The organism is Saccharothrix sp. NBAS 001, from assembly GCF_056640475.1.
The window spans coordinates 10,043,842-10,101,354 of record NZ_CM153251.1 but is presented as its reverse complement, the minus strand read 5'-3'; the positions used below and the strand labels follow the sequence as shown (position 1 = coordinate 10,101,354).

At 69.9% G+C, this 57,513-nt stretch carries 52 protein-coding genes, 1 tRNA gene, 2 pseudogenes and 2 CRISPR repeat arrays (2 of these 57 cut by a window edge); of the genes and pseudogenes, 23 read left to right on the top strand and 32 right to left on the bottom strand.

The genetic code is table 11. From position 1 onward, the window contains the following. From AC0HI0_RS45880 to AC0HI0_RS45865, 4 genes and pseudogenes are all read left to right on the top strand, one after another. Window positions 1-321: the 3' portion of a hypothetical protein gene (locus AC0HI0_RS45880; protein ID WP_480929725.1), read on the top strand. 9 nt of this gene lie to the left of the window's left edge; only the last 321 of its 330 coding nucleotides appear in the window; the start codon falls outside the window, past its left edge; its stop codon occupies window positions 319-321. A 61-nt stretch (window positions 322-382) separates the two neighbouring features. Beyond that, complete coding sequence (locus AC0HI0_RS45875) at window positions 383-703, top strand: helix-turn-helix domain-containing protein (RefSeq protein ID WP_480929724.1); 321 nt, start codon at window positions 383-385, stop codon at window positions 701-703. Window positions 704-954: 251 nt separating this feature from the next. Further along, window positions 955-1,167 (top strand): annotated as a pseudogene (locus AC0HI0_RS45870) (cobalt transporter); the annotation flags it as partial. A 170-nt stretch (window positions 1,168-1,337) separates the two neighbouring features. Then, a pseudogene (locus AC0HI0_RS45865) lies at window positions 1,338-1,601 on the top strand (helix-turn-helix domain-containing protein); the annotation flags it as partial. Here AC0HI0_RS45865 and AC0HI0_RS45860 read toward each other — a convergent pair. From AC0HI0_RS45860 to AC0HI0_RS45825, 8 genes are all read right to left on the bottom strand, one after another. Then, complete coding sequence (locus AC0HI0_RS45860) at window positions 1,582-2,844, bottom strand: ParB/RepB/Spo0J family partition protein (protein ID WP_480934542.1); 1,263 nt, start codon at window positions 2,842-2,844, stop codon at window positions 1,582-1,584. The pseudogene AC0HI0_RS45865 and the gene AC0HI0_RS45860 overlap by 20 nt on opposite strands. Window positions 2,845-3,302: 458 nt before the next feature. Then, window positions 3,303-3,809 (bottom strand): hypothetical protein, encoded by a 507-nt coding sequence (locus tag AC0HI0_RS45855; RefSeq protein WP_480929723.1) that lies wholly within the window; start codon window positions 3,807-3,809, stop codon window positions 3,303-3,305. Between the two features lie 1,371 nt (window positions 3,810-5,180). Next, window positions 5,181-7,032: a CRISPR direct-repeat array (repeat unit 37 nt; unit sequence GTTGCGATCCTCGCTGGAAGCGGGCTTCCAGCGCTGC). Between the two features lie 241 nt (window positions 7,033-7,273). Continuing rightward, the gene (locus tag AC0HI0_RS45850) at window positions 7,274-7,771 is read right to left on the bottom strand and encodes an Imm1 family immunity protein (protein ID WP_480929722.1); all 498 of its coding nucleotides are present in this window, start codon (window positions 7,769-7,771) and stop codon (window positions 7,274-7,276) included. After that, complete coding sequence (locus AC0HI0_RS45845; RefSeq protein ID WP_480929721.1) at window positions 7,768-8,430, bottom strand: DddA-like double-stranded DNA deaminase toxin; 663 nt, start codon at window positions 8,428-8,430, stop codon at window positions 7,768-7,770. The genes AC0HI0_RS45850 and AC0HI0_RS45845 overlap by 4 nt, the downstream gene beginning before the upstream one ends. A 713-nt stretch (window positions 8,431-9,143) precedes the next feature. Then, window positions 9,144-13,055, bottom strand: coding sequence for an NB-ARC domain-containing protein (locus tag AC0HI0_RS45840; RefSeq protein WP_480929720.1), 3,912 nt, complete (start codon window positions 13,053-13,055; stop codon window positions 9,144-9,146). Window positions 13,056-13,629: 574 nt separating this feature from the next. Then, complete coding sequence (locus AC0HI0_RS45835) at window positions 13,630-14,589, bottom strand: tyrosine-type recombinase/integrase (protein ID WP_480929719.1); 960 nt, start codon at window positions 14,587-14,589, stop codon at window positions 13,630-13,632. Window positions 14,590-16,139: 1,550 nt separating this feature from the next. Continuing rightward, window positions 16,140-16,844, bottom strand: a complete 705-nt coding sequence (locus AC0HI0_RS45830; protein ID WP_480929718.1) for an HAD family hydrolase — start codon at window positions 16,842-16,844, stop codon at window positions 16,140-16,142. Continuing rightward, window positions 16,841-17,683, bottom strand: coding sequence for a GntR family transcriptional regulator (locus tag AC0HI0_RS45825; protein ID WP_480929717.1), 843 nt, complete (start codon window positions 17,681-17,683; stop codon window positions 16,841-16,843). The genes AC0HI0_RS45830 and AC0HI0_RS45825 overlap by 4 nt, the downstream gene beginning before the upstream one ends. Window positions 17,684-17,899: 216 nt before the next feature. On the opposite strand from AC0HI0_RS45825, the gene AC0HI0_RS45820 reads away from it, so the two are divergent. The 5 genes from AC0HI0_RS45820 (at window position 17,900) to AC0HI0_RS45800 (ending at window position 21,489) form a co-directional block, all read left to right on the top strand. Then, entirely contained in the window at window positions 17,900-18,367 is a 468-nt protein-coding gene (locus AC0HI0_RS45820; protein ID WP_480929716.1) for a hypothetical protein, read from the top strand. Continuing rightward, a complete protein-coding gene (locus AC0HI0_RS45815) occupies window positions 18,364-18,654 on the top strand; it encodes a hypothetical protein (protein ID WP_480929715.1) in 291 nt (96 codons plus the stop codon). The genes AC0HI0_RS45820 and AC0HI0_RS45815 overlap by 4 nt, the downstream gene beginning before the upstream one ends. Beyond that, window positions 18,651-18,974 carry an AMED_5909 family protein gene (locus AC0HI0_RS45810; protein WP_480929714.1) on the top strand — a complete coding sequence of 108 codons (324 nt, stop codon included), beginning with the start codon at window positions 18,651-18,653 and terminating at the stop codon, window positions 18,972-18,974. Before AC0HI0_RS45815 ends, AC0HI0_RS45810 begins: the two co-directional genes overlap by 4 nt. Then, window positions 18,943-19,653: a hypothetical protein gene (locus AC0HI0_RS45805; protein ID WP_480929713.1), complete on the top strand. Its 711-nt coding sequence runs from the start codon at window positions 18,943-18,945 to the stop codon at window positions 19,651-19,653. Before AC0HI0_RS45810 ends, AC0HI0_RS45805 begins: the two co-directional genes overlap by 32 nt. Before the next feature lie 369 nt (window positions 19,654-20,022). Continuing rightward, entirely contained in the window at window positions 20,023-21,489 is a 1,467-nt protein-coding gene (locus tag AC0HI0_RS45800; protein WP_480929712.1) for an FtsK/SpoIIIE domain-containing protein, read from the top strand. 5 nt (window positions 21,490-21,494) lie between these two features. On the opposite strand, the gene AC0HI0_RS45795 is transcribed toward AC0HI0_RS45800, so the two are convergent. After that, window positions 21,495-21,785, bottom strand: coding sequence for a CPCC family cysteine-rich protein (locus AC0HI0_RS45795; protein WP_480929711.1), 291 nt, complete (start codon window positions 21,783-21,785; stop codon window positions 21,495-21,497). A 41-nt stretch (window positions 21,786-21,826) separates the two neighbouring features. On the opposite strand from AC0HI0_RS45795, the gene AC0HI0_RS45790 reads away from it, so the two are divergent. From AC0HI0_RS45790 to AC0HI0_RS45780, 3 genes are read left to right on the top strand one after another with little or no spacing between them, the layout of a single operon-like run. Then, on the top strand, window positions 21,827-23,434 hold the full coding sequence (locus tag AC0HI0_RS45790) for a replication initiator (RefSeq protein WP_480929710.1): 1,608 nt from the start codon (window positions 21,827-21,829) through the stop codon (window positions 23,432-23,434). A 12-nt stretch (window positions 23,435-23,446) separates the two neighbouring features. Next, window positions 23,447-23,662, top strand: coding sequence for a helix-turn-helix transcriptional regulator (locus AC0HI0_RS45785; RefSeq protein ID WP_480929709.1), 216 nt, complete (start codon window positions 23,447-23,449; stop codon window positions 23,660-23,662). Continuing rightward, the gene (locus tag AC0HI0_RS45780) at window positions 23,662-24,861 is read left to right on the top strand and encodes a tyrosine-type recombinase/integrase (RefSeq protein ID WP_480934541.1); all 1,200 of its coding nucleotides are present in this window, start codon (window positions 23,662-23,664) and stop codon (window positions 24,859-24,861) included. The genes AC0HI0_RS45785 and AC0HI0_RS45780 overlap by 1 nt, the downstream gene beginning before the upstream one ends. 134 nt (window positions 24,862-24,995) lie before the next feature. Here AC0HI0_RS45780 and AC0HI0_RS45775 read toward each other — a convergent pair. The 8 genes from AC0HI0_RS45775 to AC0HI0_RS45740 form a co-directional block, all read right to left on the bottom strand. Next, window positions 24,996-25,069, bottom strand: a tRNA-Pro gene (locus AC0HI0_RS45775). Between the two features lie 174 nt (window positions 25,070-25,243). After that, window positions 25,244-26,359, bottom strand: a complete 1,116-nt coding sequence (locus tag AC0HI0_RS45770; RefSeq protein WP_480934540.1) for a sensor histidine kinase — start codon at window positions 26,357-26,359, stop codon at window positions 25,244-25,246. Continuing rightward, entirely contained in the window at window positions 26,359-27,021 is a 663-nt protein-coding gene (locus AC0HI0_RS45765) for a response regulator (protein ID WP_480929708.1), read from the bottom strand. Before AC0HI0_RS45765 ends, AC0HI0_RS45770 begins: the two co-directional genes overlap by 1 nt. 21 nt (window positions 27,022-27,042) lie before the next feature. Continuing rightward, the gene (gene der, locus AC0HI0_RS45760; RefSeq protein WP_480929707.1) at window positions 27,043-28,455 is read right to left on the bottom strand and encodes a ribosome biogenesis GTPase Der; all 1,413 of its coding nucleotides are present in this window, start codon (window positions 28,453-28,455) and stop codon (window positions 27,043-27,045) included. Beyond that, a complete protein-coding gene (locus AC0HI0_RS45755; protein ID WP_480929706.1) occupies window positions 28,452-29,105 on the bottom strand; it encodes a lysophospholipid acyltransferase family protein in 654 nt (217 codons plus the stop codon). The genes der and AC0HI0_RS45755 overlap by 4 nt, the downstream gene beginning before the upstream one ends. Continuing rightward, on the bottom strand, window positions 29,102-29,821 hold the full coding sequence (cmk, locus tag AC0HI0_RS45750; protein WP_480934539.1) for a (d)CMP kinase: 720 nt from the start codon (window positions 29,819-29,821) through the stop codon (window positions 29,102-29,104). The genes AC0HI0_RS45755 and cmk overlap by 4 nt, the downstream gene beginning before the upstream one ends. A gap of 79 nt (window positions 29,822-29,900) precedes the next feature. Continuing rightward, entirely contained in the window at window positions 29,901-30,263 is a 363-nt protein-coding gene (gene aroH, locus AC0HI0_RS45745) for a chorismate mutase (protein WP_480929705.1), read from the bottom strand. Between the two features lie 27 nt (window positions 30,264-30,290). Beyond that, window positions 30,291-31,448, bottom strand: coding sequence for a DUF1015 family protein (locus AC0HI0_RS45740; protein ID WP_480929704.1), 1,158 nt, complete (start codon window positions 31,446-31,448; stop codon window positions 30,291-30,293). 19 nt (window positions 31,449-31,467) lie between these two features. Here AC0HI0_RS45740 and AC0HI0_RS45735 point away from each other — a divergent pair, with 19 nt between their 5' ends. The 5 genes from AC0HI0_RS45735 to AC0HI0_RS45715 all read left to right on the top strand — a co-directional run bounded on the left by AC0HI0_RS45735 (window position 31,468) and on the right by AC0HI0_RS45715 (window position 35,305). Next, window positions 31,468-31,947, top strand: a complete 480-nt coding sequence (locus AC0HI0_RS45735; protein WP_480929703.1) for a cation:proton antiporter regulatory subunit — start codon at window positions 31,468-31,470, stop codon at window positions 31,945-31,947. A 3-nt stretch (window positions 31,948-31,950) separates the two neighbouring features. Beyond that, window positions 31,951-33,135 (top strand): cation:proton antiporter, encoded by a 1,185-nt coding sequence (locus AC0HI0_RS45730; RefSeq protein WP_480929702.1) that lies wholly within the window; start codon window positions 31,951-31,953, stop codon window positions 33,133-33,135. Between the two features lie 121 nt (window positions 33,136-33,256). Continuing rightward, on the top strand, window positions 33,257-34,438 hold the full coding sequence (locus tag AC0HI0_RS45725; protein WP_480929701.1) for a S8 family serine peptidase: 1,182 nt from the start codon (window positions 33,257-33,259) through the stop codon (window positions 34,436-34,438). Window positions 34,439-34,459: 21 nt separating this feature from the next. Further along, window positions 34,460-34,681: a hypothetical protein gene (locus AC0HI0_RS45720; protein ID WP_480929700.1), complete on the top strand. Its 222-nt coding sequence runs from the start codon at window positions 34,460-34,462 to the stop codon at window positions 34,679-34,681. A 186-nt stretch (window positions 34,682-34,867) separates the two neighbouring features. Further along, entirely contained in the window at window positions 34,868-35,305 is a 438-nt protein-coding gene (locus tag AC0HI0_RS45715) for a DUF6319 family protein (protein WP_480929699.1), read from the top strand. Between the two features lie 42 nt (window positions 35,306-35,347). On the opposite strand, the gene AC0HI0_RS45710 is transcribed toward AC0HI0_RS45715, so the two are convergent. After that, a complete protein-coding gene (locus AC0HI0_RS45710; protein ID WP_480929698.1) occupies window positions 35,348-36,307 on the bottom strand; it encodes a quinone oxidoreductase family protein in 960 nt (319 codons plus the stop codon). A gap of 5 nt (window positions 36,308-36,312) precedes the next feature. Beyond that, window positions 36,313-37,086, bottom strand: coding sequence for an SDR family oxidoreductase (locus AC0HI0_RS45705; protein ID WP_480929697.1), 774 nt, complete (start codon window positions 37,084-37,086; stop codon window positions 36,313-36,315). A 149-nt stretch (window positions 37,087-37,235) separates the two neighbouring features. Here AC0HI0_RS45705 and fabG point away from each other — a divergent pair, with 149 nt between their 5' ends. Both fabG and AC0HI0_RS45695 read left to right on the top strand, forming a co-directional pair. Beyond that, window positions 37,236-37,997, top strand: coding sequence for a 3-oxoacyl-ACP reductase FabG (fabG, locus tag AC0HI0_RS45700; protein ID WP_480929696.1), 762 nt, complete (start codon window positions 37,236-37,238; stop codon window positions 37,995-37,997). A gap of 3 nt (window positions 37,998-38,000) precedes the next feature. Then, complete coding sequence (locus AC0HI0_RS45695) at window positions 38,001-38,453, top strand: MaoC family dehydratase (RefSeq protein ID WP_480929695.1); 453 nt, start codon at window positions 38,001-38,003, stop codon at window positions 38,451-38,453. A gap of 196 nt (window positions 38,454-38,649) precedes the next feature. Here the strand turns inward: AC0HI0_RS45695 and AC0HI0_RS45690 are convergent, their stop codons facing one another. The 6 genes from AC0HI0_RS45690 to AC0HI0_RS45665 all read right to left on the bottom strand — a co-directional run bounded on the left by AC0HI0_RS45690 (window position 38,650) and on the right by AC0HI0_RS45665 (window position 44,751). Then, window positions 38,650-39,219 (bottom strand): TetR/AcrR family transcriptional regulator, encoded by a 570-nt coding sequence (locus AC0HI0_RS45690; protein ID WP_480929694.1) that lies wholly within the window; start codon window positions 39,217-39,219, stop codon window positions 38,650-38,652. Between the two features lie 72 nt (window positions 39,220-39,291). Beyond that, window positions 39,292-39,966: a hypothetical protein gene (locus AC0HI0_RS45685; protein ID WP_480929693.1), complete on the bottom strand. Its 675-nt coding sequence runs from the start codon at window positions 39,964-39,966 to the stop codon at window positions 39,292-39,294. 154 nt (window positions 39,967-40,120) lie between these two features. Further along, on the bottom strand, window positions 40,121-41,545 hold the full coding sequence (locus AC0HI0_RS45680) for a vWA domain-containing protein (RefSeq protein ID WP_480929692.1): 1,425 nt from the start codon (window positions 41,543-41,545) through the stop codon (window positions 40,121-40,123). Next, complete coding sequence (locus AC0HI0_RS45675) at window positions 41,542-42,624, bottom strand: hypothetical protein (protein ID WP_480929691.1); 1,083 nt, start codon at window positions 42,622-42,624, stop codon at window positions 41,542-41,544. The genes AC0HI0_RS45680 and AC0HI0_RS45675 overlap by 4 nt, the downstream gene beginning before the upstream one ends. A gap of 157 nt (window positions 42,625-42,781) precedes the next feature. Beyond that, a complete protein-coding gene (locus tag AC0HI0_RS45670; RefSeq protein ID WP_480929690.1) occupies window positions 42,782-43,543 on the bottom strand; it encodes an SDR family NAD(P)-dependent oxidoreductase in 762 nt (253 codons plus the stop codon). Between the two features lie 62 nt (window positions 43,544-43,605). Beyond that, window positions 43,606-44,751, bottom strand: a complete 1,146-nt coding sequence (locus tag AC0HI0_RS45665) for an acyl-CoA dehydrogenase family protein (protein ID WP_480929689.1) — start codon at window positions 44,749-44,751, stop codon at window positions 43,606-43,608. 85 nt (window positions 44,752-44,836) lie between these two features. On the opposite strand from AC0HI0_RS45665, the gene AC0HI0_RS45660 reads away from it, so the two are divergent. After that, on the top strand, window positions 44,837-45,445 hold the full coding sequence (locus AC0HI0_RS45660; protein WP_480929688.1) for a TetR/AcrR family transcriptional regulator: 609 nt from the start codon (window positions 44,837-44,839) through the stop codon (window positions 45,443-45,445). Between the two features lie 80 nt (window positions 45,446-45,525). On the opposite strand, the gene AC0HI0_RS45655 is transcribed toward AC0HI0_RS45660, so the two are convergent. After that, window positions 45,526-45,798 (bottom strand): GlsB/YeaQ/YmgE family stress response membrane protein, encoded by a 273-nt coding sequence (locus AC0HI0_RS45655; RefSeq protein ID WP_480929687.1) that lies wholly within the window; start codon window positions 45,796-45,798, stop codon window positions 45,526-45,528. A gap of 15 nt (window positions 45,799-45,813) precedes the next feature. Continuing rightward, window positions 45,814-46,767: a sporulation protein gene (locus AC0HI0_RS45650; RefSeq protein WP_480934538.1), complete on the bottom strand. Its 954-nt coding sequence runs from the start codon at window positions 46,765-46,767 to the stop codon at window positions 45,814-45,816. Window positions 46,768-47,125: 358 nt separating this feature from the next. Here AC0HI0_RS45650 and secA2 point away from each other — a divergent pair, with 358 nt between their 5' ends. Then, entirely contained in the window at window positions 47,126-49,444 is a 2,319-nt protein-coding gene (gene secA2, locus AC0HI0_RS45645; protein ID WP_480929686.1) for an accessory Sec system translocase SecA2, read from the top strand. A 108-nt stretch (window positions 49,445-49,552) separates the two neighbouring features. On the opposite strand, the gene AC0HI0_RS45640 is transcribed toward secA2, so the two are convergent. From AC0HI0_RS45640 to AC0HI0_RS45625, 4 genes are all read right to left on the bottom strand, one after another. After that, complete coding sequence (locus AC0HI0_RS45640) at window positions 49,553-49,819, bottom strand: hypothetical protein (RefSeq protein ID WP_480929685.1); 267 nt, start codon at window positions 49,817-49,819, stop codon at window positions 49,553-49,555. Between the two features lie 446 nt (window positions 49,820-50,265). Beyond that, the gene (locus AC0HI0_RS45635) at window positions 50,266-52,113 is read right to left on the bottom strand and encodes a helix-turn-helix domain-containing protein (protein WP_480929684.1); all 1,848 of its coding nucleotides are present in this window, start codon (window positions 52,111-52,113) and stop codon (window positions 50,266-50,268) included. 4 nt (window positions 52,114-52,117) lie between these two features. After that, a complete protein-coding gene (locus AC0HI0_RS45630) occupies window positions 52,118-53,506 on the bottom strand; it encodes an MFS transporter (protein WP_480934537.1) in 1,389 nt (462 codons plus the stop codon). Window positions 53,507-54,302: 796 nt separating this feature from the next. Beyond that, window positions 54,303-54,757: direct repeats of the CRISPR family, unit length 28 nt; unit sequence GTCTTCCCCGCGCACGCGGGGGTGGTCC. Between the two features lie 298 nt (window positions 54,758-55,055). Next, the gene (locus AC0HI0_RS45625; protein WP_480929683.1) at window positions 55,056-56,264 is read right to left on the bottom strand and encodes a helix-turn-helix domain-containing protein; all 1,209 of its coding nucleotides are present in this window, start codon (window positions 56,262-56,264) and stop codon (window positions 55,056-55,058) included. 137 nt (window positions 56,265-56,401) lie between these two features. Between AC0HI0_RS45625 and AC0HI0_RS45620 the strand changes: the two genes are divergently transcribed. Beyond that, window positions 56,402-56,638 carry a hypothetical protein gene (locus tag AC0HI0_RS45620; protein ID WP_480929682.1) on the top strand — a complete coding sequence of 79 codons (237 nt, stop codon included), beginning with the start codon at window positions 56,402-56,404 and terminating at the stop codon, window positions 56,636-56,638. 154 nt (window positions 56,639-56,792) lie between these two features. On the opposite strand, the gene AC0HI0_RS45615 is transcribed toward AC0HI0_RS45620, so the two are convergent. Further along, entirely contained in the window at window positions 56,793-57,176 is a 384-nt protein-coding gene (locus AC0HI0_RS45615; RefSeq protein WP_480929681.1) for a GntR family transcriptional regulator, read from the bottom strand. A gap of 193 nt (window positions 57,177-57,369) precedes the next feature. Here AC0HI0_RS45615 and AC0HI0_RS45610 point away from each other — a divergent pair, with 193 nt between their 5' ends. Next, window positions 57,370-57,513, top strand: the beginning of a protein-coding gene (locus AC0HI0_RS45610; protein ID WP_480929680.1) for a hypothetical protein. Its footprint extends 246 nt past the window's final position; 144 of the gene's 390 nt are visible here — the first part of the coding sequence; its start codon is at window positions 57,370-57,372; its stop codon lies off the right edge, out of view.

Sequence of the window (57,513 nt, the reverse complement as noted above, 5' to 3'; positions counted from 1 at the left end):
GTCACCGACCCACAACTCGGCACGGTACGCCTCGAAACGCACCTGGCGAGAAGCGTGCTCGTCAGTCCGCGGTTGGCCGCGACGCCCACCCCGGTCGTGACCGTCTCAGGCGTCGGCCTGTACCTCTTCCTCGTCCGGCCACCGTTCCCGGACGGCACCGTCAAGGACGGGATGGCGGTGTACGAGGAAGGTCGTCCAACACCACTGCCTCCCTTGACTGTCGGCGACACGACTGTCCGATGGCTGATCTCACCCGATGACACCGCGGACACCATGCTCACCGCCCGAGAGTTCACGCACCTCGTAGAACACGCCCGGTAGGCCACGATCGCGCGGACCGCCCACAGGACGACCGTCGTGCCCACAAGACTAGTATAGGCGTATGGACTCTGAGGACCCGCCATTGTGGGACTACATCCAGAGGAACCTGGAGAACCGCGGGCTGACCACCGGAGACCTGGCGCGGAGGACCGGCATCCACCGAAGTCGGTTCACCATGTGGCGCCAGGGAGACTCGCTCTCGATCGAGAGCGCGAGGGCCATCGCCGGACTGTTCGACGTCAGCGTCGTGGAAGTCCTGGTGGCCGGCGGGATCCTCGACGCCGGTGAAACGTCGTTGCGACAACGATCCCCTGATCCCGGTCAGCTCTCCGACGAGGCGCTGGTCGCTGAACTGAGACGCCGTCTGAGCCGCACCCGCTGAAACGGCAGGTCAAGGAACTTCGCTCGCTCCCGATGCCCGGTGACGACGTCGCCGGGCATCGAACCGTCCGCAGTTCGCGGTCACCTCGGGGTTTTGTCGCAGTCGGTACGTGCGGCGGCAGACATCCGCTGTGATCAGGGCGGCGGTGAGGTGGCGTATCGGGCAGTACGGGATGGGCGGGGTCAGGTGTCGATGTCGCCGAGGTAGGGGACGCCTCCTGCGGCGGCCGTGGTGTCGGTGAGGCAGTGGCCGCCCAACGCCGCGCAGGACGTGAACTCGCGTCAGCCAGCGCGGTCGCCGACTCCAAGCAGACCCTGCGGTGCACGTACCTGTCCGGCGTGCCGCTCGTCGGTCTGATGCTCAACTCCCTGTTCTGTTGGTCCTGGGCCGACCCGATCGTCGCCCTGGCCATCGCCGCCGTAATGGACCAGGAAGGTCACGACGCCTGGCGCGGAAACCACTGCGGCCAACGTCCGACCCCGGCGGCCGTTGCATATGTGCGTCGGGGTGGGCGGCGCAACAACATCTCGAATGCTTCCGCACGCCAGTACCCACCGTGCACGAAGTGAACCTGCCTCCTCACCCTTTCGGTTGATACGCCGCCCGATCGAGCGTTCATCGAGGAGAAGTCCAGGTGCCTGGGAATCGTGCCGACCTATCCTCGACTTCCGGAGGCCGAGCCGGGACCAGGCGAGCCCGCGCCAGGGCCGCCTTGGGGTGGCGGGAGGAGTGGGTAGTCGTCTTGGAAGGAACGACGGATACAACGGAAGCGCGACCGGCCAGGCAGTCTGTCGGCGCTGTGTTGCACGAACTCCGGGAGGCGGCGGGGCTGTCGCTCCGGGTTGTCGCCGAGCGCACGCACTACAGCATGGGGCACATCAGCAACGTGGAGCACGGTACGAAGCCGGCCACGATCGACTTCGCGAAGGCATGTGACGCGGCGTTGGGGACGGGAACGCGGCTTCAGTCGCTGGTGGCCGAGCCCGTCGGGCGGGCCGGCCGACCGGCCGCGGCCCGGCCCGGTTCCTGCCGCCCGGCTTGGGTTCCTTGAGACCGAGCAACCGGCACGCGAAGCCGTGGTGGCGTTCCATCGCCCGCCGCAGCTCGCGCTCACCCTCCACCAGGCTGCGCGCGATGAACTGCCCGGCCGCACGCGGAGGCGCACCGGCCACCAGCCTGCGCAACGCGGCGTGCCGGACGGTCTCGGCGGCGCGCCACGCCTTGTTGTTCCGCAACACCCGCGCATGGGCGGCCTTGCGCTCCGGCGTCCACTCCTCCGCCTTGGCCACGGCGGGGTTGACGCTCCACGTCTCCACGTGGCCGTGAGCCGCCCAGTCCCGACAGATGTAGACCGCAGTCGCGGTGCCGGTGGCGTTGTTGGTCGTGATGTAGGCCGCGTGCCCCGGACACGACTCGTGCCCCGCGTCCTCACCGTCCAGCCGGACCTGGTCCTTGCGACTGCGGTACAACCGGTCCAACCGCGACGCACCGACCGGCGCGTAGTCGCCGACCACTTCCACACCGGCCTCACGCAACGTCCCGGCCAACTCCTCGCACGCGGCCCGTGACCGGTACGTCAGCCGCCACTCGGCCAACGCGTGGTCCAACCCGGCAGGGTCCGACTCCAGGGTCTCCGTCAGATCGCGGTAGGCGTCCTCGTCACCCTCGAACTCCGCCAGCTCGGCGGCCTGGAGAAGCGAGAGCTGCGGGTAGTCCCGTAGCGCCTCGGTGACCCTGCCGTTGCGCCGGGTCCGCAGACCGGCCTCCACCGTCCCCACGTCCACGCTCAACTCGTCCGCGACCTCGTCCGCGCTGAGCCCGAACAGCGTCAACTCCTCGAAAATCCGCGCCGCGTCAACGGTGTCGTAGCCGCTCCGGACCTCGTTGGCCAACCACTGGTCCCGCAACCACTGCCACCGCTGCTCGTCGTCGGACTCGGTGACGATCGCCGGCACCACCCGCTCGGCAACCGGCAACGAGGCCGCGATGACCGTCCGGCAATGCCCGTCCTGCACCCGGTACCGGCCCTCGCCGATCGGCCGGACGATCACCGGGACCCGGACACCGTGCCTGCGGACACTCGCACACAGATCCGGTTTCTCCACCTCGATGTCACCGATCGTGCGGGAGTTCCGATCCATCACCAACGTCTGCGGGTCCAACAATTCGAAACGCGTGTTGCTCCACAACTGGGCGGTCACGACAACATCCCTTCGGTAGGCCCGACCACCGGACACCTCACGCATCGAGCCCACCCCCAACCTGCCAGGAGTCGGGTTCGCCGCGATCCGGCGGATCCAAGCCCGCCCGAACACCGACCCCACCAGGTCGGGGAATTGGTGTTCGGGCGGGGCACGCCCGACCCGGGTGGCGGCGGGGTCGGTGTCCAACCGCACAAGCGGGGTGCCGGGTTCTGCCCGACCGAAGGGAGGACAAGCAGAACCCGGCACCCCGCCGCGGTTTGACACCGACCCCGACGTCGCCCACCATCACGAGCCCCGCCCGGACCCGATACCACGACACCGCAACCACTGCGCCCGCAACCTGCCATAACCGTCCGAAGTGGACAGAAACAAATTGTTGTCGTCACCTACCTGTTTCAGGAGCGGCTGGCGGAGTCCGACCTGACAGCCTCGGCGAACACATGCTGACACCGCCGCAAGACATCGGCCATGCCCCGACTCGCCTCCCGCGAGGTCTGAGCCGACAACCCGTCGAGCGACCGATACCACTCCACCCGGACACCACGCGCCTCCTCCACGAACTCGTGCGCCCGTACACGCGGAAGCACGACCGCCACCATGTCCAACTCCACCGACCGCGTCTCGACCAACCACCGCGCACGATCCGCCGCACCCGCAGGCTTGCCCTCGTTCACCGTGGCGAACCACAACTCCACCGCCTCGCGATCGGACAGACCGTCATGCCCGACACCGTCGAGCCGAAACACGACCGACTCCCACCGCCGACGCACAGACGCCGCCAACGCCGCCATCGCGGCATCCCGATCCACGTGCACACCCACCTGCACGTCCCTGCCATCGAAGAACACCAACACAGTCACAGACGTGGACACCACCATGACGAACTCCTGCCAAACGGACACGACGACTTCTCCTGACAGGAATCCACCCGCCATGCCCGCGTCGTGCCGGAGAAGGGGCGCGGACCGGCCGCCCGACGACCGCGAGCGGGTCACACCGCACGCCCTTCGCGGTTGACCCGTGACCGGACGTCGGGCAGCCTGACCGCGCCCTTCCCCGACACGGCCGTTCCCACGTGACAGCGTGCGTCCACACGGCGTCCCGGCTCGGCGACGCACCGTGCGCACGCACGCGGAACACCAGCCTACGTCGAACATGTGTTCGATCCAGGTGCTAGGTTGCCCTGCGTGGAACCGACATCACGGCAACCAGATGGCGCGCTGCGTCACAGGATCGACGGCACAAACACCCGGATCGCGGTCCTGCCCGGCACCTGCCGACAGCGCAAGCACCGCCTGGCCACCACCGGATACCGAGCGACCGTCCACAACGGCGTGGTCGAGGTCATCTGCACCGAGTGTTCCGCCGGCCCCGACCCCGACCTTCACTGGCGATTGAGCACCACCCACCCGGCGAGCACCCGCGCCGAACTCGACGACCAGCCCTACCAAGCACTTCTCACCCCGCCGACCACCCGATGACCCCTCAGAGCAGCACGCCAGCCTCCGGACATCAGGTGAGGGGAAGTCACGCCATTGCACCAGGCACCCACATGGCAGAGTCGACACAACACTCACTCGCCGGCACGCGTTCGATCACCTCTTCGACCGCCCGTGCCGGAAACACGGTCCTCGCCCGAATACGGCCAGCAGGAAACCGGCCTGTAGAGCGTCATCGGCGCCATGCGGAGCAACAAATCCGCCTCAGCCACGGTGCAGAAAGGCAAGTCCAGACACTCAACCTGGGCCGTGTTGGAGTCATTGACGCCGCCAGCGCGTGCCGGTCTCAGATTTCCACTGTGGACGCCACGGGTCTCGTGGTCAAAGTTCCGCCCTGCGACGGACACCACCGAACGGCATGCGAAAGAGCAAGAAACCATTACAGGTCGCCGTGCACCTGCCGGGGCCTCAGCCATTCCGCTTGCGCAACAACCGCGCGGGAACGAGTTGATCAAACAACTCCACCGTCACCGATCGCCCATCCGCATAGCAGGTCCGGTAGTTCACCACACCGACCCAGTCCCCCTCCACACTGCGGAACCACCCCGACAACACCCCGGCACCGATCCGGTCAGGCCCAACCCCTCCACGAACACCCTGCGCTCTGCGCCGAGCAATCTCGGAATCACCACACCGAGATCGACCCACACCGGCAACGACCGCGTGCCAGCCGTGCACACCGTCCCCGCTGTAGCGGGTACAGGGGCTCTCCAACACCATCCGTCAGACCTCCAGCGCTTCAGGATGGTGATCGTCTGCCCGACCAGCGTGGCGGTTGCGATCCTCGCTGGAAGCGAGCTTCCACCGCTGCGCCCGCTGGCCTGACCCGCTCGATCGGGTGGAGCCGGGTTGCGATCCTCACTGGAAGCGGGCTTCCAGCGCTGCACGCGCTGCTGGGCGAGCTGGTGGCGGCTGTGCGAGGGCTGTTGCGATCCTCGCTGGAAGCGAGCTTCCAGCGCTGCTTCACCGGGGCTCATCAGAACGGCGGGGTCTCGGAGTTGCGATCCTCACTGGAAGCGGGCTTCCAGCGCTGCCCGAGATCGCATGGCGGCTTAGCGATTACCCGCCGTTGCGATCCTCGCTGGAAGCGGGCTTCCAGCGCTGCGTGGACGCCGGGCTGCGCCTGGTCGGCTGCCGGTTGGTTGCGATCCTCGCTGGAAGCGGGCTTCCAGCGCTGCTGTTCTCGCGCGTCTGGCCGGACGCAACCCCACGGTTGCGATCCTCGCTGGAAGCGGGCTTCCAGCGCTGCGTCCAGACCCTCCGGGGCCTCCTGCCAGTCCATCAAGTTGCGATCCTCGCTGGAAGCGGGCTTCCAGCGCTGCGGCAGGGGGCCGGCCGTCCAGGTCGGCGTGACCGGGTTGCGATCCTCGCTGGAAGCGGGCTTCCAGCGCTGCGTGCGCTGGTAGACCGTGGCGGTGTCGCCAGCGCGTTGCGATCCTCGCTGGAAGCGGGCTTCCAGCGCTGCGCGGCCACGTGTTCGAGTTGGTCGACTGGAGCGTGTTGCGATCCTCGCTGGAAGCGGGCTTCCAGCGCTGCTCCGACCGGGACGCCTACACCTGAACCCTCAGGGGTTGTTGCGATCCTCGCTGGAAGCGGGCTTCCAGCGCTGCCCAGCCCGACCCGCCAGATCGCGTTGTTCGCCCGACCGTTGCGATCCTCGCTGGAAGCGGGCTTCCAGCGCTGCCGGCACACCGCCTACGACAGCACCCGGCCTGGGAGGTTGCGATCCTCGCTGGAAGCGGGCTTCCAGCGCTGCGGACTGTGCCCGGCCTCGACCAGCCGCAGCACCAGGTTGCGATCCTCGCTGGAAGCGGGCTTCCAGCGCTGCGGCCGCCGAGCGCCAAGCCGACCAGCAGTACCAACTGTTGCGATCCTCGCTGGAAGCGGGCTTCCAGCGCTGCCGCCGGCCGGCGGCGGGTCTCGGAGCGGGCCAGGGCGTTGCGATCCTCGCTGGAAGCGGGCTTCCAGCGCTGCCGACCGGATCGCCTCCGCCACCGCGCGCCTGGCCGTTGCGATCCTCGCTGGAAGCGGGCTTCCAGCGCTGCGGACGGCCGCGAGACCTGCGGCCCACTGGGCAGCCCGTTGCGATCCTCGCTGGAAGCGGGCTTCCAGCGCTGCGTTCCCCTACGCCACGGCGGGCACGTCGCGTAGGGGTTGCGATCCTCGCTGGAAGCGGGCTTCCAGCGCTGCCCGCCGACTCCGGGATGGACCCCCACCGGTACCTGGTTGCGATCCTCGCTGGAAGCGGGCTTCCAGCGCTGCGGCGAACGAGGCGTCGCCGTTGAAGACGGCCCCCTGGTTGCGATCCTCGCTGGAAGCGGGCTTCCAGCGCTGCCCCCGGAGAGCAGTTCGTCGTTGTGGCGGCTGCGGCGTTGCGATCCTCGCTGGAAGCGGGCTTCCAGCGCTGCCGTTCCAGGACCCGGCGGTCGCCGTCCTCGACCAGGTTGCGATCCTCGCTGGAAGCGGGCTTCCAGCGCTGCCGATCAAGGGCCTGTACGACGCGGTCAAGGGTCTGGCGTTGCGATCCTCGCTGGAAGCGGGCTTCCAGCGCTGCTGGACGTGGTCCGACAGCTCACCAAAGAGGCCCCGGTTGCGATCCTCGCTGGAAGCGGGCTTCCAGCGCTGCCCTGCATGAGCAGGATAAAGGCCCCGATGGAGCACGCAATCCTGCCCATTGTCCCGAGAAGTGGGATGACGCGCCGACATCAACTTCGGAACCTATAGGCGTGTCGTGTCACGCTTGGGGTTCCGAACCACACCACCGCAGTTCCGGAACACTACGTTTCACAGATCGCGTTGCCCGACGCGCTTGTTCATGCGGATGTCGAGGGTTCCGCCGAGCGCGGACGCATTGCGAGGTGAGGGTCTCAGTAGTGCTCGGAGGGTTGCCAGTCGAGGCCGGCCGGCCGGAGTCCGGTGGTGGCGAGTTCGTGCAGTGCCTGCCGCCACCGGTCCAGGGACAGTGCCGCGTCGCGGGGGAACTCGGTGAGGGTGGCCTTGTCGATGTACAGCGGCGGCGCGTCGTCGGGTGCCGGCGCGTCCGTTGTGCGGGTCACCCAGACACCGCCGTCGGGGCCGAGTCCGACGAGGTCCGGGGTGTCGGGAGGCAGCATGTCGCGGGGGCCCGCGAACAGGATCGCGCCGATGCCGGCCCGCCGGTCCATGTCGATCTTGACGATGTGGTCGGGCAGGTCGTGCGGGCCAGTGAGCGGCCGGTCCGGCAGGACGATGCTGGGCGGGTTGGGGTGCCTACGCTCCAGCAGCCGGGTGAGCAGTTCGTCGAGTTCGGTGTCGGTGCGCACCACGACGGGCGAGGTCTCTCCTGTCGTGGCGTTGAAGGACACTTCGAGGGGATGACGGCTCATCGGGCCTTCCCGTGGAATCGGTGCGTCTGCCGGGGATCGTGCACGGTCAGCGTCTGTCCCGGCCGTAGGCGGAGCGGGATCATGGCCTGACACGATAACCGGCCGGTGCAGAGTTCGTTGTTCACCACGACCGTCGCCGCGGCGCACCCGCTGTCGCGCAGCCGCCAGGCGGCTATGACCTCGACGTGCTGCGACACCGCCGGCACTCCGCCGAACCGGCCGACGCCCTGGTCGAGCAGATGGTCCGCGATCCGCTTGTCCTCGCCGTCGGACTCACGGCCACTCTGGACCAGTTCGCGGTGCCCGTCCTCGTCCACCACCCAGCCGCTGGTGATGTACGCGGGCAGATCCTGTCGCTGCCCGCCCGACCACCCACGGTCGAGCGCGGACTCCACGCCGCCCCGCGACGAGACGACGGCGTTCAGCCGCGCCTCGTACTGGAGCACCAAGGCGACCGCCCTGTTGACGACCGAGATCAACTCGTCGATACGGGACGAGACCTCGCGCAACGTCCCGACCGTCGCGGCCGAGTCGGCTTCCAGCCCGTATGCGCCGTCAAGCGCCCGCTCCAGAAGGCCGGCGGCATCCTCGACGAGGGTTCTCGCGGCCTCGTAGGCATCGACCGACTCCGCCGCCTTGTCGAGCGCGGCACGGATCACCCCGGTGAGATCGGGGCACAAACCCGACGCGCGACCACGGTCTCGTCCGAACAAACCTGCGGGCGGCATGGATGCCGTACCACCCTCGGGCTGCTCCGTCCGTGGACTACGACGTGGATACCCCCTCGCGCCGAGACCTGACGCCGCAACACAGATGGCCCGCCGGTGCGCTGTTCAGACCAGCGGGTGGATTCCAGCATGCCGTGGTGTCGTGCGCGTTCGACGCCGCTGCCGCCATGTGGTTTGGGCGGGGTGCCCCGGCGAGCCGGCCTGTTGCCCTTTGCTGTTGGCGATGTACCTGGCTGAGCGGCCAACGAGATGTTCGTGATCGTCTGGACGTGTCGTTCCAGGGAGACGTACTCAGAGTCAAGCCGCCCCGCGCCGTCTTCTACGAAATGCCGGGTTTGTTCACCGCATTTCTGATCGGCGAAACGCCGTGGGGCTGCTGGCGACCGCTGCGCTGCGGCAGGGCGTCATCCGTCACCTGCTTGGTGTCCCGTTACAGCGAGACGACCCGTCGGAACGCATCCGGCTTCCCGACGTGCTGCTCTCGCGGGAGCTGTGGTCTGTTGCGACGGGCCAATCCACGCATTGTGCTCACAGCCGGCCGCCGATGCGGTAGCGGTCATCGGTGAACTGGCACGGCAGGTGAACGCGGCACCCACACGGTGCTCCTCGACAGTCGGACGTCACAGGTGACCGGCACCATCGACTCAGGGACGGGCGATCGGCGAGGTCTCGGCCTTCAGGCTGATGCTGCCTCCGGCATGGCGACTCGGATGGACCTCGGTTGCCTTGTGAGCCGACTGGAACTCGAAGAGGTAGAGGCCGCCGTGGCCGCCGACGGCGATGCTCTCGCCGTCTGGCAACCATGTGCAGCTGAACGCTTCCTCCTCCATCCTCATGGTGGCCTGCCAGGTCGAGGTCTCCAGATCCCAGACCGATACCGTCCGGTCCGGAGACGTCGTCGCCAGCCAGTGGCCGTCCGGGGAGATCGCGAGATCCTTGATCGGGAAGGCATGCCCTTCAAGTTCCACCTGTCTCACGCCATCTTCCGAGTTCCAGACCTCCACGGAACCGGCGTGGGTGGTGATGGCGAGCGTCGTGGAATCCGCGGACACCGCAACTCGCACAGCCCGGCTCCGTGTCACGAATTGAGCCACCTTCGTACCGGTATGTGGGCTCCAGATCTCGACATGGCGATCGCTGAGTACCACGGCAAGCCACCGACCGTCGGGCGCTGAGACCATCTCGACCAGCCGGCCCTTGTTGCAGGGGATCTCGACGAGGAGTTCGCCCGAATCCAAGGCTTTGACTTCGATGGTCTGGGTGGAGTTCGCTGCAGCGAACCACGAGCCTTCTGGCGACACCTCCAACGCGTAGACCGACTCGGCGAGCTTCCGCTTCTGCTTGCCAGTCCCCGTGTCCCAGGTCCGGACGACCTCTCCGCTGTCGAGCGTGACAAGCACCGCACCGTCCGAGGTAGCCCCGAGAGCCCACAAGCTGCGGCGCAAGCCGGTGAGTTCGGTCCGCATGGTCCCGGTGACCGAATCCCAGATCCGAACCTGGTGTCCGAGTTCGGCGTCGATGTCGACCGCGGCCAGCCACGCTCCATCGGGAGATGCCGTCATCAGTCGGATGGAGTCCGCACGTCCGGAAAGGCGAAAACGCTCCGTCGCCCGATCGACGTCCCAGACTCTCACCGCGTGATCGCTGACGTGGTCGTCGTGGCCGACGGTCGCCAACCACGACCCGTTCGGTGCTGTGGCGATCGAGCGGACGGGAACACTGCGGTCCACAGAGGGCACGCGCTCGACCTGGTCGCCCACGTTCCACATGCGGATCGAGTTGTCCGCGCAGGACACCGCCATCCAGTTGCCGTGTGGCGACACCACCATGGTGTCCATGGGGCCGACACGATCGGTCGAGCTGAGCCGTTCGTTGCCGGTATCGACGTCGAGGAGCCTCAAGCTGTTGTCGCGACAGGTGATGGCGACCCATGACCCGTCCGGCCCCGCGACCATGGACCTCGCCCGTGTCGGCAGGTTGACGACCTGGCGGACGGTTCCGTCGATCACATCCCAGATCCGGACGGAACTGTCGGTTCCGGCGGTCGCGATCCACTTGCCGTCGGGCGCGGCCACCACCTCCCACACCTGGCCCGTGTGGCCGGTGAACTTGGTGCGGAGCGAGGCTGTCTCGATGTCCCAGAGCCAGACCTCGCCCGTGCGCCCGACCGTCGCCAACCGCTCACCACCGGCCACGGTGATTCCCCACAGGGGTCCGGGGTGCCCGGCCAACACGGCGCGTTCGGTGCCGGTGGTGGTGTCCCAGATGGAGACTGTGTCGCCGAACCCCATCGTGGCGATCCACGTTCCGTCGGGTGAGGTGACCACCGATGTCACCCTGACGGAGCCGCAGTCGATCGCCAGGCGCTCGGCGGCGGTGGCGACGTCCCAGATTCGGAGGATGTTGTCGGTGGCGATGGTGGCAATCCAGGTTCCGTCCGGTCCGGCGATGATCTGCCGCGCGCGCTTGGGCAGAGTCCAGCTCTCACCGCCGGTCGCGTAGTCGATCACCGACACCATGCCGTCCGCTCCGGCCGATCTGTCCGAGGCTTCGCTGATGACCGCGAGCCAGGTGCTGCCGGGTGCCGTGGCCATCGCCGTCGCGGCCAGGTGGAAGCGCGCTCGCTCGGCGCCCGTGTCCACGTTCCAGACCCGCACCGTGGTGTCGTATCCACTGGTGATGGCGGAGGCTCCGTCCGCGGTCACCAACATGGCCCGGACCCGGTCCGTGTGTCCTTTGAGGGTGCGGCGCAGCGCCGGCATGGGCAGGTCCGGCAGGCTCCACCGGTTCACCAGCCCGGCCTTGGTCCTGGTTTGTTCGAGTGCCAGAGCCTGCATCCCCCAGTGGGGATCGTGGGCGACCCGGCTGTGCAACACGTCGATCAGGCTGTGTTCGGGCCGAGTCGGCATCAGCAGGTGCGCCGTCTTGCCGAGGAGTTCGCGCAGACGGGCACACCGTGACGTGCCCACCAACGCGAGGTCGGCGTAGGGCGCTCCCGGTCCGGACTGCATCAGCCGAGCACCGACCCATCGCAGATCGGACGCGAGCCCGTCAGCCTCGTCGACCAGTTCCGCAGCCAAGAGGTGCTCGACGAGGTGCTCCCAAAGATACCGCCGCGAGTGGTCCATTTCCCACCAGGCGACGACTGTCGCCCGGCCTCCGGCCTCCGCGTCCGCGTCCGCGTTCAAGCTCGCGACACGTCGAAGATCCGTGGCGAGTTCTCGCACGAAGATCCGGTGCAGGCCGACAAGCACCTCGTGGCCCAGTTCCTCGATCAGGAAGTCCCGCACGACGTCGTGCATGCTCACCGCCCCGGTGTGCGGTGCGGCCGTGACGGTCAACAGTCCCAGGTCGTCGAGACGTGCCAGCAGCGCGCGGGTCTCCAACAGCGTCAGACTGCCGCTCGCGGACCACAACCTGCCGACCAACTCGACAGGCACCGTCTCGTCCTCGGCGAAGACCGCCAACTCGGCGAATCGCAACCGCTCCGATGGAGCCAGCAGGCCGGTGCCCGCCTCGATGGTGCACGCGACGGCCCGCTGGCGCTGGAAGGGATCGTTGACATCGAGCTGCTGGGCGGACGCGCCGGTCAGGTCGTCGATGCGCAACGCACCCGAACGCCGCAACAACGCAAGCAGGTCCTTCGCGCACCGGGCGAGGTTCGTATGAGACTTCGCCTGATCGACGAGCACCTTGTTGACCAGCCTCAGCAGCAGCGGCCAACGCCCCGTTTCGGCGAGGAGTTCGGCGACCACTCTGGAAGGCAGCGGAGCCAGCCCTGCCGTGAGCAGGCGGCGAGCCTGCTCCGCGGTGACCTGGTCCACCCGCACCGGGATCGAGTCGCCCGCCACCAGCGAGGGGATCCGGGTGGTGACCAGGCGGGCGCAATTGGTTCCCGAGACCGGGAACGCGACCTCCTGCTCGGGGTACCAGACGTCGTCGAGGATCAACAGTCGAGCGGGACCCGCGGCCAGCAGTGCGGCCAGGTGCTCGCTCGCCTGCCGAGGATCGGTGAACGATCTCGGGCTGTCCGGCTCGATCCGCGTGATGAGGTCGTTGATGCGCTCGGCGATCAACGCGGGCGACCGGACGTCCCGCCCCAGCGTGACCCAGTACACCCGGCCGCCGAACCGACGCAGGACCCTGCGGTCGGCTCGGACGATCTTGGCGACGGTCGTCTTTCCGAACCCGCCGGCACCGTGAACGGCCGTCGTGATTCCGACGGTGCCTCCCGCGCGACTGTCCAAAGCCGTCAAGACCTGACCGACCTCGACGGGCCGATCAACCACCCAGGACTCGGGACGCTGGTCCACCGGCACGAGCGCGTTCCACTGGGCCTCCGCCCGTTGGTTCATCCACCACGCCAGCACGCTTGTCAGGGCGACAGCCGCCGTCGCGGCGGCCGTCCACCACAACGGGTGAGACTCCACCATCGGCAACCACGGGCTGGAACCACCGGTCGCGACGTTCACCGTCACCGCCACCGCGGTAGCCGTGATCGCCACAGCCAGGGCGACCGCAACCAATCGTCCGACCAACCACCAACGACGCGTCACCCTCACATCCCTCGCGGAAGATGAACGGACAGTGCCACAACCCACTAGCTCGATTCGGCTGTTCCATCGCCCACCGACATAACCACTGGCGACCCGGCGATTCGGTAGGTGATGCACCTTATCCACATTCCACGTTCGCATGGCAACTCCACCCCTTGATCGGCGGCAAGTGCGGAACCCGCCCTCCGAACCCTGACCGCTCAACGCGCGGAGCCCACCTTTCGGCGCAAGGGGGTATCTACTGCCAGAACAAGTCGGATCGATCTTCGAGTCAACGGTCCGGACCGCCGGTCATCGACGACATAAGCCCAGCACCCGACCCTCGGAGTGGCATATTCGAATCGGATCGAACCGGTCAACTCATGCGGATCGCCGACACCTCGGAGCACAGCGCGACTTGAATGTGGACGACGATCGAGATCGATACCGACCCGGCGGCGACGGGAACACGTCGGAACCCGTCGCCGCGCGTCACTCCCGAGAGGAACGACCGGGCTCCGCCCGCACGACGCCGGATTTCGACACGTCGAGGCCGGACCCCGGTCTCCGTGACACGACAGGCGGCACGGTCCGCCTACACGCGTTCGCCGATGCCCATCCGGAGTTGGGTTTCCTGGGCCCGTTCGGCGGCGGCACTGGCTCCGTAGTGGCGGGGCATGTCCTCCGAGGCCCAGCCGAGCAGGAGCATGAGGTCGCCGGTGTCGCCGCCGGCGCGTTTCCACTCGTGGGCGTAATTGTGGCGCCAGCGGTGGGCATGGACGCCGGTCAGGCCGGCGGCCAGGCCGCGGCGTTTGAGCATGATCTTGATGCCGTTGGGGGCCAGGCGGCGGATGCCGCGTTCGGCGAGCCACAGGTCCGGGAGGTCGGCGGCTTTGTGTTTGGCGCGGGCCCGGAGATAGCGGGACAGGGCGCGGGCGGTTTTCGGGCCGAAACGGACCCGGCGGTCCTTGTCGCCTTTGCCGCGGTAGCGGATCGACTTGGTGTCCAGGTCGAGGTCTGCGAGGGTGAGGTTGCCGACTTCGGACAGACGGGCGCCGGTGTTGTAGTAGAGGCGGATCAGGGCCTCGTCGCGCAGGGCGACGAAGTCCTTGCCTTTGCAGGTGCCGAGGACCTTTTTCGTGTCGTCGTCGCGGATGACCGGGATGAGTTTCTTCGTGGTCTTCGGCTGTTTGACGCGGTCCATCGGGGAGCGGTCGATGTCCTCCTCGTCGTCGCGGAGCCACCGGAAGAACTGCTGCAACCCCTTGTGCTTGTTCAGGGCGGTCGCTCCGGAGCGGGTCTCGATCATCCACGCCTGGAAGTGCTCGACGTGGGCGCGGGAGACCTCGCACGGGTCCTCGGCCGCGTCGTCGGACTCCGGGTCCGGCGAATGCTCCCCGAGATAGCGGGCGAGCTGGGCCGCCGCGAGGAGGTAGTTGTAGCGGGTGGTCTCCGGGTGACCGGCCGAACGCAACGTCCGGTCCCAGTCGCGGAGGTAGCCCGACCAGGTCTTCGACAGGTCGGCGGTGATCTTGTCCAGGTCCAGCAGGGGCATGACGGAAACTCCCCGAGTCAAGGTGTCGCTGAGCGGCGTGCTTGACCCGTCCGAACATCCCAAGATCACAAAAAGAGGGCCTCCGCAGTATCTGACCTGCGAAGACCCTCTTGGCCGTCGGGACGACAGGATTTGAACCTGCGACCCCTTGACCCCCAGGACGTCGAGGTAGTCGTTTTTACAGGTCAGAGGCCATGTATTGATCATGTATGAAGTTCGTCGACCAGCGTGTCGTTCGCTTCCGTGCACACCGTGTGGTCCCCGCGTGGTCCCCAGCGACCAGCACTTTTCTAGCAGCGGCCACATGACAACCCGTCAAGTAGCGCATCGGCGACCGGGCCGACGGCGTCGACTCCTTATCGCGGTGTCTAGTGGGCACCGGGGTCGTACCTGGGAAAGCTGCGTTGCCGCATGAAAGGCAATCGCGAATGCGGCTCGACTCCGCTGTGGGCGACGGGCGGGCGGAAAGGTCGTCGTACAGGCGGGTGCACTGAAGACTGGGGCGAGGTGGACCGGGCTAAGGAAGACAGGCGCGAGTTCGACCCGGGGAGCGGGGACGTGGGCGGGGTGGACCGATACCGAAACCGGCGGACTACTAACGATCTGCGGTCGGGGCCGTCGCGGCGGGCGACTGGTGTGGGCGGTGATGAGGTTCTGCATGTGGTAGCGGCCCCACAGTGCGAGCTGGTCCGTGTTGGTGTTCCTGGTCCGGGTCATTTGAACCCCTCGCCTTCCGCCTGTCGACATCGGTTCCGGTGGTCCGAGCGGGCTTTTCGCCCCCCGTCCCTCGGCCCTTGCCGCAGTTAGCGCCGGGTCGTCGGTGTCAAGGGTGGCCGTAGGCCATCGCGCAGCGACGCGTAGCGCCCTTGATGCCGGCGGCCCGGTGTTAAAGGATCCTGGGCCTCCTGGGGACGAGCCCGCGTTCGCTGCGCATGTGGGGCTGGGGAGTGACGGCCCGGCGGTAGTCGAGTGGCGGATAGTGTTGCGGTGTCGACCAAGGTTTTCGGCACCGGAGTGAACCGAATGAAAACGGGAAGTTGGTGGCGTAAAGCCCCTGGTCGGGAAGTGTCTTCCCCGCACGCGCGGGGGTGCTCCAACGTGTTCGCCGTGCCCGAGGACTGCTCGTGGGGTTTTCCCCGCACGCGCGGGGGTGGTCCGCCGCCCATGATCGTTTTGCCTGCCGGGATCAGGTCTTCCCCGCACGCGCGGGGGTGGTCCCATCATCACCGGCAAGGGTGTCCAAGCCTTACAGCCTTCCCCGCACGCGCGGGGGTCCGATGGGCAGGGTGACCGGCTCGTCGTGGGCCTGGTGCTCGTTGCCGATCGGGCTTTCCGGGGCCTGGTGGCGGTCGTGGTTGGCCGTTGTCGGCGGCTCGCTGACCCGGCCACGTGCACCGGCTCCGTGCCCGGCCGCTGGGCGGAGCGAAGCGGGAGCCCGGCGTGCCGGTGTGCGGGGAGTCGGTGCAACGGTGGGCGGTGTCAGCGGGAGGTGCCGCACAGCGAGCCGCCGGCGGCGGCTCGCCTTGATCCCATAGAGCCAAGTTCGGCAGCTATCCCTGGCAGATGGCGTCGTGCAGGTCTTCGATCCGGGATGTGACGGCGTCGGCGTGCTCGGCGGTGAACAGATCACCTTTGCCTGACTTGTTGGCGTAGCCGACAAACCGGGTCCCGGCGGAGCGGGCGGCGTGGAGGTCGGTGATCGAGTCGCCAACCAGGGTCGCCACCGCGGCGGGGAGGTCGAGGGCGTGAACGGCCTCGGTGACCAGGTGCTTGTTGGGCTTGAGCAATGCGGGGTCTGCGGTGGTGCGGGCGGAGATCAGGTCCAGGTGGTCCGCCAGACCATGCAGGTGCAGGTAGGCGCGGACGGCGGCGGCGGAGTTGTTGCTGACGATCGCCAAAGGTCTGTCGGTGGCGTGCCAACGGCGGATGAGGTCGTGTGCGCCTGGGGTCGGGGTGGCGGACCGGATGGCTTCGAGTTCGTGCGCACGCAACGCGGCTTCGACGTGGTCCGCCTCGTCGGGGGCGAGATTGGCCGAGTAGTGGAGGACGTCGAAGGGGTCGTCGGTCTTGTCGACCTCGGGGGGCAGGTCGGCGTGTCCGCCATCGCGCAAGATGTCGCGGAGTTGGCTGGCGACGGTGTCGGCGGGGAGACCGGCGAAGACCGAGCAAACCGGGCCGTCGAAGTCGAGCAGCAGGGCCTTGGTGTCCGCGAGGAGGTGCCGCAGGTCGTCCGGCTCGGACAGCCGACCGGTCACCGCTGGTACTCCGTCGCGATGGTGTTCCAGAGGCTGTCGAACCAGGTGCGGGCTTGGTCGACGTATTGGCTGCCGGTGCTGGTGTCGTCGTCGGTGGTGCTGTGGTGGAAGAGGATGGCGTCTTTGCCCATGAGGTCGTAGATGGCCTGGGGTTGGCCACCGAGGGAGAGGACGTGTTCGCGGACGGGGTAGAAGCCGAAGAAGGCTTCGTTGTTGTTGATGAGGTAGAGCTTGAAGAGTGGGGCGGCGGGGTGGACTCGGACCTCGGCGGTGGCGTCCTTGACCAGGCCGAGTGCGCCGAGTTCCTCGACGTTGTCGAGGATGGCGAGGGTGTGGCGGCGCATGATCTCGGCTGCGCGTTCGCGGAAGGCGGGGCTGTCGGCCCGGTCTTCGACGGTGCAGGGGACCGTCCACGGGACGGTGGGGTCGGGGACCAGGATGCGGACGTGGAGTGCCTGCGGGGTGAGGCGTCCGATGCGGATCTTGTCCAGCGGTTCCTGTAGGACGCCGTGGAGGGTTTCGCCGGAGAAGCCGGCGAAGTCGATCGTGACGTGGTCCTGCTCGAAGGCCCGTTCGATGTGAGGGCGCAGGCCGATGGGGCGTTCGGTGCGTTCTCTGACGAAGACGCCGCTCCCCTGCCTGGACACGATCAGGCCCTCGTCGCGCAGCTCGCGCAGAGCGTTCTGCACGGTCATGGGGGCCACGTCGTACTTCTTGGCCAGCTCGGCGCGCGAGGGCAGCTTGTCGCCGGCCTTGAAGACCTTGGTGAGGATGGCGGCCCGAAGCGCGTTCGCCACCTGCACGTACGGCGGTCGCGGGTCGTCGGGGTCCAGTGCCATCGCTGCTCTCGCTTCCCTCGGTCGCGCACAGATCTGTACGCAGGTTCCTCGTGTTGCCCAGGGTAGGCGACTTGTCTAGCTCGCCTAGGGAGCTAGTTCACCTGCGGAAACGTCGTGACGAAGCCTGGCCGCTTGACTTGTCTAGCCAGGCTGGCTTACTTTGTGAGTTGTCTAGCTCGTACAGGCGGGCTAGCCAGGTGATGGAGGTGGCCAGGCATGGCGGTTCCGTACGGGACTCGGTTCGACGCAGCGTTTGACCAGGTGTTTCCCATGGGGGCGCTGATGGTCGGGGAGGTAGCGCCGGACATGGAGTACATGAGCGCGGAGGACAAGGGGCGGGGCAAGCAGGCCAAGCAGCGGGTGGACGAGCGGACTGGGAAGCGTCAGTGGAAGGTCGTGGTGACCGACCCGTCCGCCGAGAAGGAGCGCGACGCGTCGGTGACGGTGGTCGTGCTGGCGGACGTGCAGCCGGTGCCGCCGCAGGCCGTGCAGGTGATGCCCGGTGTCGAGGTGCGGCCGGTGGCGTTCGAGGGGCTTTCGGTGGAGCCGCGCGTCATGGGGGATCGGTACAAGTACCAGGGGTTCACGGTTCGGGCTACGGGGATCGTGTCGCCGCAGAGTGGTTCTGCGGCTCCTCGGCGGTCGGGCGAGAAGCCCTCGCAGAGTGAGCAGAAGGCGGCGTGACCGGGGCGCGGCCGTCGCGTGAGGCGGTCGCCCGTTGGAATCTCGCGTACGCGGAGCAGACCGAAGCCATGTTCGCCGCGTCCACCGTGGACGAGTCGGCGGCGGTGCTTCGGTTGGCCGCTGGTTACGCGGCGGTGGCGGTGGCGTGGCGGATCCTGGCCGCTGATCTGGCGGTGCCCTTGTGGGCTCGTCACGCCTGTTCCGTCGCTGCGGAGGAGTTCGAGCGGCGGGCACGGATGGAGCTGCGCCGCGTGGAACCTGCCGAGCCGGGTGAGGGCACGGGATGAACAAGGCACAAGGCGCGAAGGCCGATCTGTGGGCGGCGGCGATGGCTGCGGAGACGTTGGGGCAGGCGCACGGGGCGGTGGGGAAGTTGGTGCCGGCGCCGGACGCCGCGCCGGCCGAGTGGAAGGCGTTCTACGAGCACAGCGTGAAGGTCTACGAGCGGATCGCGGAGGTGGATCGGGCGCACCACCACGAAGCCCTCTACTGGATCTCGCGGGAGCGTGCCAACGGTGACCGGATCGAACTGACGGGCGGGCACCGGTCCTCTGCGGACGGCATGGGGAAGCGGGGTGGCCGTGGTGGAGGGGAAGGGGCGGCGTAGGCGGTCGTTGCGCCAGGTGGTCCGGACGGGGTTGCCGTTGGAGAGCCTGCACCGGGCGGGCTACTCGGGTCGGGCGTGTGCGGCCGTGGTCGACGTGTTGCTCGCGCGGTCGGGTGGCGACTCGTCGTTCCGGGAGCTGCGGGTGGAGTCGGGGTTGAGCCACTCGTTGGTGCGGATGGTCTGCCGGGACCTGGAAGCGTTGGGGCACTTGACGATCCAGCTCGTCGGCCCTGATGACGAGTCGTCGTGGTCCCGGTTCTTCTACCGGTTGACGCCGGACGGGGTGGCGCTGTGGGCCGGGCGTCGGAAGAAGGCCGGCGGCTCGTTGTTGCTGCCCGTTCGGGAACCCACGATCGCGTTGGCCAGGGTGATGGGTGCCCGGTTGGACGCCGGACAGCGGGGGCGAAGTCACCCGGTGGGTTACGCGTTCTCGACGTTGGAGCGTGTGGTCGGGGTGATGGTCGACGGCGCGGATTGGGAGTGGCGACTCTCCGAACTCGCGCGCACGACCGGCTACGCCATCGCGGGCGTGAGCCTGGTCTGCCGGGACCTGGTGGCGGCCGGGCACGCGGAACGCCAGGCGGAGCTGCGTCGGGACGGGCAGCCGAGGTGGTGCCGGTACCGGCTCACGGCGGAAGCGGTCGACGTGTGGACCGGGTGGTTCGAGGACAACGACTGATAGGGCGACGGGGCGGGTGCTGGGTGGTGCCCGCCCTTTGTCGTCGGCACAACTGAAGACGATCACTGACCTGTTGGTGGGGTCGCGGGAAACAGTCCGAGTCTTGGCGGGCTGAGGCTGTTCCCCGACGACACACCGACCGGGTTTCTCGCGCGCTTTTGTTGACACACAAGGGGTTCCGGTCATGTCAAGGGTAGTGGCTGCGGGGGTCCGCTCGTCAAGTCGACCCCGTTCGGACGTGTGGAAGTTGCCCAACGGGCGGCGGTGTTCACGGTGCAAGCGGTTCGGGGTGTTCGCGCCGAACCAGCTCGCCTGTTGCGGCTGCCTGGGGTGGTTGTCGCTGATCTTCGCGCCGATGGGTGGTGCGCGATGAACGGCGGGAAGTGGGTTGATCCGGCTCCGTTCGAGGGTGTTCGTCCTCGGGTGCCGTGGTGGGTTTTGGTGCCTGGCAAGGCGAAGTGGCTGGCTGCGTTGGTGGCGTTGGGGTGGCTGCTGGTGGTCGGTGTCGTGCGCCTGGTGCTCGTCGCCGTTCGGTATCCGGTGGCGGTGTGGGTGCCGTGTCTGGCGGCCTGGTGCTCGTTGCGGTTCGGGGTCTCGCCGGTGGTGTTGGGGCTGTTGTCGGTGGTGGCGGGGCTGACGATCTGGGCCGGGTTGGGGCGGGAGTCGTTCCTGCGGCACTGCTGGTTCCGGGTGTTGACCGAGTGGCGGCGGGCGACGGTGTACGTGCCCCGGTGGCGGTCGGTGATGCGGCTCGCGGAGTTGGCGAAGCGGGATCGCGGGCGTGAGTACCGGCCTCGGCTGCGTCGGGTGCGGTCCGAGGGGTGGCGGGATCGGGTCCGGGTGCGGATGGTGCCCGCCCAGTCGCCGGAGGCGTGGGAGTTGCGGCGGGAGGGGTTGGCGCATTCGTTCGGGGCTCGGTCGTGTCGGGTTCGGGTGTTGAAGCCGCGGTTGCTTGAGCTGGATTTCGTGCACTCGGATCCGTTGGTGCGGCCGTTGCCGGTGCCCGTGTTGGACGGTGTGGATGTCGACCTCAGGCGGGTGGTGGTCGGGCGGACGGAGACCGGCAAGCCGTGGCGGTTGCGGTTGCTCGGGTCTCAGGTGCTGGTGGTCGGGGTGCCTGGGGCGGGTAAGGGGTCGGTGTTGTGGTCGTTGGTGTGGCAGCTCGCGCCAGCGGTCCGGGCCGGGCTCGTGCGCCTGGTGGGCATCGACCCGAAGGGCGGTATGGAGCTGGGGCAGTGTCCGGACGCGTTCGACCGGTTGGTGTTCGGCAACGGCGCTGACGTGGTCGAGCTGTTGGAGGAAGTGGCGGCCGAGGTCAAGGAGCGGGCTTCGCGGTACCGGGGGATCCGGCGGTTGTGGGCTCGGGATTCCGGGGAGCCGTTGACGGTCCTGGTAGTGGACGAGTTGGCGGACGTCATCGCCTACCAGCCGGACAAGCAGCTCCGGGAGCGGGCGGCTCGGGCTGTCCAGACGATCGCCTCGCAGGGTCGGGCACCGGGGTACGTGCTGCTGGGGCTGGTGCAGGACCCGCGTAAGGAAGTCGTCTCGTTCCGGCACCTGTTCACGACTCGGGTCGCGCTGCGGCTGGACGAGCCGCAACAGGTCGACATGGTCCTTGGGGACGGTGTTCGTCAGCGGGGTGCAGCGGCGCACGAGATCGGCGAGAGCACGCCCGGCGTCGCCTGGGTCAAACAGGACGGGCAACGGGAGCCGGAGCGGGCTCGGGCCTTCCACGTCACCGACGCCGATCTTGCGGTGCTGCGGGACTACTTCCAGCCGGCAGAGGTGCGGACGTTCCCGACACAGCCCGGTGGCGCTGAGGGGGTGGCGGCGTGAACTGGCTAGCGCAGTCGCCGCTCGTTCTCTCGGGATGGGCGAACGTGCTTGATGGCGCTCTCCTCGCAGGCACCGAATCGGGCGAAGTTCGCTCGGGCCTCGGTGAGGGTGATGCGGTGGTTCGGAGGCGAGGGCCGGTCGGCGTTGTGGTCGTCCTGCCCGTCGTCCTCCCAGAAGCAGATGGCGCAGATCTCCCAGCCGTGCCGCTCGCCCAGGGTCGGGTAGCCGCAACACGGGCAGGCAATGAAGCCCGTGTCGGGGTCGGACACGGCGTAGTTCGGCGGCAGTTCGGACACGACGCACATGGTCACACAGGGAGCCGGACAGAGGTGGCGGCATGAACGGCACTCGGGCGGAACGGATGCGTCAGCCCATGGCGCTCGACGTGGCCAAGGCTGCGGCCGAACAGCACGGGGTGTGCGTGCGGCCGTTCACGATGGAGGTGGAGGACCGGGAGGCGTTCGAGGTCCGGTACGTGGCGGTGCCGTGCGGGTCGACGGTCGAGAGCGTCTGTGCGCCGTGTGCGCGCAAGGCCAAGGCGTTGCGGATGGCGCAGTGCCGTGAGGGCTGGCACCTCACCGAGGAACCCGACTTCACCCCGGACCCGCCGTCGACGGACCAGAAGGAGCTGCTGACGTTCCGGGCGGATCTGGTCAAGGCATACCGCGACGCGGTCGGATTGGGGGCTGCCGGCGACGCGGACGAGCTGCGTGAAGAGATCCACGGGGTGGACGAAGAACTTCGGCAACTCGGCGTCCGGGGCCGGCTCCCTTCCCCGGACGTGCCCGGCAAGCGGCCGGTGAAACGGTCCACCAGGCGGCGGCAGGATGCGCCGGAGTTGCCTCGGCGGCGGGTGGAGAAGCGCACGGTGGGGCGGGAGTACGCGGGCGGCTACCGGCCCTCGATGTTCGTCACGCTCACCCTGGACAGCTACGGGCGCGTCCGCGACGACGGCACCCCGGTCGACCCGGACTCCTACGACTATCGGCGGGCGGCTCGGGACGCGGTGCACTTCGCGTCCCTGGTCGACCGGTGGTGGCAGAACCTCCGGCGGGTCGCAGGCTGGGAGGTCCAGTACTTCGCCACCGTCGAACCGCAGCGGCGGGCCGCGCCACACCTGCACGCGGCATTCCGCGGCTCGGTCCCGCACGACACCATCCGGCTGGTCACGGCGGCCACCTACCACCAGGTGTGGTGGCCCAACCACGACCACCGCGTCTACGACACTGGCCGGCTGCCGGTGTGGGACGCGGACCGGGCGGTGTTCGTGGACCCGGACACCCGGCGTCCGTTGACCGCGTGGGATGACGCGGTGTCCGCCGCCGACGAGCCGGCGCACGTGGTCCGGTTCGGGCGGCAGGTCCACTCCAAGGGCATCCTCGGCGGCACCGAAGAAGCCGGACGCCACATCGGCTACCTCACCAAGTACCTGACCAAGTCCATCGGCGAAGTCGTCTCCCAGACCACCGAACGGCAGCGCCGGCACGCGGACCGCCTGGCGGACGAGCTGGCCGTGACCCCGTGCTCGGACCGGTGCGCGGTCTGGCTGCTCTACGGCGTTCAACCACGCGCCGCCGGCTCCCGCACCATCCCCGGCCACTGCAAAGGACGGGCACACCGCCGCACCACATTGGGGCTGCCCGGCCGGCGGGTCCTGGTGTCACGGAGGTGGTCAGGCAAGACGCTCGCCGACCACCGCGCCGACCGGAAGCGGTTCGTCCTGGAAGCGCTCAAGGCCGTGGGGATCGACAAGCCCGAACACGACACCTCGCACCTGTCCTGGCACAGGGTCAAGCCAGGTGACCCGAACGTGCCGCCACGGGCGCACCTGCTCATGCACGCCATCGCCCAACGCGTCACGTGGAAGGCCGAGTACGACCGGGCCTTGCTGGCGGGAGGCAGTCTGCCGCCCGAAATTTCGGCAACTCCATCCGCAGCGGCCTGACCAGGGGGAAAGATGCATCACCCGATACTCGAAGGGCTCTGGTACACGACCGAGGAACTCGCGACGCTGCTCGGGGTCGACAGCTCCTCGCTCAGGCGCTGGCGTACGGCGCGGCCCGTTCAAGGGCCTCCCTTCATCCAACTGACCACGCGGGTGACGCTCTATGCGGCCTGCGACGTCGAGGAGTGGCTACTCAGCCGCCGTGTCGATCCGAGGAAGGCCGCGTGATGAGCGAACCCGTTCAGCTCCCCATCGGAGTGCGACTGTCCACCGGGATCGAGTACCGACCCAACCGGCCCAAGCCGTACAAGGCCCGGGTGCGCTGGATCGACCCCATCACCAAGGACCGACCCTCAAAGTCGGAGTCCTTCCTTACCGAACCGGAGGCACAAGGGTGGCTCGACATCCTGGTGCTCGCTGCGGCCAGCGGCGTCAATCCGGACATCGCCACGATGAACCTGGCCGACTACGGCAACGCCAACATGGAACTGGCCATGCGCGGCTTGGAAGCCAAGACCATGCATCCGTACATGGCCGGCTGGCGCAAACGCGTCGTACCGACGCTCGGCCACATCCCGGTGCGCATGATCAGCAACGGCGTCGTGGACCGGGCGGTGCACGCCTGGATCGCGGACGAATGCAGCCGGTCCACCGTGAAGAACAGCATCGCCCCACTCGTCCGCATCATGGAACAGGCGTTGCGTGACGGACTGGTGGACCGGAATCCGGCACGAGTCAACGGATGGCAGCGCGAGTACGCCCGTGCGGAAGACGAACTGGACGATCCGCGCTCGCTCGCGCTGCCGGACTGGGAAACCCTCGTCCAACTCGCCGATGCGCTCGTGGACCGGTCGCACGGCAACTTCCGGGGCTGGGGCAACGTCGTGCGGTTCGCCGCGTGCACCGCCGCACGAATCGGCGAAGTCTCCGGCTGCCGCGTCGGCGACATCAACACGACCGACTGGACATGGCGCATCCGGCGACAGACCACCACCTCCCCCGGCGGCCTGATCGACAAAGGCACCAAAGGCAAGCGCGCCCGGACCGTGCCGCTGATCGAGGAAATCCGGCCCCTGGTGCAGACCGCCATCGACCGGGTCGGGAACAAGCCGGACGCCCGACTGTTCACCGGACCACGCGGCGGACGCATCTCCACCGCCGTGCTCCGCGACGCAACCCACTGGGACGACATCGTCAACGCGCTGGGCTACGAACAGCTCCGTCGGCACAGTCTCCGGCACACCGGCCTGACGTGGATGGCCGACGCCGGCGTGCCTGTCCACCATCTCCAGCGCATCGCCGGACACGGCTCACTGAGCACAACCCAGCGCTACCTACACCCGGACAAGCGATCGGTCACCGACGCCGGCGACCTGCTCTCCGCCCACCTCCGGTCCCCACGACGCCCGAACCTCCGGGCCGTGTGAGAGATCGTGAGACGTGGTCCCCAGGTGGTCCCCAAGCAACGAAAGGAACGATCATGAGCATGATCACCACCAGAAACGCCAAAACGCCCTCTGAGCTGGGCCTATGTCAACTCAGAGGGCGCTTCGTACGACCGTCGGGACGACAGGATTTGAACCTGCGACCCCTTGACCCCCAGTCAAGTGCGCTACCAAACTGCGCCACGTCCCGGCCGCATCCCGTTGTGGGGTGCGCGGCTAGCTTAGCGCACCCGACAACGGGCCCCCGACACGGCCCCCCGTGTTGTCGATCTCAAGGGGCCTGACCTGGGGCGGAGGTCCGCCTGGTGGCGGGCCTCCGGTTCCCCTCGGTCGACTGCCGTTCCCCCGGATCGACGCCTTGCCACTATGCGTTCGCCGGGTTTCGTGCACTACCGCCGAAAGTCGAGTCATCTCTGTCAACTTTCGACGGACCTGTGGGTAGGTCGGCTTCCAGGATCCAGCCGCCGTCCGGGTGGTCGGAGGTGGTGAGGGTGCCGCCTACCAGCGCCACGCGTTCCGAGAGGCCGTGCAGGCCCGTTCCGCCGGATTCCGGGGGGACGGGGCGGGTGGCGGGGCTGCCGTTGGCCACGGTGACCTTCAGGTGTCCGTCGCGGTGGGACAGTCGCACGTGGACGGGGGTGCCCGGGGCGTGTTTCGTCACGTTCGTCAGCGCCTCTTGGACGACCCGGAACGCGGCTCGGCTCACCGATGGGGGCAGTGTCGTGGCCACGGTGGTGTCCAGGGTGATGGTGAGGCCGGCTGCGGTGGCTCGTTCTACGAGCAGGGGGATGTCCGTGTGGCCCTGGTTGGGTTCTGTGGTCAGCAGGCCCAGGGCTGCTCGCATCTCGGACAGGGCCTCTTTCGCCAGGGCGCGCAGGCGTCTGGCGGTTTCCCTGGTCTCCGGGGAGTCCGTGGTGGCGGCCAGTGCGGCGGACTCCACGGCGATGAGGGTGGCGTGGTGGCCTACCGCGTCGTGGATCTCGCGGGCTATCCGGGCGCGTTCGGACGCTCGTGCGCTGGTTTCGCGCGCCTGTAGTTCGGACTCCCTCGCACGGGACGCCTCGGCCAGGCTTTCCGTCAGCTTCTGCCTCGTGGCGATCAGGGCGCCCAGCGCCGTGGGGGCGCCGGACATGAACAGGCTGAAGGAGTACGTCAGGAGGATCGAGCCGATGGTCAGCTGCTGGTCCACGACCACCAGGGTCGCGGGCAGGACCGTGGTGACGGAGATGCAGGCGATCATCTGCCACGGCGGCGCGGTGCGGCCCACGCGGTAGAGGGCCACGACGGTGGGGGGCCAGCCGAGTCCTCCGGCCAGGGCTGGCAGGCACGCCAGGACGCCCGTCCACGAGTGCCACCTGCGCAGGGGGAGCAGCGCGCAGGCGATCAGGGCCGCCGGGACGGACCACGGGTACGGGCCGCTGTCCGCCAGCAGCACCATGACCGCGGGCACCGCCACGGCCAGCAGTTCCAGCACCACCATCACCACGCGCCACCGACCTGGTGGGCCACCAGGGCCGCTTGGACGCGGTTCTCCACGCCCAGTTTCGTCAGCACCGTCGACACGTAGCTCTTGACCGTCGCCTCGCTCAGGCCGAGGCTCGTGGCGATCGCGTTGTTGGACTGGCCGCTCGCCAGCAGCGCCAGCACCTGCTTCTCCCGGGCGCTCAGGACGTCCAGGTGCGGGTTCTGCCGCAACCGGCCCGCGGTGCGGAACTTCGGCAGCAGGCGGGCGGTGATCCTCGGGTCCAGGACCGCGCCACCGGCCGCCAGGTCGACCACTGCCCGGACCAGGGCTTCCGGCTCGGCGTCCTTGAGCAGGAAGCCCTGGGCGCCGATCTCCAGCGCGGTGGCCACGTAGTCGTCCAGGTCGAACGTCGTCAGCACGGCCACGGCGGGCGGGTCCGTCCACGCCAGCAGGGCGCGCAGCGCGGCCAGGCCGTCCATGCCCGGCATCTGCACGTCCACCAGCGCCACGTCCGGCCGGTGCCGGCGCACGGCGTCGAGCAGGGCCGCGCCGTCCGCCGCTTCGGCGACCACCTCGACGCGCCCGTCCGCTTCCAGCAACACCCGCAGCCCCCGCCGCAGCAGCGCCTCGTCGTCCGCGAGGACCAATCGCACCGGCACGACGTCAGGCAACCGCATCGCGCCGAACGGGGCAACAGGTCACTTCTTCGGCTTCTTCTCCCGAACCCGCACCGAGATGCGCACCGGGCTGCCTTCGAAGCCGAATTCCTCGCGCAGCTTGCGCTCGATGTAGCGGCGGTACCCGGCCTCCAGGAAACCGGTCGTGAACAGCACGAACGTCGGCGGCCGGGTGCTCGCCTGGGTGGCGAAGAGCACCTTGGGCTGCTTGCCGCCGCGCACCGGCGGCGGGGTGGCGGCGATCAGGTCGGTCAGCCACGCGTTCAGCCGTCCGGTGGGCACGCGGGTGTCCCACGAGTTCAGCGCCGTGCGCAGGGCGGGCGCCAGCTTGCGCACCGCGCGGCCGGTGAGCGCGGAGATGTTGACCCGCTCCGCCCACGGCACGCGGACCAGGCCGCGTTCCAGCTCACGCACCATGGCGTGCCGCCGGTCCTCGTCCACCAGGTCCCACTTGTTGAACGCCAGCACGATCGCGCGGCCCGAGTCGACGGCCATGGTCAGCACCCGCAGGTCCTGCTCGCTGATCACCTCGGAGGCGTCCAGCAGCACGATCGCGACCTCGGCGGACTCGATCGCGGCCTTGGTGCGCAGCGACGCGTAGTACTCCGCGCCGGAGGCGAAGTTCACCCGTTTGCGCAGGCCGGCGGTGTCCACGAAGCGCCACAGCTCGTCGTCCAGCTCCACCAGCGAGTCGACCGGGTCCACGGTGGTGCCCGCGACCGCGTCGACCACCGAGCGCTCCTCGCCGGTGAGGCGGTTGAGCAGCGAGGACTTGCCGACGTTCGGCCGGCCCACCAGGGCGACCCGGCGGGGGCCGCCGGTGTTCGGGCCGAACGTGTCGCGCGGCGTCTCGGGTAGCGCGGCCAGGATCTTGTCCAGCAGGTCGCCGGAGCCCCGGCCGTGCAGGCCGCTGACCGGGACCGGCTCGCCCAGGCCGAGCGACCACAGCATGGCCACCTCGCCCATCAGGCGCTCGTCGTCGACCTTGTTGGCGACCAGGATCACCGGCCGCTTCGACTTGCGCAGCACCTTCACCGCGGCTTCGTCGGTGGTGGTCGCGCCGACCGTCGAGTCGACCACGAACACGATCGCGTCGGCGGTGCTCATGGCCAGTTCGGCCTGCGCCGCGACCGAGGCCATCATGCCGGTGGCGTCGGGCTCCCAGCCGCCGGTGTCGACCACGGTGAACTTGCGGCCGTTCCACAGCGCGTCGTAGGCGACCCGGTCGCGGGTCACGCCCGGCACGTCCTGCACGACCGCTTCACGGCGGCCGATGATGCGGTTGACCAGCGTCGACTTGCCGACGTTCGGCCGGCCCACGACGGCCAGCACGGGCTGCGGCACGCCGCCGCCGTCCTCGTCGCCGTCGAAACCGTCACCGTCGAACGTCGACCACTCGGACTCGTCCGCCCAGGTGCCGTCCAAGTCCGTCATCCTGCTTCTCCACTCACGCTTCGCTTGCTGTCTAGCTCGGCCACCAGCGTGGCCAAGCGGTCGCGGACCTGCTCGGTCGCCTTCTCCAGCCCCTGCCGACCCTTGTCGGCGCTCAGCTCGAAGGGCTCCCCCACCAGCACGTCCACCACGGGTCGGAACCGCCGGCCGACGCCCTCGGGACGCCGGGTGCCCCGGCACGCGACGGGCACCACGACGGCGCCGGTCGACCGGGCCAGCCACGCCGCGCCCTGCTGGGCCTGCGCCACGTCGCCGGAGCCCCGGGTCCCCTCCGGGAACACCCCGACGACCCCGCCGCCGCGCAGCACCTTCTGGGCGGCGAGCAGCGGCGCGCGGTCGGGCACGCCGCGCCGGACGGCGAGTTGGCCGATCCTGCGCAGGCCCCGGCCGGCGAGTCCGCGGAACATCTCCTGCTTGATCAAGAACACCACGCGGCGGGGCAGCACGCCGAACAGGATGGGCCCGTCGACCATCGAGCTGTGGTTGGCGACCAGCACGACCGGTCCGGTGCGGGGCAGCCGGGGCTTCCCGGCCAACCGCACCCGGAACGACTTGGCGACGGGCCACCGGCCGATCAGCCTGCCGACGTCCATCAGCCAGGGCCAGGTGCCCTCGGGCAGGTCCTCGTTCACCCGCCCACCGCCACGACCCGCAGTCCGCGCTGCTCGACCAGTTCGACCAGCGCGGCCAGCACGCCGGCCAGGTCGAGCGAGGTGGTGTCCAGCTCCACGGCGTCGTCGGCGGGCCGCAGCGGGGACGCGGCGCGGGTCGAGTCGTAGGTGTCGCGCCGGTGCACGTCGGCCAGCGTCGCGTCCACTGTGGACGTCCGGCCGGACGCGTGGTCCTGCTTGGTGCGCCGCTGCGCGCGGGCCTGCGCGTCGGCGGTCAGGTAGACCTTCAGCCCCGCGTCGGGCGCGACCACCGTGCCGATGTCGCGGCCTTCCACGACGATCCCGCCGGCGCTGTCCAGCGCGGCGGCGATGATCTCCCGCTGCCGCGCCACGAGCAGTTCGCGCACCTCGGGCACGGCGGAGACCGGGGACACCGCGAGGGTGACCTCGGGGCCCCGGATCTCCGCGCCGACGTCCGCGCCGTCCAGCGCGGTGGTCGAGCGCTCCGGGTCGGAGCCCTGCTCCAGCCGCGCCCGCCGGGCCACCTCGGCCACGCTCCCGGCGTCGGTCGGGTCCACGCCCGCGCGCAGCACCGCCAGCGTCACCGCGCGGTACATCGCGCCCGTGTCCAGGTACCGCGCGCCCAGCGTCGCCGCCAGCCTGCGCGCGGCGGAGGACTTGCCGGTGCCGGACGGCCCGTCCAGGGCCACCACGCCACGCAGCTCACCGTGTCCCACCGGGGTTTCCTCCTCGAACGCGTGCCCTGTCGTCAACCTCCTATTGTGCCTGGTGTGAACCGTCACACCCGAATCGGCCTCAGTGGTTGAGGTCGGTGCGCAGGCCCGCCGCGCCGCGCAGGTACACGTGGCGGACCTCCGCGCGGGTCAGGTCGGTCTCCACGTGGGCGAGCAGGCGGATCACCCGGGGCATCGCGCCGGGCACCGCGATCTCGACCGCGGACAGCAGCGGCACGTCGGCCAGGCCGGCCATCCGGGCGGCGTAGGCGGGGAACTCCGAGGTGAGGTCGGGTGTGGCGGTGAGCACCGCGGAGATGAGGTCGTCCGAGGTCAGGCCGTTGCGCGCGAGCACCTCGCGGACCAGCTCGGCCGTGGCCTCCAGCACCTGGTCGCGCTCGTCCGCGTCGATCTGGGTAGCTCCGCGCACCGCCCGCACCGCCATGCACCCGACCCTAGTCGCACGCCCGGGTCAGTCGAGATCGGCCAGCAGCAGCCCGCTGCGCGGCTTGGGCGTGAAGTAGGTGCTCTTGCGGGGCATCCGGCCGCCTGACGCGTGCACCGCGAGCACGTCCGCCACGGGCACGGGGGCGATCAGCAGCAGCACCTCCTCGTCCAGCGGCACGCCGTTGGTGACCGGGCGCACGTGAGGGCTCTCCGGGTCCAGCCCGAGCGCTTTCTCCAGCAGGTCCGACTCGACGAACGCGTGGTCGATGCCCGGCGCGGGCAGTTCCACCCGCACCGCCCGCGCGCCGGACACCGCGACCACGACGCCGGGCGACGGCCGGGTGGACACGTCTGTATCGGCCACCGGCAGGCCGAGCCCGCGCCACGCCGCGGCCAGGTCGTCGAGGTCCAGGCCGGTGCCGACCAGTGCCCGGTGGATCGGCCCGACCCGCAGGTCCGGCCCGGCCGCGACGAGCGCCAGCAGCCCGGTGAGCCCGGCCGCGGCAGCGGCGGCCACCCGGTGGTTGCCGTCCGCGACCATCAGCGGGTGCGCGCCCGCGGCGGCGAGCAGCGCGTCCTGGTGGTGGCCGGGCCCGACCAGCCACAGCCAGTGCCGCCGCCCGCTCGGGTCGACCATGGACACGGCGGGCTCGGCGTCGACCTCGGCCACCAGCCGGGTCAGCTCGGAGGGCTCGGACACGCCCGGCGCGCCGTGCCGGGCGGGCCACCGCAGGGCGTCGCCGGGCACCGGGACCAGCAGTGCGGCGCTGGTCACGCAGCCGAGCCCGGCCAGCACGCGGGCCCGTTCGGCGACCACGTCGGGGTAGACCTCCTCGGTGTGCCCGACGGCGGCCGGGTCGGCCAGGCACAGCAGCCCGTAGGCGGTGCCGTCCGGACCGTCCACCCGGTACGGCGCGACCACGTCGCCGACCTGCCGGTACGCCGTCCGGCACAGGTAGGTCAGCTCGGCGCGCGCCCCCGGTAACGCGTCGAGCAGGCTCAGCCCGGCGGCCAGCGCGGCCGGGGTGCGGTGCGGGTGCTGCACCGCCAGCAACGTGCCGGTGCGCGCCGTCGAGAGCGCCTCGACGACCCGCTCCGGCTCGGCGAACTCGTCCACGTCAGGCCCCGGCACCCGGTCCCTGACCACCCAGCCACCCCGTATCGCCCTCACCCGATCTGTCATGCCGATTATGATGAAAGGTATGAACGTCGAGGTCACGCCCTTGCCGGGAATCGGCACCCGACAGGACTTCATGATTCGAGCAGGCCGCAGGATCGGGGTGATCACCTATCGCGACGGCAAGTTCGAGCTGATCGTGTCCAGCAAGGACGACCCGGACGACTGCTCGGCGTCCATCCCGCTGTCCCCGGTCGAGGCGGGCACGCTGGCCGGTCTGCTGGGCGCGCCGCAGCTGGTGGCGCACCTGGAGGACCAGCACCGCGACGTGGCGGGCATCTCCACCAAGCAGTTCCCGATCGTGCCGGGCTCCACCTTCGACGGCCGCACGCTGGGCGAGACCGAGCTGCGCACCCGCACCGGGGCGTCGATCGTGGCCGTGGTGCGCTCGGGCGCGGTGCACCCCTCGCCGCGCCCCGACTTCACCTTCGCGGGCGGCGACCTGGTGGTCGTGGTCGGCACCACCGACGGGCTGGCCAAGACAGCCGACATCCTGGACGGCTGAGCGTTGCACGACACAGCGATCGCACTGGTCCAACTCGGCGCGGTCTTCTTCGGCCTGGGACTCCTGGGGAAGATGGCCTGGCGGATCGGCATCTCGCCGATCCCGCTCTACCTGATCGGCGGTCTGGCCTTCGGGCAGGGCGGCCTGATCCCGTTGCACGGCATCGAGGACTTCTCGCACATCTCCAGCGAGATCGGCGTCATCCTGCTGCTGCTCCTGCTCGGCCTGGAGTACTCGGCGGCCGAGCTGATGACCGGGCTCAAGCGGTCGTGGATGGCCGGCGTGGTGGACATCGTGCTCAACGCCGCGCCGGGGGCGATCGCGGCGCTGATCCTCGGCTGGGGGCCGGTGGGCGCGCTGGCGATGGCCGGCGTCACCTACATCTCCTCGTCCGGGATCATCGCCAAGGTGCTCGGCGACCTGGGCCGGCTGGGCAACCGGGAGACCCCGGTGGTGCTCTCGGTGCTGGTGTTCGAGGACCTGGCGATGGCGGTCTACCTGCCGATCCTGACCGCCGTGCTGGCGGGCGTGAGCTTCGTCGGCGGGCTGACCGCGGTCGGCATCTCGCTGCTGGCGATCACCGTCGTGCTGGTCATCGCGCTGAAGTTCGGCAAGTACGTGTCGGCCGTGGTGGACAGCCCCGACCCCGAGGTGTTCCTGCTCAAGGTGCTCGGCGCGGCGCTGCTGGTCGCGGGGATCGCCTCGCAGCTCCAGGTCTCGGCGGCGGTCGGCGCGTTCCTGCTGGGCATCGCGATCTCCGGGTCGACGGCGGAGAACGCCACCCGGATGCTGGAGCCGTTGCGGGACCTGTTCGCGGCGATGTTCTTCGTGGTGTTCGGGCTGAACACCGACCCGCGCTCGATCCCGCCGGTGCTCGGCCTGGCCGTGGCGCTGGCCGTGGTCACGACGTTGACCAAGGTCGCCACCGGGTGGTGGGCCGCGCAGCGGCAGGGCATCGGCAAGCTGGGCCGGGCCCGCGCGGGCGCGGCGCTGGTGGCGCGGGGCGAGTTCTCGATCGTGATCGCGAGCCTCACCGTGGCCTCCGGCGCGGTCGACGGCGAGCTGGCCGCGCTGGCGACGGCGTACGTGCTGCTGATGGCCGTGCTGGGCCCGGTGGCCGCGCGAGTGGTGGAACCGCTGGCCCGACTTGTCACCCGAAAGCGTGACACGCAGCCCGCGACCGCCTGATCGGTATCAAGCCGGCGGCGAATTTCCTCAGGCATGGCGTAACCACCCACGATCGGCCGCTTGAACCGGAGTGGCCGGCGGGGTTGCACTTGACTGCCGCCCAACCCCGAAGGGGGTCGTCATGCCTGAGGAAACCAACACCACTACCGGTCGCTACCTCGTGCTGCTGGAGGACAACTCGGTCGCCGCCGGCGTGCGGGAGATGAGCCGGGTCGCCGGCATCACCGCGGCCAGCACGGTCGAATCCGTCTCGCCCGAGGAACTGGCGGCCTCCGACGGGATCATCTTCCAGGAACTCGGCATCGCCGTGGTCAACGCCGCGCCCGAGCAGGTGACCCGGCTGGCCCGCGCGGCGGGCGAACCGGGCCCGATCGCGGTGGTCGAGGCCGAACGGGTCGTCCAGGCCCTGACCGCGCCCGCCGACACCGGGTCCGCCCTCGTCGACGAGAGCGCGTTCACCTGGGGCCTCCAGGCCGTCGGCGCGACGCTGAGCGCGGCGACCGGCGCGGGCGTCCGGGTGGCCGTGCTCGACACCGGTTTCACCGTCGACCACCCCGATTTCGCCGGACGCGCGGTGATCACCAACTCGTTCATCACCGGCGAGACGGTGGACGACGCGCACGGCCACGGCACGCACTGCACCGGCAGCGCCGCCGGCCCGCGCAAGCCCGCCTCCGGCGGCCCCGGCTACGGCGTAGCCCACGAGGCCGAGATCTACGCGGGCAAGGTGCTGTCCAACGCCGGGTTCGGCTCCGACGGCGGCATCCTCAACGGCATCGCGTGGGCGGTGGCCAACGGGTGCGCGGTCGTCTCGATGTCGCTGGGCGCGGCGGTCCGGCCGGGCACCGCGTACTCGCAGATCTTCGAGCAGGCCGCGCAACGCGCGCTGGCGAAGAACACCCTCATCGTCGCCGCGGCCGGCAACGAGAGCCGGCGGCCCGGCCAGGTGGCCCCGGTGGGGCACCCGGCGAACTGCCCGTCGATCCTGTCCGTGGGCGCGATCGACGACCAGCGCGCCATCGCGTTCTTCTCCTGCGGCACGGTCGACACGGTCGGCCAGGTCGACGTCGTCGCACCCGGCGTCAACGTGTATTCGAGCTGGAACGGCAAGACCGAGGACACCCGGCACAAGCGCATCCAGGGCACCAGCATGGCCACCCCGCACGTCGCGGGCATCGCGGCGTTATTGGCGCAGCAGTACGACGCGCGCGGCTGGGGGCTGTGGGCCCGGCTGATGCAGTCCGGGCGTCGACTGGGCTTGCCTTCCACGGATGTGGGTGCAGGATTGGTGCAGGCTCCCTGACACCGACCGCCGGAGGCGCCCGTGGACAAAGTCGTGGTCTCGGTCGCCGACGACAGCCTCTCGCAGCTCGGCGCGGTGGTCGCGGCGCTGCGGGAGGCCGGTCTCCAGGTGGACGACGTGCTGGAGGCGCTGGGCATGGTCACCGGGTCGGTCGCCCCGGAGGCGATCGGCTCGTTGAAGGACGTGCCCGGCGTGGCCGACGTGGAGCGGCAGCGCGTCGTGCGCCTGCCCCCGCCGGTGTGAGCAGGGGCGGCGGAGGCTCGGACCGCCGCCCCTGCCGGGTTCGTCCGCCCGGGGCCGCCCGGCGTTACCCGAGATCCGCGCGCCGGCCCGACGCCCTACGCTGTGCGGGGCCGATCGACCCATCATCGAACACGTGTTCTATGATCGCGCCGGGTCGAGCCGGAAGCGCAGAGAGGAAACGAGAACGTGCAGGCGGACACGCTCGTGGAGCAGGAAGACCAGGTGGACGCCGTGGCGCCCGCCGAGCCCGTGCAGCAGGCCGAAGAGGCACCTGCCGCAGCCCCCAAGCAGGAGGACGAGCCCGCGGCCAAGCCCGCGAAGCCCCGGGCCCCCAAGAGCACGGCCAAGAAGACCCGCACGGTCGAGTTGACGCTCACCGTGACCGGCACCGCGGACGGCGAGTGGCAGGCCGACCTGGTGCACGGCACCAAGCGGGTCGTGCAGGGCCTCTCGATCTCGGCCGCGGCCGTGTCCAAGGCGGCCAAGGAGCTGCACGAGGACATCGCCGGCGGCATCGAGGAGGTCATCGAGGCCGCCCGTTCCCAGCACCGCACCCGCATGGAGGAGCTGGAGGCCGAACTGGCCAAGGTCAAGGCGGCGCTGGCCGAACTCAGCGACGACTGACGTGGCGGGGCCGTCCACTTCGAAGGGACGGCCCCACCCCCGTCACCGCGACGGATCCAGCACCAGCTTCCCGGTGGTGCGCCGCGCCCGCAGGTCCAGGTGCGCCTGGCGCACCTCGGACAGCCCGTACTCGCCGCCGGCGACGACCCGCAGATCACCGGCCAGCACGAGGTCGAACAACTCCCCCATGGCCCGGTGCACCACCCGGCCCGGCAACCGGAACGCGTGCGGCAGCCACATCCCCACCACCGCGGTCGAGTGCGACAGCAGCTTCGCGGGTTCCACCGAGGTCGGCTGCTCCCGACTCGCCATCCCGTAGAACGCCAACCGCCCGAACGGCGCCAGCGCGGCCAGGCTCTGATCGGTGACCGCACCCCCGGTCATGTCCAGCACGACGTCGACCCGACGCCCGTCGTTGGCGTCCCGCAAGGCCGCCGTCATGTCATCGCACGTGGAATCGACCACCACGTCGGCCCCCAGCTCCGACGCCAACGCGCGCTTGGCCTCGGAACTGGCCGTGGCGACGACCCGCCCCGCGCCCCACCGCTTGGCCAGCTGCACGGCGATCGACCCCACGCCGCCGGCCGCCGCGTGGACGACCACGCTCTCCCCCGGCTCCAGGTGCACGCTCTTGCGCAACAACAACCACGCCGTCGCCCCCTGCACGACCATGCTCAACGCCGTCAGGTCGTCGATCCCGTCCGGCACGTCGAACGACGTCGCCCGGGGCACGACGGCCTTCTCCGCGTACCCGCCGGACGACGTCAGCGCGACCACCCGGCGCCCGTCGCCGACCACCCGCCCCACCACCTCCCCGCCGGGCACCAGCGGCAGCGACATCCGCGCCAGGTAGGAGTTCTCCGCCTGGTGCGTATCGGCGTAGTTCAACCCCGCGCGGCTGACCTCGACCAGCAGCTCCCCGTCGCCCGCGACGGGATCGGGCAGCGTGACCTCGGTCAACACCTCGGGCCCGCCGAACTCGGTGATCTGAATGGCGCGCAACGGTTTCAGCCTTCCCGGGACAGGACGACGCGCCCGCCGTCGGCGGTGCGCGGACCAGGCGGGTTCGGGAACCGGAAGGGTTCGCTGGGCCGGCCCGCCTGCACGTACCAGCATTGCCCGGTTTCCCCGCTGCGCAACACGGCGAGGTAGGCGTCGACCACCTCGTCCACGGTCAGGATCGGCATCCCGGAGGTCTCCAGGAACGACTTGAACCCCGAGATGATCGCCGTGTCGGCGAAGCTCGGGCACACCGCGTTCACGGCCACCCCGTCGTCGGCGAGCGCCGGACCCAACGCCCGCACCAACCCGACCACGGCGGCCTTGTTGGCCGCGTACAAGGGATCCAGCGGCATCGCCGTCAACCCGGCCATGCTCGCCGTGGCGACGACCTGCCCGCCGCGCTTGGCCAACTCGGGCAGCGCCGCGTGGATCCCGTACACCACGCCGTCGAGGTTGATCCCCATGACGCTCCGATAGCGCTCGGCGTCGAAGTCGTCCCCGATCCCGAACCCCGTCGCAACGCCCGCGTTGAGCACCACGACGTCCAAGCCACCGAACCGCGCCGCACAGGTGGCGACGGCAACCTCGGCAGCCGATGGATCCCGCACGTCACACGACACGAACACCCCACCGCACTCGGCGGCGACCGCAGAACCCCCGTCGACGTCCACGTCGGCGACCACCACCGAGGCGCCCAGCGACGCCAGCCGCCGGACCACCCCTTCCCCGATCCCGTGCGCACCCCCGGTGACCAGGGCGACCTTGCCCGAGAACTCCACCAGCACCCCTCCCGACCCACACCCGACGACACATCCCGACCAGTCGGTATGGTCACGCCACCCGACCCTGGCGTCAAGCCGACCGGACCGGTAGCTTCCCCGACAACTCCCTAAGCGCTTGCTTAGCCCCCGCACCCCTGGAGGTCGACGTGGCCGGATCCGACGCACGCGTGGCAATCGTCACCGGTGCCGCACGAGGTATCGGCGCGGCCGTGGCGGCCAGGCTCGCCCGGGACGGCCTGGCCGTGGCCCTGCTGGACCTGAACGAGGAGAGCAGCGCCGAGCCCGTCGCCGAGATCACCCGGGCCGGCGGCAGGGCGCTGGCCGTGGGCGTGGACGTGAGCGACGGCGAAGCCGTAGACCGGGCCGTGCAACGGGTCGCGGACGAACTCGGCGCGCCCACCGTCCTGGTGAACAACGCCGGCATCCTGCGCGACAACCTGCTGTTCAAGATGACCGACGACGACTGGGATGCGGTGATGAACGTGCACCTGCGCGGCACGTTCCTGATGAGCCGAGCGGTCCAGAAGTTCCAGACCGAGGCCAAGTGGGGCCGGATCGTCAACCTGTCCAGCACCAGCGCGCTGGGCAACCGGGGCCAGGCCAACTACGCCGCCGCGAAAGCCGGCATCCAGGGCTTCACCAAGACGCTGGCCATCGAACTGGGCAAGTTCGGCGTCACCGTGAACGCCATCGCCCCCGGCTTCATCGCCACCGACATGACCGCCGCCACCGCCGCCCGCGTGGGCGCGGACTTCGAGGACTTCAAGAAGGCCGCCGCCATGATGATCCCGGTGGCCCGCGTCGGAACGCCCGACGACATCGCCCACACCGCGTCGTTCCTGGTGAGCGAAGGCGCGGGTTTCGTCTCCGGCCAGGTCATCTACGTGGCCGGCGGACCGAAGGACTAGACGATGCGGACCTTCCCCACCCTGGACGCCCTCGGCGAGGCCACCGGCGAACACCTCGGCCACGGCGCGTGGCACGAGATCACCCAGGAAGAGATCAACCTCTTCGCCCAGGCCACCGACGACCACCAGTGGATCCACGTGGACCTGGAAAGAGCGAAAGCGGGCCCGTTCGGCGCCCCCGTGGCCCACGGCTACCTGACCCTCTCCCTGATCCCCAGCCTGATCCGCGACGTCTACACCGTCCAGAACCTCAGCATGGGCGTCAACTACGGCCTAAACAAAGTCCGCTTCCCCACCCCGGTGACCGTCGGCTCCCGCGTGCGGGCAGGCGCGGAACTCACCGAATTCACCGACTTCCCGCCGGGCAAACAGGCCGTGATCAAGGTGACCGTGGAAATCGAAGGCCACCCCAAACCCGCCTGCGTAGCCGAAACCGTAGTCCTCTACATCCCCTGACCACCAAGTCGTGTCATCCCCGTACGGCCCGCGCGCAGCGAACCGCGCTTTACCAGGGTATGCAAGCACGCTTTTCGCTTGCATACCCTGGTAAAGGGTGGTTGTCTCAGACCGGGCCGTACGGGGATGACACGACGACCCACCGCTTTTCGTCATCCCCGGTGGCTCGCCCGTCCGGCGAGGACGCTTTCGATCCCTAAACCCGCAACGCGCCCAACAACAGGTCCGCGTAGTGCTGCCCGACCTCCTTGGCGGACAACGTCCCGCCCTCCCGGTACCAGGCCCCCAGGTGGTGCACGGTCCCGAAGAAGAAATGAACCGCCAGATCGGCCGGCACGTCCTCCCGGAACACCCCGGCGGCCTGCCCCTCCTCCACCAACGACCGGAACCGCTCGTGGTAGCGCCGCCGCTCGGCCCGCATCGCCAACCGCTGCGACTCCGCCAGTTGATCGGCCGACCGGAAGTACACCTTCGCCTGGTCGAAGTTCTCCACCGACGTCACCACCACGTCCACGGCCGCCGAGTGCAGCCGCTCGGCCACCGCCCCGTCCCCGGCGGCGAGCAGCTCCAACCGCTCGGTCTGCATCCGCAGCAGGCTGCCGTAGATCTCGTGCAGCAGATCGTCCTTGGACCCGAAGTAGTGGTACATCGCGCCTTTGGTGACGCCCGCGAGGTCGACGATCTCCTGGACCGCCACCCGGTCGAACCCCTTCTCGGCGAACAACCTCGTGGCAGCCGCGATCAGCCGCTCCGGCACTGTGCCCATGCCGCGCAGCTTAACCCCGCCCCCACACCGCACCACCGGCGAACACACCGGCGAACACCGCCACCACACCGGTCACTGGAACATCGCGATAGGCCGGACGACCAACTCCTTCGCGTCCGCCCGCCACGCCTGCACCCGTCCCAGGCAGACCGCGTCGAACAGCCCCTCCGGCACGGCGTCGTCCAGCCCGCCCTCCTGGCACTCCACCCGCACCTTCGTCCCGTCCGCCCCCACCGCCGCCCGCAACACCGTCACGCCGCCGCGCTCCTCCTCGATCGAGAACTCCCCCTTGATCGACACGTACGCCTTCAACTTCCGCAACGACACAACACCTTCGTGCGCCGCACGGTCGAGCGCCGGGCTGCGCACCACGGTCTGCTCCGTCAGATCGACGTGCACCAGGCTCCCCGCCGCCTCCAACGCGTCCAGCAACATCCCCACGACGCTGATCGGCTCGTACCGCTCCAGGTAGGTCTTCACGACCTCCCGCCCCGACGACACGCCCGCGCTCACCTCGGGCAGCCCCGGCAGTGCGACCTTCCCGTCCTTGGTCACACCCACCCGGTCGGTGACCTCCTTGACCAGCGCGTCGCCGAACCCGCCCACCTGGTACAGGTCCATCACGCTCTTCGCGTTGAGGTACAACGTCAACCCCGGCACCTCACGCGCCGGCGCGAACCGGTGACGCGCCCGCCACGCCAACGCGAAGACGACCCCCGCCACCACCACCGCGAGCACCGTCACCATCCACACCACCGCCCACGGCCACCAAACCGACCACCACAACGAACGGTCGACCTCCACCGACACCCCCGCTCCGACACCCACCGGCCACCCACACCCGACCCGACACCCAGACCCGACAACCCGCCCCCGACACCCCCGCCCGACACCTCCCGCCTCAGCAGCCGCGAATCTCCTCGACCGCCTGCGCCAACTCCACACCACCGGCCTCGACGACCCGTCCACCCGACGCCGCCGCCACCCGCCCCAACTCCACCGGATCAGCCGACCCGAACCGCACCGCGTACGTCCGCGCCGGCCTCGGCCAAGCCGCCAACAACTCGTCCACCGCCATGCCCGAGTTGTTCTCCCCGTCCGTCATCACCACCACGACCCCGTCGTCCCCGACCTGCCGATAGGCCGCATCCAACGCCGACCACACCGCGGTCCCGTCCCGCAACTCCCCACCCAACAACCCTTGCAGCGCCGCAACATCCGCCGCCCCGCGCACCACCACCGTGTCCGCCGCCAACACCGATCCGGCGAACCGCACCACCGTCACCGACTCCCCCACCCGAAACCCCTCGAACCCGCTCAACCGCGCGAACGCCTCGCGCAACCCGTCGATCCGCGCCCCCGCCATCGACGTCGAGTAGTCCAGGACGAACACCACCCGCCCGGGTTTCCCGGCACGGTCGTAGGCGGCCAACAACGCGTCGACCACGCCCTGCGACCCCGGGAAGTACAACGAGGTCCCCAACTCCGCGCGCAGCTCGGCGCTCCGCTCCACCCCCGCGTCCACCGGGCGCCGGAACGTCCCCATCAACGCCCGCTGCCCGCGTTCGCCCGACAGCCAGCCCACCACCCGGTCGTAGGCGGCCCGCTTCTCCGGCTTCAGCAACATCACCGGGTAGTCCGCCAGCACGATCCCGTCACGCGGGTAGACGACCTGCAACGGCTCCCGCAACCTGCCGGAAGCGTTGAGCGACAACACAGTCGACTCGTAGGTCAACACCGCGTCCAAACCGTCCTGTTGCCGCACGTACTCCTCGGCCAGGTCCTCGACCCCGGCGACCGAGGCGCGCCCGACCAGGAACCCCTGGAGCTTGTCGCACCGCACGTCCTCCGGCCGCAACGCCGCCCCGGTCCCCGCCGCGGCCGTCGCGACCCCGATCAACGCCGCCAACCCGCTCCCGGCCACCCGGGGATCGGCCATCAGGTACTTCAACCCGCCCACCCCGGCGACCGACGCGATACCGGCCCACGACGGCGAAGGCCCGGTCAACCGCCCCGGTTTCACCCCGATCACCACCGGCGAGAGCATCACGCTCGTCGCCGGCGGCACCGGCCCGCCCGCCAGCCTCAGGTACCGGCTCGACGACAGCCACGCCAGGTCGTGCCGCGCCCCGGCCTTGATCTCCTCGCCGGCCCGCACCGTGCCCCGGTGGTCGAGCCGCAGGTCCACCCCGGTCTCCCGGCGCAACTCGGCGAGCACCGGCCCGAGGTCGGCGAGTTCCGCCCCGGCGAGCACGGTGAGCGTCACGGGTTCCGGCGCGGCGGTGCACCCCGCCAGCAGCAGCACCAGGGCCAGCAGCAGCCTCACGGGCAGCCACCGACCTCCGTGATCATCTTGTCCAGCAGGTGCCGTTCGGGCAGCCACGTCTCGGTGTCGCCGACCCCGCTGGTGGGCGTGGGCAGGCCGCGCGACCGCAGGTACGCCGACAGCTCACCGTGGTCGACGGTCGTGCCGCTGGTGCGCAGCACCCGGAAGCCGAGTTCCACCGCACGCCGGCGCAGCTCGGGGTCCTCCGACACCAGTTCGCCCAACCTGCTGCCCGCCGTGGTGAACGCGAGCAGCTCGGGCACGGTCTCGTGCTGCGCCTCCGGGTAGAGCAGCACGCGCGTGCGGTCGGGTTGCCCGGTGCGGGTCTGCGCGGCGAACTGGTGCGCCATGAACTGGTGCTCGTAGATCACCACGACCGGCGCGAACGTCGGCCCGTCGGCGGCCAGGTACTTGGGCGCGTGCTCCTCGCCGTGCTGCCCCTCGACGTCGAGCAGCGGTTTGATCTCGCGGGCCACCCGGATCGCCGTCTCCTCGTCGGCCGGCGGGTGGTTCCGGTTCAGCGCGAAGGCCAGCATCCCCAGGTAGGTCGACCCGGAGTAGGTGCGGCACGGGTCCGGGATCTGGGCGATGATCCGGTTGTTGTTGGTCATCCCGTACTGGTTCCAGAACTTGCCCTCCCGCATCAGCTCGATCAGCGCGGGGAGGGACAGGTTCAGGTAGAGCCCGCCGCCGTCGCGCTGGTCGGTCGCGACCCCGGCCGCACGCAGGGCCTGGGCGTAGTCGGCGTAGGTGGCCAGCACGATCGGGGTGAAGAACGGGTTGTACGGGTTGACGGTCTTGCCCTTGCGCCGGTCGCGAATCGCCTCCGCCGTCGACTGCCCGGACGGGAAGACGAAGTCGAACTCGTCGAGGTCCTCGCGGGTCGCGATGTCGCGGGACCCGGACGGCGTCACCTGGACCTGGATCCGGTGCGCCATCAGCAGCCGCTTCACCTCCGGGTCCTGGAAGAAGTCGCGTTTGGACGCGAGCACCCCCCTGATGACCAGGACCGACTGCGCGGGCAGCGCCACCGTGCCCGAGGCGAACAGCGCGATCACCCCGGCCAGCGCGGTCGCCACCGCGATCCCGAACGGCAGCAGGAAACGTTTGCGACGAAAAACTGAACGACTTGGTTCTACTACCCTGAATCCTGGTTCTTCGGCCACGAATTCCCCCGGGTGAGCGGTCCCCCACAGCGTACTTCGCGGCCGGTCCGCCCCGGGGCGCAAACGCCGATCACAAACCCACCGTGGCACCGCCGTCTACCACGAACGTGGCACCGGTGACGTACCCACCAGCGTCCGAGGCGAGGAACACCACCGCCGCGGCCAGTTCCTCAGGGTCACCGACCCGGCCCATCGGGAGCCGCGAAATGTGCGCGTCGAGGTATCCATCGGGGTATTGGTCGGTCATCTCCGACGCAAAGTAACCGGGAGCCAACGCATTCACCCGAATGCCCTTTCGCCCGGTCCACTGCTGCGCCAGATCCCGCGTCAACCCCAACAACGCCGCCTTCGACGCCGAGTACGCGGCCTGCGGCAACCCGCCCGACACCAACCCCAGCACGCTGGACACGTTCACGATCGACCCGCCGCCGGTCATCACCGCCGCTGCCGCCTGCGCCATCCAGTACGCGCCGTTGAGGTTGACCTCCACGACACCCCGGAACTGCTCGGGCGTCTCCCGCGACGCGGGCACCGCCGAGGCCACCCCGGCGTTGTTCACCAGCACGCCCACCGCGCCGAACCCGGCCGCCGCCCGCGCCACCTCCCGGCAGTCCTCGGGCGAGGAGACGTCCGCCCGCACCGTCAGCGCCCGCCGGCCAGCGGCCTCGACCAACTCCGCCGTCCGCGCCAACCGGTCCACCCGGCGCGCCGCGAGCACCACGTCCGCCCCCGCTTCCGCGAGCCCCTTGGCGAACGCGACCCCGAGCCCGGACGACGCGCCCGTCACGATCGCGACCTTGCCGTCCAACCGGAACCTGTCCAGGATCCCCATCTGCCGACCTCCACAACGGACCGAACCCGCACCACCGACGACAACCCGACCGGCGACCGGGTTCAGAGCCCGAGGTCCCGCCCGATGAGTTCCTTCATGATCTCGTTCGAGCCCGCCCAGATCCTGGTCACGCGGGCGTCCATCCACGCGCGCGCCACCCGGTACTCGGTCATGTACCCGTAGCCGCCGTACAACTGCACGCACGCGTCGATGATCTCGTTCTGCACGTCCGCGCTCCAGTACTTCGCCTTCGCCGCGTCCACCGCCGACAGCTCCCGGCCGGTGTGCGCCAGCGTGCACTGGTCCAGGAACGCCTGCGTCACGTCGACCTTCGTCACCAGCTCCGCGAGCGTGAACTTGTTGTGCTGGAACGACCCGATCGACTGGCCGAACGCCTTGCGCTCCTTGGCGTACTCGATGGTCTCCAGCAGGATCTGCCGGGCGTGCGCCAGGTTGGAGATCGCCGCGCCGAGCCGTTCCTGCGGCAGGCGCTCCATCATGTACACGAAGCCCCGGTCGACCTCGCCGATCACGTTGCCCGCCGGCAGCCGCACGTCCTGGAAGAACAGTTCGGCGGTGTCCGACTCGGGCTGGCCGACCTTGTCCAGCTTGCGCCCGCGCTCGAAGCCCGGCATCCCGGTCTCCACCGCGAACAGCGTGATGCCCTTGGACTTCTTCTCCGGGCTGGTGCGCGCGGCGACCACGATCAGGTCCGCGGAGTAGCCGTTGGTGATGAACGTCTTGGAGCCGTTGAGGATCCAGTCCGACCCGTCGCGCACCGCGGTGGACTTCAGCGCCGCCAGGTCGGACCCGCCCGACGGCTCGGTCATGGCGATGCCGGTGGTCAGCTCACCGGAGCAGAACCGGGGCAGCCACCGCTGCTTCTGCTCGGGCGTGCACAGGTCGACCAGGTAGGGCGCGACCACGTCGCCGTGGATGCCCAGGCAGCTCGCGACGCCCGCGCTGACCTTGCACAGCTCCTCGCCGAACACCGCGTTGAACCGGTAGTCGCCCGCGCCGCTGCCGCCGTGCTCCTCGGGCACCTCCAGGCCGAGCAGGCCCTGCCGCCCGGCCTCCAGCCACACCTCGCGGTCGAGGTGGCGCTGCTCGACGAACCTCTCGTAGTGCGGCCGGACCGAGCGGTCGACGAAGGCCCGCGCGGTCTCGCGGAACGCGTCGTGGTCGTCCTCGAACAGCGTGCGACGCACCGCAGCCTCCCATACTAAGCGGTTGCTTAGATCTAAGCGTGTGCTTAGCCTGCGATAGGCTCACCGACCTTGTCAAGGAGGCCCGATGACCGCCCACGAGTTCGAGCTGCTCGACCGCGCGTGGCGCGACATCACCCCACCGGCCGCCCGCCGGATGCTCATCGCCGCCGCCGCCGCGTTCGCCGGGCGCGGCTACCACGCCACCACCACGCGGGACATCGCCGCGCAGGCCGGGATGAGCCCCGCCGCGGTCTACATCCACTACCGGTCCAAGGAAGACCTGCTGTTCCAGATCTCCCGGATCGGCCACGCCACCTCGCTCGACGTCCTGACCTCCGTCACCGGCCCGGACCCGGCCGCGCGGACGGCCGCCGCGGTGGCGGCGTTCGCGTCGTGGCACGCCGAGCACCACACCACGGCGCGCGTCGTGCAGTACGAGCTGGGCGCGCTCACGCCCGAGCACCTCGCCGAGGTGGTCGTGCTGCGCCGGCGGATCGAGGCCGCCGTCCGCGACATGATCGAGGACGGCGTCGCCTCGGGCGCGTTCCACGTCCCCGACGTGCGCGGCGCGACGCTGGCCGTCCTCTCGCTGTGCATCGACGTGGCCCGCTGGTACCGGCCCGCCGGCCGCCGCACCCCGGCCGACATCGGCGCCCTCTACGCCGACCTCGTGCTGCGGATGCTCGGCTGCTGACGCGCCCGCCTGGGTGAACGCCGAAGGGCCTCCCGGCGTGACCGGGAGGCCCTTCGTGCGGAAACGCGGAACGGGCGGCGCTACCGGACTTGCCGCTTGCCCCAGAACCCGGCCACCAGGCTGACGCCGACGGCGGCGATCGCCACCTGGACGATGATCTCGATCCAGTCGATGCCGGGGGTGTCGTCGACACCGAGCGCCCTGGCCACGAACGTGCCCAGGAAAGCGGCCACGATGCCGACCACGATGGTCAGCCAGACGGGGATGGCCTGCTTGCCCGGCGCCACGAGTTTGCCGAGGAACCCGATGATGAGACCCACGATAAGAGCGCTGATCACGCCGCCGATGCCCACGATGCCTCCTGCGGGTTAGTCGCCTTCGAAGAAGTCCCCGATCTCGTCGAGGGCCTCGCCGATAATCATCCCACCGAAAACGCCGGCCGCAGCCCCGGCGACGACACCTCCTACGCCGATTCCGCCGCCGTGGTGCCCCCCGTGGTGGCCGCCGTGGTGCCCGCCGTGCATGCCCTGCACGCCGTGGCCGTGCGAAGATCGCCTTCCGGCGACCTGGTCCATCCACTGGTGCAGCACGCCGGCCCAGTCCGTGCGGATCACCTCATCGTGCGACATGGCGAAGTGCCCGAACGTGTCGCCGCCCTGCCGGAACAGGCCGCCGCGCCGGTCCGCCTCCAGCACCACGTACAGGTGGTGGGGGTCGGTGACGAAGGTCAGCTCGATCTGGCTGATCTTGCCGAGGAACTGCTGCGGCGGCAGGAACTCGATCTCCTGGTAGAACGGCAGCTGCTGCGGCACGCCGTGGATGCGGCCCTGCTCGGAGTCCGCGCGGGTGAACCGGAAGCCCAGCGCGCCGAACGCGTTGAGCACGTGCTCCTGGGAGCGGATCGGGTGCACCGCGACCGGGTCGAGGTCGCCGGGGTCGACCGCGCCCCGCACCTCCAGCTCGGTGCGCAGGCCCATCGTCATGCCGTGCAGCGGGGTGCCGTGCACGACGGTCAGCGGGGTCTCCAGCGGCACCGGGAACTGGAACGGCAGCGCGAGGTGCTGCCCGGGGCCCACCTGGATGCCCCGGCCGACGACCACCCGGGCGAACTCGACGTTGCGGTTGTACTCGTTGTCGTTGCCCTCCACCTCGACCCGGGTCACCAGCGACAGCTTGACCTCGTCGATCACGGCGGGGTGGTCGCCGCCGGCGATGCGCACCTCGCCGGTGAGCAGCTCGCCGGGCCGCACGTTGGGGTTGGCCAGCACCGTGTCCACGGACGGACCGCCGACTCCGAACGCGCGCAACATCCTCTTGAACACCACGGTGGTCCTCCTGGTGGGACTGTCCGGTTCACGTGCTGGGGTGGAATTCGTCCAAAAGACGCCTCACCCCCGGCATCGGTTCCGCGTGGCACAACGCTAAGCACATCACGATCGATGTGACTGCCATCACACACCTCTGGCCCAGCGGAAAGCCGTCGCGATCGCCCAGGGTCACCACCCGGCCGCCACGACCCACCGTGACGCGCACGCCACGTTCCGCGCCGCTTTCGCGCCACTTTCCGGGCCGCATTCCGGGCCCGCGCGCCCGGCCGGCCGACGGGGACGCGCGCTCCAACGTGAACAGTCAATCGGGTGACGTGCGGAACGTTGCCGACGTGCCGTACGTTGCGGTGCCGTGACCACTCTCCTGGGACGGTTCAAGCAGCGGCTGCGCCGGTTCGCGCAGAAGCCCGGCTCCGCCGACCTCACGCCGTACCGCAAGCTGCTCGTCGAGGTGAACGAGCAGGCGGACCGCGTGAGCGCGCTCAGCGACGCGGAGCTGACCGAGGCGGCGGCGAAGCTGCGGGAGAGGTCCGAGTTCGGGCGCCCCGAGCTGGTCGAGGTCTGCGCGCTGGGGCGCGAGGCCGCGGACCGCGCGCTCGGGCTGCGGCCGTTCGACGTGCAGATCCTCGGCGCGCTGGGCCTGCTCGAAGGCCACGTCGTGGAGATGGCCACCGGTGAGGGCAAGACGCTGTCCGGCGCGATCGCCGCCGCCGGGTTCGCGCTGCGCGGCGACCACGTGCACGTCGTCTCGGTCAACGACTACCTCGCCCAGCGCGACGCCGAGTGGATGGGCCCGCTCTACGCCCTGCTCGGCGTGTCCGTCGGCTGGGTCAGCCAGAGCAGCAAGCCCGAGGAGCGGCGCACCGCCTACGAGGCCGAGGTCACCTACTCCTCGGTGTCCGAACTCGGCTTCGACGTGCTGCGCGACCGGCTCGCCACCGACGAGGCCGACCGGATCGTGCCCGCGCCCCGGGTCGCCCTGGTCGACGAGGCCGACTCGGTGCTGGTGGACGAGGCCCGCGTGCCGCTGGTGCTGGCCGGCTCCACCGCCGGCCCCGCGGTCGACCCGGCGCTCGCCGACCTGGTCAAGCGGCTGCGCCGGGACCTGCACTTCGAGGTGGACGACGAGGAGCGCAACGTCTACCTGACCGGCGCGGGCTCCGAACTGGTCGAGCGCGCCCTGGGCGGCATCGACCTGTACTCCGACGAGCACGTGTCGACCACGCTGAGCAAGGTCAACGTGGCCCTGCACGCCCAGGTCCTGCTGCACCGCGACGTCGACTACATCGTCCGCGACGGCAAGGTCCACCTGATCAACGACACCCGCGGCCGGATCGCGAAGCTCCAGCGCTGGCCGGACGGCCTCCAGGCGGCGGTCGAGGCCAAGGAGGCGGTGGCCACCACCGACTCCGGCGAGGTGCTCGACTCGATCACCGTGCAGGCGCTGCTCAGCCGCTACCCCACGGTGTGCGGCATGACCGGCACCGCGGTCGCCGTGGCCGAGCAGCTGCGCGACTTCTACCAGCTCGAAGTGCTGGTCATCCCGGCGAACGTGGAGTGCGTGCGGGAGGACGAAGCCCCCCGGCTCTACACGACGCTGGAACTCAAGGAAGCCGCGATCGTCGCGGAGATCAAGACCGTCCACGAGACCGGCCGGCCGATCCTGGTCGGCACGCTGGACGTGGCCGAGTCCGAGCGGCTGTCCCGCAAGCTGGCCGAGGCGGGCCTGAGCTGCGTGGTGCTCAACGCGAAGAACGACGCCGAGGAGGCGACGATCATCGCCGACGCGGGCTCGTTCGAGCGGGTCACCGTGTCCACCCAGATGGCCGGTCGCGGCACCGACATCCGGCTGGGCGGCCACGACTCGACCGACCGCGAGCGGATCGCCGAACTCGGCGGCCTCTACGTCATCGGCACCGGTCGGCACACGTCGTCCCGGCTGGACGACCAGCTGCGCGGTCGCGCGGGCCGCCAGGGCGACCCGGGCGGCTCGGTCTTCTTCTCCTCGTTGCAGGACGACCTGGTCGCGCAGTACGTGCCCGACCACGAGGAGCCCGCCGAGGTCGAGGACGACGGCCGCGTGGTCGACGCGGGCACGCTGCACAACGTCGAGCACGGGCAGCGGGTCGCCGAGGGCGTGCACCTGGAGATCCACCGCAACACCTGGCGCTACAACAAGCTGATCGAGCACCAGCGGACGCTGATGCTCGCGTACCGCGACGAGCTGCTGACCACCGACAAGGCGTGGGAGGAACTCGCCGGGCGCAAGCCCGAGCGCGCCGAGGAGCTGGCCGAGCTGGACCGCGAGGTGCTGGTGCAGGCGGCCCGGCTGATCGCGCTGCACCACCTCGACCAGCGGTGGAGCGACCACCTGACGTTCCTCACCGACCTGCGCGAGGGCATCCACCTGCGGGCGCTGGCCCGGCAGAACCCGCTCGACGAGTTCCACCGCGAGGCGATCCCGGCCTACCACAAGATCGTGCCGGACGCGTGGGACGAGGCGGAGGAGACCTTCGCCAAGGTGGAGATCGACGCGGAGGGCGCGCACCTGGCCGAAGCCGGCGTGCAGCGGCCGAACACCACGTGGACCTACCTGGTCAACGACAACCCGTTCTCCTCCGGCCTGGAGGAGACGTTCAAGGGCTTGGTGAAGCTGGTCCGCCGCCGCTGAGCGCGCGTTCGCCGCGCCCTCGGCCCCACCGCTCCCGGATCCGCGCCCGGCGACGTTGCCGGGCACGGATCCGGACGGGCGCTCCCGTCCGGACGCCGTCCCCTCCGGTCAGAGGACGATCGCGCCGAGCGGCGCGGCCTCCACGGAATCGGCTTGGCGGGGCAGGGTGGCGGGTCTGGCGAGTCTGGCCGCCACCGCCTGCTCGGTGAGCGCGCGGATCTCCGCGAGGATGTCCAGGTGTTCCTGCGACGGGGGTGGACCCACCAGGTTCGAGTGGTTGAACGCGGTGCGTTCGGCGCGGCGGGCCAGGTTCTGGATGCGCCGGATCAGGTCCGATTCCCGGTCGGTGGGCGTAGAGCGCCGTTGCTCAGTCACCCCGGAAGCGTTCACCTCACGCCGGGTGAAGGTAAATCACCTGGTAGTGCGAACTTCGCTGGGTCATCTCAGCTACCCAAGCCCACTCGGTCGAAACGCCACCATCGTGCGACTAAAGGCCCCGGTGGTGCGTCCCGGTGCCAAGCCCCGCACCCGTTCACGCCCCGCACGCAAGGCGCTGTACTGCCACATCGCCGAGGCGCGCCACCGGGATCGACCGGTTGGCCGTGCCCCGTACCGGTGACGGCGCGGGTTCCCCCCGTCCATGACGCGCTGTCGGCCGGGTACCTCGCCCGGGGGTAGCCCGTCACGGTGTCGACCGCGCCGGGGGTCGAGTCCGTTCCCTGCCGGTCTGTCCCTGTCCTGCCAGTTCACGCCGTTCGCCGGGCTCGCCGGGAGATCGTCGGTGCCGCGCCGGATGGTGACGACCGGCCACGCACCCGGCTTCACCCGAGGACCTTCAGCAGCCGCAGGGCGAGCTGGACCTCCAGCACCCGTTCCGGCGACTGCCAGTCGTCGCCGAGCAGGCTCGCCACCCGGTCCAGCCGCTGCACCACCGTGTTCACGTGGACGTGCAGCTCGTCCTTGGCGCGGCTGAGGTTCGCCCCGCACGCGAAGTACGCGGTGACCGTGCGCACCAGCTCGGTCCCGCGACTCGCGTCGTAGTCCAGCAACGGCCCCAGCGTCGCCCGCACGTACCCGCCGACGTCCGCCCGGTCGCCCAGCAACACCCCGACGAAACCCAACTCCCCCAACGTCCCCCCGGCACCCCGCCGGTCCAGCACCAACAACGCCCGCAGGCACCGGACGGCTTCGGCGTGCGCGCCGGCCACCTCCGCCGGGCCCGCCGCCGGGCCGCCCGCGCCCACCGTCACCGGCACCCCCACCGCCTGGCCCAGCACCCGGGCCGCGTCCCGCGCCGCCCCGGACAGGTCCTCGCCCGGCAGCACCAGCACGACGTGCTCCCCGTGCACGCCGGCCAGCCCGCGACACCCGGACGCGTGGTGCGCGGCGGCCGCCGCCAACCGGTCCCGGGGACCGTCCGCGACCAGCACCACGTGCCGCGCGCCCAACTCCACGCCCACCCGCCGGGCCCGCGCGCTCAACGCCGCCGGATCCACGACCGGGCCGAGCAGGTCGGTGATCAGCTCGCCGCGCACCTTGTTCTCCGCTTCGGCGACCGTGCGCCGCAACAGCAGCAACAGCGCGGTGACGACGGCCGCGCGCTCGAACAGCCGGCGGTCGGCGTCGACCAGGTCCGGGCGGTCGTGCAGGGTGATGCTGCCCAGCGGTTCCCGGCCCGCGAGCACCGCGCACACCCACGTCCCGTCCTGCGGCACGGCCCGCCCGCCCGCGCGGGAGGCGTTGACCGCGGCGCGCGGCGCGGGCGTCGGGTCCGCGCCGATGCGGGCGAGTTCGCCGCCGTCGCGGTCGTGCACCACGATCCCGCCGTCGAGCACCCTCGCCACCGCCGCCGCGACCTCCGGCACGTCCGCGCCGCGCAGGACCAGGTCGGTGAGCCGGTCGTGGGCGTCCTCGGCGCGCCGCATGGCCTCGTTGTGCGAGCGGATGGTCTCCCCCGCCGCGCGGGTCTCCTCCAGCAGGTGCGCGGTGTCCAGGGCGATCGCGGCGTGGTCGGCCAGCGACGACAGCAGCGCCACCTCGTCCGGCGGGAACTGGCGCGGCGACCGGTTCGCCGCGTACAGCACGCCGATCACCCGGCGGTCCAGCTTCAGCGGCACGCCCAGGATGGCGACCAGGCCCTCCTCGCCGACCGCCGTGTCGATCGCCGAGGTGTGGTGGAACCGGTCGTCGGCGGCGTAGTCGGCGGTCACGTACGGCTGCGCGGTCTGCGCGACCAGTCCGCCCAGCCCCTCGCCCAGGCCGAGCCGCAACCGCTGGAACCGCACCGAGATCGAGCCGTCGGTGACCCGCATGTAGGTGCCGCGCTCGTCGGGCTGGTTCATGCTCAGGTACGCGATGTCGGCCCCGAGCAGCATCCGCGCGCGGCGCACGATCGAGCGCAGCACGCCGTCCGGGTCGCGCACGCCCGCCAGGTCGCCCGCCGTGTCGAACAGGGCCTCCAGCTCGGCTTCCCGGCGGCGGTGCGCGGTGAGCGTGCGGCGGATCTTCAACGCCTGCGCGGTGGCGCGGCCCACGCGGTCGAGCGCGCCGTCCCGCACGCCCGCCGCGCGCGCCGCGGGGAGCACCCGCGCCAGCCGTTCGCTGCTCGCGTCGTCCGCCAGCAGGTCCAACAGCTCCAGCAGGTGCTCCACCGCGTCCGCCTCGGTCATGCGGTCATGCTGACACCGTCGCGTGGTCGGCGTCGGTCCGGCTCAGCGACGTGCCCTTGGTCTCCTTGGACGCGACCACCGCGATCACGGTCAGCACGCACATCCCCAGCACGTACAACACGATCGGGAACGAACCGCCGAAGTCGCGCAGCAGGGCGGTGGCGATGATCGGGGCCGGCGCGCCCGCCGCGATCGACGCGAGCTGGTAGCCGATCGACGCGCCCGAGTAGCGGACCTTCGTACCGAACAGCTCGGAGAAGAACGCGGCCTGCGGACCGTACATCGCGCCGTGCAGCACCAGCCCGACCGTCACCGCGAGGGTGACCGGCAGGAACGACTTCACGTCCAGCAACCAGAAGAACGGGAACATCCACACGCCGACGCCGACCGCGCCGACCAGGTACGTGACGCGGCGGCCGATCCGGTCGGAAAGCGCGCCCCACAACGGGATCGCGACCAGGTGCGCCACCGAGCCGATGAGCACCGCGTTGAGGCCGGTGGAACGCGGCAGGCCGAGCGCGGTGGTGACGTAGACCAGGATGAACGCGGTGATCACGTAGTAGGAGACGTTCTCCGCCATGCGCGCGCCCATCGCGATCAGCACCTCGCGCCAGTGGTCGCGCAGCACGGTCACCACCGGCGGCCGCTGCTTCACCGCGAGCTTGTCCGCTTTCGCCTGCGCCTCAAGGAAGATCGGCGATTCGCCGACGCTCAACCGGATCCACAGCCCGATCAGCACCAGCACCCCGGACAGCAGGAACGGCACCCGCCAGCCCCACGACAGGAACGCCTCGTCGCTCTGCACCGCCGCCAGCACCGCCAGCACCGCGGTGGCCAGCAGGTTGCCCATCGGCGCGCCCGCCTGCGGCCAGGACGCCCAGAACCCGCGCCGCTCGGCGCTGCCGTGCTCGGACACGATCAGCACCGCGCCGCCCCACTCGCCGCCGAGCGCGAAACCCTGCACCAGCCGCAGGAACGTCAGCAGCAGCGGCGCGCCGAAGCCGATCGCGGCGTAGGTGGGCAGCAGGCCCATCGCGAACGTCGCGCCGCCCATCAGGAACAGGCTGACCACGAGGAGTTTCTTGCGCCCCAGCTTGTCCCCGAAGTGGCCGAACACCAGTCCGCCCAGCGGCCGGGCGAGGAACCCGATGGCGTAGGTGAGGAACGCCAGCAGCGTGCCGGTCAGCTCGTCCTCGTTGGGGAAGAACAACTTGTTGAACACCAGGGCGGCGGCGGAGCCGTAGAGGAAGAAGTCGTACTTTTCTCTCCGGAGGTTTCCGACCTGGCCGAATGTGGTGGAATACCGGTTCTGACCTGCCGGTTTGTTCTCGTTGCGTCCGGTTGGGTCTGGACGGTTCTGGACGTCTGACGGCCTGGTGACGGCCTGGAAGATGATCACAGCGGCCCCTTGTTTCCACTGTGGATGGTGGAGCGGGGGGCCGATGGTCGTGGTCGCGGGGGCACGGAACGTGGGGGCCTGACGGCTGGGGGTCGGGGGGAGGAAGGCGGGTGCCAGGTGCGGGCGGGGCGCGGGGATGCGGAGAACGACGGTACCGGGGGCCTGGTCGGGGGCGGCGGCGGCGGGGCTGGTGCGGTTGCTGCGGCCGGTGTGGGCCACAGCCAGCTCTTCCAGCTCGTAGCGGCCCCAGAGTGCGCCCTGACCGGCGGTGGTCCTGGTCCTGGTGGTGGTCCGCATGGTGGTTCTCCCTTGAGTCGACATCGGGGCTTGGTGCCTCGGTGGCCGGTCGCCCCCGTTCCCTTGGTCCCGGCTGCCGTTAGCACCGGGTCGTCGGTGTCAAGGGTGCCCGTAGGGCATCGCGCAGCGACGCGAAGCGCCCTTGATGCCGGCGGCCCGGTGTTAAAGGATCTGACCCCCAGGGGGACGGGCCACCGATGAGACGGGAGCCTGCGTCGTGGCCGGCACCGGGATCCACCTCGTGTGGAGGTCGTGGTGCCGACCGGTGTTGCCGTGCGGGTGAGTCGGCGGGAGCGACGCAGGCCGGCCGGGCTGGGAGTACGCCCATGGCCTGTGGTTTCGGGGTCGAATCCGTAGGAAGGTGGTGGGCTCGTCGTGCGCCTGGCGCTCGTCGGGGATGGGTAGTGTTGCGGCGTGGTCGCGGGTTTTCCGATACCGGAGTGGACCGAATGAGAACGGGGTTGTTGTGGCGTAGACCCGCAGTTCGGGAAGGGTCTTCCCCGCGCACGCGGGGGTGGTCCCTGCACCACCGCGGCGCTTGCCCGCGCGGCGAGGTCTTCCCCGCGCACGCGGGGGTGGTCCGTAGTGCGGGCCGACTTCTTGCCCGCTGTCGCCGTCTTCCCCGCGCACGCGGGGGTGGTCCGTTTTCTCCCGCCCCACCGACCGGACCGCCGACGTCTTCCCCGCGCACGCGGGGGTGGTCCGTCCTTGCCGCACTGGGTCTCGTAGTAGGACTCGTCTTCCCCGCGCACGCGGGGGTGGTCCGCGGGTCGACGAGCAGCGGACGAGGCTCGCGTCGTCTTCCCCGCGCACGCGGGGGTGGTCCACGGCGGCGGGACGCGAGCAAGGAGCTGGGCGAGTCTTCCCCGCGCACGCGGGGGTGGTCCGCGGGGCCGGGCGATCCGGCGGCTGGTCCAGCAGTCTTCCCCGCGCACGCGGGGGTGTTCCAGCCGGGATGGTGGCCAGCTCGTCGTGGGCCTGGTGCTCGTTGCCGATCCGGCTTTCGGAGCTGGTGCCGTCGTGGTTGGCCGGTGCCGGCGGCTCGCTGAACCGGCCACCGGCACCGACTCCGCGCCCGGCCGCCGGGCGGAGCGAAGCGGGAGCCCGGCGTGCCGGTGTGCGGGGAGTCGGTGCAACGGTGGGCGGTGTCAGCGGGAGGTGCCGCACAGCGAGCCGCCGGCGGCGGCTCGCCTTGATCCCATAAAGCTGAATTCGGCAATGCACGCCGTGGTCTCGGGCGTGACGGTCAGCGTGGCGGCAAGGATGCCCGGAACGCCGCGAGTTCGTCCTGGAGCGGCCTGGCGGCGGAGTCCCCCGGCAGGAGTTCGCGAACCCGTTCGCTGAGTTCGTCCGCGAGCATCGCCAGATGGGTGACCGACCGGCGGTCGGCGCTGAACGCCTCACGCGCCCAACTCGCCGATGCTTCGACGTCCCCGGATTCCAGGGCACCTACCGCCAGGGTCAACCGGGCCTCGCTGGCACGCATCGGGCTGCGTTCGGTGCCGTCCGGTTTGCGGGACAGTCTCAAAACCTCGCGCGCGTGTTCCGCCGCTCGCTGGTGGTCTCCAACCAGGCGGTAGCAGTCCATCGCGTAGAAATCCCACTTGGTCGGGTCGATCACGAAGTGGTTTTCCGGCCGCAACGGGTGTTGGTGCTGCCCCAGCAGGCGGAAGCCCTCGTCAAGGATCTTCTCCACCTCGTCCCGATTACCCATGCGCGCCTGCGCCTTCGCGGCCTGGGCTGCGAGCTGGACCACAACCGATGAATTCGGCGCTGCGCGACTCCCTGCCTCGGTGTACTCGGCCACTGAGCGCAGGCGGTCCTGAGTCAGGGCAAACCAGGCACTCATCTCAAACGACCAGGCGACGATCTCGCCGTGACCCGCTTCGCGGCCTAGTTGGTACGCGGCCGTGCGTGCGCTCTCGGCGTGGCGGGGCAATCCAAGGTCGTAGTCGAGGCAACCAATGAGCAACGTGAGCCAACCGGCGTTGACCATCAGCTCTCGGTGTTCGCGGAGCGTGGTCGGGCCGTTCAGAAGCTGGCCGACGTATTCGAGTTGTTGTTGCGCGTCCCGACGTAGGTCGTCGGCATTTCTCCACGCGTACTCGCAGCACAGTTCTTCGGTCATCACCGAGAGTTGGTCTATCGTCTCGTGGCCGACGTCCGAACGGTGAATCTGGCGCATCATGTCACTGATCGCCCATGGGGCCTGGATGTCCTGGGCCGGGCTGCCGCTGCCACCGTTCGCGCTGCTCACCAGGTGAGCTTTGATCAGCACACCGCTGGCCTGCAAGAGTCGGTCCAGGCGCGCCACCGTTGCTTCATCGGGCAGAAACCTGCCGCCCTCGGAACGGCTGACTTGGCTTTGGCTCCACTGTGCCGCCTTCGCAAGCTCGGCCTGACTGAGCCGCGCGGCAACGCGTAGGCGGCGCAGTGCCTCCCCGAACGGCTCCACAGCTCACCCCTCGCTCATGCGTATGCGCATGTCATGCGCGCATCGTGCATATCGTTTCCTCAACCCACCCTAGCGCCGATAGTTCACATGGCGGGTCGTCTGGCCTGCCGTCGCTATCGGTGGGAGGTGGGTCAGGGATGGACGTGGTCGTTCGCCCCCGGTTCGGGGACTCGGCGAAGGTGACAGCCGATGAGGCCGGCCGGCCGAAGTTGGTCTTGGACGTCGGTAGCGGCTCGCTGGTGGTCGAGCTTGACGGAGAACCGGGCAGCGTCGAACTCGCCGCGCACTTCGCGGACGGGTTGGCTGACGCCGCGTTGACGTTCGCCTCACGCTGCCGGGACCTCATGGGGAGCAGCGCCACGACAGCGGGTTGAGAGCCCGGACGGAGGAAGGCAGGACCAGGACACGAGAGGGCGGGGGAAGTCGTGGGCAAGGACGTTGTGACCGGCGCGGCACGGCCGACCGATGAACAGTGGCGTGACGTGGTCATCGGTGTTCACCGCCTCACCCGACGTATCGAAGAGCTGTCTACTCGGCTGGACCTGGTCGAGCGCCGGTTGCCTGGTCCAGGCGTTGTTCAACAGAGGTCATCCGATCGGACAGGCGATCAACGGCCTGTTCGAGCTGGTGAAGCATCGTGACCACCTCGGCTCCCGAGATCGTTACATCGTCGGGCGAGGGGGCGCGGAGGACGAAAACCCCCTTGCCTTGTCGGGCGACAACCAAGCCTTCCAGCGCGAGTACCTTGATCGCCTCTCGAACCGTCATCACGGCGATGGCGTGCGTCTCGGCGAGTTCGCCCATCGTCGGGAGCTGGTCCCCTGGCCCGTACTTGCCGGCTGCGATAGCTCGGCGCAGCTCGTCTGCGAGCTGCTGGTACGCCGGTCGGCCGTCAGGGGCGTCTGTCTCCATGGCAGGCAACTGTAACGACAGATCTAGGTGACCTGTAGATCACCTGATCGGAGTACTTCAATCGGTGTAATCATACGGATCATACAGCTAATCTGTATGACATGCTCCGCGAAGACGGGGCGATCCCACTACCCAAGAGGTGCCGAAGATGGCTATTCCTGCTGGTCACAGGTTTTCGATCACGTTCGATGAGTTGTTCCCGCAGGGGTTCTACGTGCTGAGCGTGGAGCGGGCGAAGGACTGGAACGACGGGAAGTCGCGGGACGCGGTGGACAAGTTGTCGGGTCGTCCGGTGTGGACGGTGCAGGGGACGGACCCGTCGGCGAAGGGGAAGAAC

Coding starts and splice junctions, on each gene's coding strand:
- AC0HI0_RS45875 (WP_480929724.1), top strand. CDS start 383: ATGGACTCTGAGGACCCGCCATTGTGGGACTACATCCAGAGGAACCTG.
- AC0HI0_RS45860 (WP_480934542.1), bottom strand. CDS start 2,844: ATGGATCGGAACTCCCGCACGATCGGTGACATCGAGGTGGAGAAACCG.
- AC0HI0_RS45850 (WP_480929722.1), bottom strand. CDS start 7,771: ATGAGCCGTCATCCCCTCGAAGTGTCCTTCAACGCCACGACAGGAGAG.
- AC0HI0_RS45835 (WP_480929719.1), bottom strand. CDS start 14,589: ATGCCCCTGCTGGACCTGGACAAGATCACCGCCGACCTGTCGAAGACC.
- AC0HI0_RS45825 (WP_480929717.1), bottom strand. CDS start 17,683: ATGGCACTGGACCCCGACGACCCGCGACCGCCGTACGTGCAGGTGGCG.
- AC0HI0_RS45820 (WP_480929716.1), top strand. CDS start 17,900: ATGGCGGTTCCGTACGGGACTCGGTTCGACGCAGCGTTTGACCAGGTG.
- AC0HI0_RS45810 (WP_480929714.1), top strand. CDS start 18,651: ATGAACAAGGCACAAGGCGCGAAGGCCGATCTGTGGGCGGCGGCGATG.
- AC0HI0_RS45800 (WP_480929712.1), top strand. CDS start 20,023: ATGAACGGCGGGAAGTGGGTTGATCCGGCTCCGTTCGAGGGTGTTCGT.
- AC0HI0_RS45790 (WP_480929710.1), top strand. CDS start 21,827: ATGAACGGCACTCGGGCGGAACGGATGCGTCAGCCCATGGCGCTCGAC.
- AC0HI0_RS45785 (WP_480929709.1), top strand. CDS start 23,447: ATGCATCACCCGATACTCGAAGGGCTCTGGTACACGACCGAGGAACTC.
- AC0HI0_RS45780 (WP_480934541.1), top strand. CDS start 23,662: ATGAGCGAACCCGTTCAGCTCCCCATCGGAGTGCGACTGTCCACCGGG.
- AC0HI0_RS45770 (WP_480934540.1), bottom strand. CDS start 26,359: ATGGTGGTGCTGGAACTGCTGGCCGTGGCGGTGCCCGCGGTCATGGTG.
- AC0HI0_RS45765 (WP_480929708.1), bottom strand. CDS start 27,021: ATGCGGTTGCCTGACGTCGTGCCGGTGCGATTGGTCCTCGCGGACGAC.
- der (WP_480929707.1), bottom strand. CDS start 28,455: ATGACGGACTTGGACGGCACCTGGGCGGACGAGTCCGAGTGGTCGACG.
- aroH (WP_480929705.1), bottom strand. CDS start 30,263: ATGGCGGTGCGGGCGGTGCGCGGAGCTACCCAGATCGACGCGGACGAG.
- AC0HI0_RS45740 (WP_480929704.1), bottom strand. CDS start 31,448: ATGACAGATCGGGTGAGGGCGATACGGGGTGGCTGGGTGGTCAGGGAC.
- AC0HI0_RS45735 (WP_480929703.1), top strand. CDS start 31,468: ATGAACGTCGAGGTCACGCCCTTGCCGGGAATCGGCACCCGACAGGAC.
- AC0HI0_RS45725 (WP_480929701.1), top strand. CDS start 33,257: ATGCCTGAGGAAACCAACACCACTACCGGTCGCTACCTCGTGCTGCTG.
- AC0HI0_RS45695 (WP_480929695.1), top strand. CDS start 38,001: ATGCGGACCTTCCCCACCCTGGACGCCCTCGGCGAGGCCACCGGCGAA.
- AC0HI0_RS45690 (WP_480929694.1), bottom strand. CDS start 39,219: ATGGGCACAGTGCCGGAGCGGCTGATCGCGGCTGCCACGAGGTTGTTC.
- AC0HI0_RS45685 (WP_480929693.1), bottom strand. CDS start 39,966: ATGGTGACGGTGCTCGCGGTGGTGGTGGCGGGGGTCGTCTTCGCGTTG.
- AC0HI0_RS45670 (WP_480929690.1), bottom strand. CDS start 43,543: ATGGGGATCCTGGACAGGTTCCGGTTGGACGGCAAGGTCGCGATCGTG.
- AC0HI0_RS45660 (WP_480929688.1), top strand. CDS start 44,837: ATGACCGCCCACGAGTTCGAGCTGCTCGACCGCGCGTGGCGCGACATC.
- AC0HI0_RS45635 (WP_480929684.1), bottom strand. CDS start 52,113: ATGACCGAGGCGGACGCGGTGGAGCACCTGCTGGAGCTGTTGGACCTG.
- AC0HI0_RS45620 (WP_480929682.1), top strand. CDS start 56,402: ATGGACGTGGTCGTTCGCCCCCGGTTCGGGGACTCGGCGAAGGTGACA.
- AC0HI0_RS45615 (WP_480929681.1), bottom strand. CDS start 57,176: ATGGAGACAGACGCCCCTGACGGCCGACCGGCGTACCAGCAGCTCGCA.